Annotated in this window: 50 protein-coding genes and 1 pseudogene (2 of these 51 only partly in view); 27 read left to right on the forward strand and 24 right to left on the reverse strand. The window is 67.2% G+C overall.

Annotated features, from left to right (window positions below):
• Together BUR94_RS08230 and BUR94_RS08235 are read left to right on the forward strand one after the other, a co-directional pair.
• Positions 1–147, forward strand: partial view of a hypothetical protein gene (locus BUR94_RS08230; protein WP_074255749.1) — the 3' portion only. It extends 585 nt beyond the left edge of the window; the window shows 147 of its 732 coding nt (coding positions 586–732); its start codon lies beyond the left edge, outside the window; its stop codon occupies positions 145–147.
• A gap of 72 nt (positions 148–219) precedes the next feature.
• A complete protein-coding gene (locus BUR94_RS08235; RefSeq protein ID WP_074255751.1) occupies positions 220–609 on the forward strand; it encodes a hypothetical protein in 390 nt (129 codons plus the stop codon).
• Between the two features lie 116 nt (positions 610–725).
• On the opposite strand, the gene uvrA is transcribed toward BUR94_RS08235, so the two are convergent.
• Entirely contained in the window at positions 726–3587 is a 2862-nt protein-coding gene (gene uvrA / locus BUR94_RS08240; RefSeq protein ID WP_074255753.1) for an excinuclease ABC subunit UvrA, read from the reverse strand.
• Between the two features lie 100 nt (positions 3588–3687).
• Positions 3688–4815 (reverse strand): MFS transporter, encoded by a 1128-nt coding sequence (locus tag BUR94_RS08245; RefSeq protein WP_074255754.1) that lies wholly within the window; start codon positions 4813–4815, stop codon positions 3688–3690.
• Between the two features lie 110 nt (positions 4816–4925).
• Between BUR94_RS08245 and BUR94_RS20815 the strand changes: the two genes are divergently transcribed.
• The 3 genes from BUR94_RS20815 (at position 4926) to BUR94_RS08260 (ending at position 10271) form a co-directional block, all read left to right on the forward strand.
• Positions 4926–7883, forward strand: a complete 2958-nt coding sequence (locus tag BUR94_RS20815; RefSeq protein ID WP_074255756.1) for a vWA domain-containing protein — start codon at positions 4926–4928, stop codon at positions 7881–7883.
• Positions 7884–8021: 138 nt separating this feature from the next.
• Positions 8022–9209 carry an acyl-CoA dehydrogenase gene (locus tag BUR94_RS08255; protein ID WP_074255757.1) on the forward strand — a complete coding sequence of 396 codons (1188 nt, stop codon included), beginning with the start codon at positions 8022–8024 and terminating at the stop codon, positions 9207–9209.
• A gap of 96 nt (positions 9210–9305) precedes the next feature.
• Entirely contained in the window at positions 9306–10271 is a 966-nt protein-coding gene (locus BUR94_RS08260; RefSeq protein ID WP_074255759.1) for a hypothetical protein, read from the forward strand.
• Positions 10272–10370: 99 nt separating this feature from the next.
• On the opposite strand, the gene BUR94_RS08265 is transcribed toward BUR94_RS08260, so the two are convergent.
• Positions 10371–10598 carry a DUF1127 domain-containing protein gene (locus BUR94_RS08265; RefSeq protein ID WP_074255761.1) on the reverse strand — a complete coding sequence of 76 codons (228 nt, stop codon included), beginning with the start codon at positions 10596–10598 and terminating at the stop codon, positions 10371–10373.
• 158 nt (positions 10599–10756) lie between these two features.
• On the reverse strand, positions 10757–11365 hold the full coding sequence (locus BUR94_RS08270) for a hypothetical protein (protein WP_139301245.1): 609 nt from the start codon (positions 11363–11365) through the stop codon (positions 10757–10759).
• Between the two features lie 102 nt (positions 11366–11467).
• Here BUR94_RS08270 and BUR94_RS08275 point away from each other — a divergent pair, with 102 nt between their 5' ends.
• Positions 11468–11668, forward strand: coding sequence for a hypothetical protein (locus BUR94_RS08275; RefSeq protein ID WP_074255764.1), 201 nt, complete (start codon positions 11468–11470; stop codon positions 11666–11668).
• Between the two features lie 168 nt (positions 11669–11836).
• Here BUR94_RS08275 and BUR94_RS08280 read toward each other — a convergent pair whose 3' ends face one another.
• Together BUR94_RS08280 and BUR94_RS08285 are read right to left on the reverse strand one after the other, a co-directional pair.
• Complete coding sequence (locus tag BUR94_RS08280; RefSeq protein ID WP_074255766.1) at positions 11837–12274, reverse strand: hypothetical protein; 438 nt, start codon at positions 12272–12274, stop codon at positions 11837–11839.
• Between the two features lie 78 nt (positions 12275–12352).
• Entirely contained in the window at positions 12353–13144 is a 792-nt protein-coding gene (locus tag BUR94_RS08285) for a hypothetical protein (RefSeq protein WP_074255767.1), read from the reverse strand.
• A gap of 401 nt (positions 13145–13545) precedes the next feature.
• Here BUR94_RS08285 and pyrC point away from each other — a divergent pair, with 401 nt between their 5' ends.
• The 9 genes and pseudogenes from pyrC to BUR94_RS08330 form a co-directional block, all read left to right on the forward strand.
• Complete coding sequence (gene pyrC / locus BUR94_RS08290; RefSeq protein ID WP_074255769.1) at positions 13546–14595, forward strand: dihydroorotase; 1050 nt, start codon at positions 13546–13548, stop codon at positions 14593–14595.
• 82 nt (positions 14596–14677) lie between these two features.
• On the forward strand, positions 14678–15355 hold the full coding sequence (locus BUR94_RS08295; protein ID WP_074255771.1) for an orotate phosphoribosyltransferase: 678 nt from the start codon (positions 14678–14680) through the stop codon (positions 15353–15355).
• A 216-nt stretch (positions 15356–15571) separates the two neighbouring features.
• The gene (locus BUR94_RS08300; protein WP_074255773.1) at positions 15572–17062 is read left to right on the forward strand and encodes a replicative DNA helicase; all 1491 of its coding nucleotides are present in this window, start codon (positions 15572–15574) and stop codon (positions 17060–17062) included.
• 112 nt (positions 17063–17174) lie between these two features.
• On the forward strand, positions 17175–17957 hold the full coding sequence (locus BUR94_RS08305; protein WP_074257640.1) for a DUF1194 domain-containing protein: 783 nt from the start codon (positions 17175–17177) through the stop codon (positions 17955–17957).
• A gap of 88 nt (positions 17958–18045) precedes the next feature.
• Positions 18046–19095, forward strand: coding sequence for an alanine racemase (alr, locus tag BUR94_RS08310; protein ID WP_074255774.1), 1050 nt, complete (start codon positions 18046–18048; stop codon positions 19093–19095).
• A 19-nt stretch (positions 19096–19114) separates the two neighbouring features.
• Positions 19115–19888, forward strand: a complete 774-nt coding sequence (locus BUR94_RS08315; protein ID WP_074257641.1) for an MlaE family ABC transporter permease — start codon at positions 19115–19117, stop codon at positions 19886–19888.
• Positions 19885–20643, forward strand: coding sequence for an ABC transporter ATP-binding protein (locus BUR94_RS08320; RefSeq protein WP_074255776.1), 759 nt, complete (start codon positions 19885–19887; stop codon positions 20641–20643). The genes BUR94_RS08315 and BUR94_RS08320 overlap by 4 nt, the downstream gene beginning before the upstream one ends.
• A gap of 157 nt (positions 20644–20800) precedes the next feature.
• Entirely contained in the window at positions 20801–21592 is a 792-nt protein-coding gene (locus tag BUR94_RS08325) for a hypothetical protein (RefSeq protein ID WP_074255778.1), read from the forward strand.
• 74 nt (positions 21593–21666) lie between these two features.
• Positions 21667–22122, forward strand: a pseudogene (locus tag BUR94_RS08330) (paraquat-inducible protein A); the annotation flags it as partial.
• A gap of 72 nt (positions 22123–22194) precedes the next feature.
• On the opposite strand, the gene BUR94_RS20450 reads toward BUR94_RS08330, so the two are convergent.
• Entirely contained in the window at positions 22195–23388 is a 1194-nt protein-coding gene (locus BUR94_RS20450; protein WP_139301246.1) for a hypothetical protein, read from the reverse strand.
• A gap of 62 nt (positions 23389–23450) precedes the next feature.
• On the opposite strand from BUR94_RS20450, the gene radA reads away from it, so the two are divergent.
• The 3 genes from radA (at position 23451) to purF (ending at position 27142) form a co-directional block, all read left to right on the forward strand.
• On the forward strand, positions 23451–24815 hold the full coding sequence (gene radA / locus BUR94_RS08335) for a DNA repair protein RadA (protein WP_074255780.1): 1365 nt from the start codon (positions 23451–23453) through the stop codon (positions 24813–24815).
• Positions 24816–24842: 27 nt separating this feature from the next.
• Positions 24843–25469: a CvpA family protein gene (locus tag BUR94_RS08340; protein WP_074255781.1), complete on the forward strand. Its 627-nt coding sequence runs from the start codon at positions 24843–24845 to the stop codon at positions 25467–25469.
• Between the two features lie 215 nt (positions 25470–25684).
• Positions 25685–27142: an amidophosphoribosyltransferase gene (gene purF / locus BUR94_RS08345; RefSeq protein ID WP_074257642.1), complete on the forward strand. Its 1458-nt coding sequence runs from the start codon at positions 25685–25687 to the stop codon at positions 27140–27142.
• An 84-nt stretch (positions 27143–27226) separates the two neighbouring features.
• Here purF and BUR94_RS08350 read toward each other — a convergent pair whose 3' ends face one another.
• The gene (locus BUR94_RS08350; protein ID WP_074255783.1) at positions 27227–27919 is read right to left on the reverse strand and encodes a DUF1223 domain-containing protein; all 693 of its coding nucleotides are present in this window, start codon (positions 27917–27919) and stop codon (positions 27227–27229) included.
• A 274-nt stretch (positions 27920–28193) separates the two neighbouring features.
• Between BUR94_RS08350 and acnA the strand changes: the two genes are divergently transcribed.
• A complete protein-coding gene (gene acnA, locus BUR94_RS08355) occupies positions 28194–30968 on the forward strand; it encodes an aconitate hydratase AcnA (RefSeq protein ID WP_074255785.1) in 2775 nt (924 codons plus the stop codon).
• 121 nt (positions 30969–31089) lie between these two features.
• On the opposite strand, the gene BUR94_RS08360 is transcribed toward acnA, so the two are convergent.
• From BUR94_RS08360 to BUR94_RS08380, 5 genes are all read right to left on the reverse strand, one after another.
• The gene (locus BUR94_RS08360) at positions 31090–31386 is read right to left on the reverse strand and encodes a hypothetical protein (RefSeq protein ID WP_074255787.1); all 297 of its coding nucleotides are present in this window, start codon (positions 31384–31386) and stop codon (positions 31090–31092) included.
• A gap of 469 nt (positions 31387–31855) precedes the next feature.
• Positions 31856–34210 carry a TRAP transporter large permease gene (locus BUR94_RS08365; protein ID WP_074255788.1) on the reverse strand — a complete coding sequence of 785 codons (2355 nt, stop codon included), beginning with the start codon at positions 34208–34210 and terminating at the stop codon, positions 31856–31858.
• Between the two features lie 11 nt (positions 34211–34221).
• Positions 34222–35115, reverse strand: coding sequence for a TRAP transporter small permease subunit (locus BUR94_RS08370; protein WP_074255790.1), 894 nt, complete (start codon positions 35113–35115; stop codon positions 34222–34224).
• 90 nt (positions 35116–35205) lie between these two features.
• Positions 35206–36294, reverse strand: a complete 1089-nt coding sequence (locus tag BUR94_RS08375) for a TRAP transporter substrate-binding protein (RefSeq protein ID WP_074255792.1) — start codon at positions 36292–36294, stop codon at positions 35206–35208.
• 463 nt (positions 36295–36757) lie between these two features.
• Complete coding sequence (locus BUR94_RS08380) at positions 36758–37459, reverse strand: hypothetical protein (RefSeq protein WP_074255794.1); 702 nt, start codon at positions 37457–37459, stop codon at positions 36758–36760.
• A gap of 301 nt (positions 37460–37760) precedes the next feature.
• Between BUR94_RS08380 and BUR94_RS08385 the strand changes: the two genes are divergently transcribed.
• Positions 37761–38123 carry a PRC-barrel domain-containing protein gene (locus BUR94_RS08385; RefSeq protein WP_074255795.1) on the forward strand — a complete coding sequence of 121 codons (363 nt, stop codon included), beginning with the start codon at positions 37761–37763 and terminating at the stop codon, positions 38121–38123.
• A 50-nt stretch (positions 38124–38173) separates the two neighbouring features.
• Here the strand turns inward: BUR94_RS08385 and BUR94_RS08390 are convergent, their stop codons facing one another.
• Positions 38174–39430 carry a cation:proton antiporter gene (locus tag BUR94_RS08390; RefSeq protein ID WP_074255797.1) on the reverse strand — a complete coding sequence of 419 codons (1257 nt, stop codon included), beginning with the start codon at positions 39428–39430 and terminating at the stop codon, positions 38174–38176.
• Positions 39431–39855: 425 nt separating this feature from the next.
• Here BUR94_RS08390 and BUR94_RS08395 point away from each other — a divergent pair, with 425 nt between their 5' ends.
• The 3 genes from BUR94_RS08395 (at position 39856) to BUR94_RS08405 (ending at position 42547) form a co-directional block, all read left to right on the forward strand.
• Complete coding sequence (locus BUR94_RS08395; protein ID WP_074255799.1) at positions 39856–41607, forward strand: acetolactate synthase 3 large subunit; 1752 nt, start codon at positions 39856–39858, stop codon at positions 41605–41607.
• A gap of 16 nt (positions 41608–41623) precedes the next feature.
• Positions 41624–41959, forward strand: coding sequence for a hypothetical protein (locus BUR94_RS08400; RefSeq protein WP_074255801.1), 336 nt, complete (start codon positions 41624–41626; stop codon positions 41957–41959).
• Positions 41960–42082: 123 nt separating this feature from the next.
• On the forward strand, positions 42083–42547 hold the full coding sequence (locus BUR94_RS08405; protein WP_074255802.1) for a hypothetical protein: 465 nt from the start codon (positions 42083–42085) through the stop codon (positions 42545–42547).
• On the opposite strand, the gene BUR94_RS08410 is transcribed toward BUR94_RS08405, so the two are convergent.
• Positions 42507–43319: a hypothetical protein gene (locus BUR94_RS08410; RefSeq protein WP_074255804.1), complete on the reverse strand. Its 813-nt coding sequence runs from the start codon at positions 43317–43319 to the stop codon at positions 42507–42509. The genes BUR94_RS08405 and BUR94_RS08410 overlap by 41 nt on opposite strands.
• Before the next feature lie 119 nt (positions 43320–43438).
• Here BUR94_RS08410 and ilvN point away from each other — a divergent pair, with 119 nt between their 5' ends.
• The gene (gene ilvN / locus BUR94_RS08415) at positions 43439–44005 is read left to right on the forward strand and encodes an acetolactate synthase small subunit (protein WP_074255806.1); all 567 of its coding nucleotides are present in this window, start codon (positions 43439–43441) and stop codon (positions 44003–44005) included.
• Between the two features lie 19 nt (positions 44006–44024).
• Here ilvN and BUR94_RS08420 read toward each other — a convergent pair whose 3' ends face one another.
• Positions 44025–44645 carry a hypothetical protein gene (locus BUR94_RS08420; RefSeq protein ID WP_074255808.1) on the reverse strand — a complete coding sequence of 207 codons (621 nt, stop codon included), beginning with the start codon at positions 44643–44645 and terminating at the stop codon, positions 44025–44027.
• 198 nt (positions 44646–44843) lie between these two features.
• Complete coding sequence (locus tag BUR94_RS08425; RefSeq protein WP_074255810.1) at positions 44844–45206, reverse strand: hypothetical protein; 363 nt, start codon at positions 45204–45206, stop codon at positions 44844–44846.
• Between the two features lie 103 nt (positions 45207–45309).
• On the opposite strand from BUR94_RS08425, the gene purB reads away from it, so the two are divergent.
• On the forward strand, positions 45310–46614 hold the full coding sequence (purB, locus tag BUR94_RS08430; RefSeq protein WP_074255812.1) for an adenylosuccinate lyase: 1305 nt from the start codon (positions 45310–45312) through the stop codon (positions 46612–46614).
• An 82-nt stretch (positions 46615–46696) separates the two neighbouring features.
• Entirely contained in the window at positions 46697–47491 is a 795-nt protein-coding gene (locus BUR94_RS20650) for a hypothetical protein (RefSeq protein ID WP_175570438.1), read from the forward strand.
• A 19-nt stretch (positions 47492–47510) separates the two neighbouring features.
• Here BUR94_RS20650 and ccmE read toward each other — a convergent pair whose 3' ends face one another.
• From ccmE to BUR94_RS08465, 5 genes are all read right to left on the reverse strand, one after another.
• The gene (ccmE, locus tag BUR94_RS08445; RefSeq protein ID WP_074255818.1) at positions 47511–47969 is read right to left on the reverse strand and encodes a cytochrome c maturation protein CcmE; all 459 of its coding nucleotides are present in this window, start codon (positions 47967–47969) and stop codon (positions 47511–47513) included.
• Positions 47970–47978: 9 nt separating this feature from the next.
• Positions 47979–49007, reverse strand: a complete 1029-nt coding sequence (gene argC, locus BUR94_RS08450; protein WP_074255820.1) for an N-acetyl-gamma-glutamyl-phosphate reductase — start codon at positions 49005–49007, stop codon at positions 47979–47981.
• 63 nt (positions 49008–49070) lie between these two features.
• Positions 49071–49883 (reverse strand): glutamate racemase, encoded by an 813-nt coding sequence (murI, locus tag BUR94_RS08455; protein WP_074255822.1) that lies wholly within the window; start codon positions 49881–49883, stop codon positions 49071–49073.
• Positions 49884–49889: 6 nt separating this feature from the next.
• Complete coding sequence (locus BUR94_RS08460; RefSeq protein ID WP_074255823.1) at positions 49890–50768, reverse strand: lysophospholipid acyltransferase family protein; 879 nt, start codon at positions 50766–50768, stop codon at positions 49890–49892.
• A 172-nt stretch (positions 50769–50940) separates the two neighbouring features.
• Positions 50941–54339: an indolepyruvate ferredoxin oxidoreductase family protein gene (locus BUR94_RS08465; protein ID WP_074255825.1), complete on the reverse strand. Its 3399-nt coding sequence runs from the start codon at positions 54337–54339 to the stop codon at positions 50941–50943.
• 158 nt (positions 54340–54497) lie between these two features.
• Between BUR94_RS08465 and BUR94_RS08470 the strand changes: the two genes are divergently transcribed.
• Positions 54498–55403 carry a LysR family transcriptional regulator gene (locus tag BUR94_RS08470; protein WP_074255827.1) on the forward strand — a complete coding sequence of 302 codons (906 nt, stop codon included), beginning with the start codon at positions 54498–54500 and terminating at the stop codon, positions 55401–55403.
• A gap of 359 nt (positions 55404–55762) precedes the next feature.
• On the opposite strand, the gene BUR94_RS08475 is transcribed toward BUR94_RS08470, so the two are convergent.
• Both BUR94_RS08475 and BUR94_RS08480 read right to left on the reverse strand, forming a co-directional pair.
• Positions 55763–56389, reverse strand: a complete 627-nt coding sequence (locus BUR94_RS08475; RefSeq protein WP_074255829.1) for a hypothetical protein — start codon at positions 56387–56389, stop codon at positions 55763–55765.
• 243 nt (positions 56390–56632) lie between these two features.
• Positions 56633–57131, reverse strand: the 3' portion of a protein-coding gene (locus tag BUR94_RS08480; RefSeq protein WP_074255831.1) for a hypothetical protein. 128 nt of this gene lie beyond the right edge of the window; only the last 499 of its 627 coding nucleotides appear in the window; its start codon lies beyond the right edge, outside the window — the gene reads right to left on this strand; it ends in the stop codon at positions 56633–56635.

Here is a 57131-nt window from a genome sequence, read left to right on the forward strand (position 1 = left end):
GCCTGGGCGCTGGCCGCCATCGCGGTGAAGGACTGGAGCACCCACACCGACGTTGCCCTGCTGGCCGCGCTCGGGGCGCTCGCCACCCTCGCCGCCACCCTGAGCGCCCGCCTGCGCACCCGTTCCGGCGAGCGTCCGGCCCGATGAGGTAATCCGGCGGAACCGTTCCGCCGTTCACGGGGTTGTCATTCAAACCCGATCAGCAACCGGACCAAGACCATGACCCGAGAGCCCCTTCTCGGCGCCCGCACAGCTGCGCCGATCCTCGCCGCACGCCCGCTCGCCAGCGGCCTTCTCCTCACCATCGCCGCCCTTCTCGCCTCCAGCCAGCCCGGCCACGCCGCCTGCCGGATCAACGTATCCGGCGCAAAGTGCGAGAGCGCGGCCCGCTTTGCCAGCGCGTCCACGGCCCCCGCGCTGCCGGTCGCCATCGGCGAGCCACTGCCCTACGAGTACATGATGCTGCTGAACAGCGAGTATTTCGGCCTGCCGCCGGTCTCCGATGGATGGGTCTACTTCCGCGTCGGCAACCGCGTGGTCCGGGCCGACTACAGCACCCGCGAGGTGTTGGAAGACGTGACCGGCCAGACCAACCGCGCCTTCTTCTAGGCTTGCCAGGGCGTTACCCCACCGACCCCGCACATTAACACCGCGATTTGCGCCTCATGTGCGCTGATCGCGTATGTATGGGTTGTGCATGGGTTGTGTATCGGTTGTGCCTGTGGCTATTCCGCCGCAACCCGCTTGGCCGCCAGCAACTCCTTAAGGTAACGCCCGGTGTGGCTGGCCTCGACCTCGGCGACCTCCTCCGGTGTGCCGGTGGCCACCACGGTGCCGCCGCCGTCGCCGCCCTCGGGGCCGATGTCGATGATGTGGTCCGCGGTCTTGATGACGTCGAGATTGTGCTCGATCACCACCACGGAGTTGCCCTGGTCGACCAATTCATGCAGCACTTCCAACAGCTTGCGCACGTCTTCGAAGTGCAGGCCGGTGGTCGGCTCGTCGAGGATGTAGAGCGTGCGCCCGGTGGACCGCTTGGCAAGCTCCTTCGAGAGCTTCACCCGCTGCGCCTCGCCGCCGCTCAGCGTGGTCGCCTGCTGGCCCACCTTGATGTAGCCAAGGCCCACCCGCACCAGCGCATCCATCTTCTCCCGGATGCTCGGCACCGCCTTGAAGAACTCCTGCGCGTCCTCCACTGTCATGTCAAGAACGTCGGCTATGCTCTTGCCTTTGAACCTTATTTCCAGCGTCTCGCGGTTGTAACGCTTGCCCTGGCAGGTCTCGCAGGTGACATAGACATCCGGCAGGAAATGCATCTCGATCTTGATGACTCCGTCGCCCTGGCACGCCTCGCAGCGCCCCCCCTTCACGTTGAAGGAGAACCGCCCCGGCTTGTAGCCCCGCGCCTTCGCCTCCGGCAGCCCGGCAAACCAGTCGCGGATCGGGGTGAAGGCCCCGGTGTAAGTCGCTGGATTGCTTCGCGGAGTCCGGCCAATGGGCCGCTGGTCGATGTCGATCACCTTGTCGAGCAGTTCCAGCCCCTTGATCGTCTCGCAGGGCGCCGGGGTCTGGCGCGCGCCGTTGAGCCGCATGGAGGCGGTCTTGAACAGGGTCTCGATCGTGAGCGTCGACTTGCCGCCACCGGAAACCCCTGAAACACATACGAATTTCGCCAGCGGGAAATCCACGTCGATGCCCTTGAGGTTGTTGCCCGTGGCCTTCTTGACGGTGAGCTTCTTCTTGTTTCCCGTCCTGCGTTCGGTGGGTACAGGAATTTCACGCTTTCCGCTGAGATACTGCCCGGTGACCGACTTCGGGTTGGCCGCGATCTCGGCCGGCGTGCCATGCGCCACCACTTCGCCGCCATGCACCCCCGCGCCCGGCCCGATGTCGAACACGTAATCGGCCTCGCGAATGGCCTCCTCGTCGTGTTCCACCACGATGACGGTGTTGCCCTGGTCGCGCAGGTTTTTCAGGGTTTCCAGCAGGCGGCCGTTGTCGCGCTGGTGCAAGCCGATAGAGGGTTCGTCGAGCACGTAGAGCACGCCCGTGAGGCCAGAGCCGATCTGGCTTGCCAGCCGGATCCGCTGGCTCTCGCCCCCCGACAGCGTGCCACTTGAACGCGACAGCGTAAGATACTCCAATCCCACGTTATTCAGGAATCCGAGCCGCTCGCGGATTTCCTTCAGGATGGCCCGTGCGATCTCGTTCTTCTGCTTGCTCAGCGCCTCCGGGGCCGCCTCGATCCAGGCCAGCGCCTCGCGGATCGAGAGCTGCACCACCTGCCCCACGTGGTCGCCCGCGATCTTCACCGCCAGGGCTTCCTCCCGCAGCCGGTAGCCGCCACAGGCGCCGCAGGGCCGGTTGTTCTGAAACCGCTCGAACTCCTCGCGGATCCAGTTGCTGTCGGTCTCCCGATAGCGCCGCTCCATATTGGGGATCACCCCCTCGAAGGGCCGCGAAATCTCGTAGACCCGCCCGCCCTCGTCGTAGCGAAACTTGATCTCCTCCTCGCCCGACCCGTACAGAAAGACCTGCTGCACATGCGCCGGAACGTCCTTCCAGCGGGCGTTCTTGTCAAAGTCGTAGTGCTTGGCAATGGCCTGGATCGTCTGAAGAAAATACGGGCTCTTGCCCTTTCGCCACGGCGCCAGCGCGCCATCGGCGATCTTCAGCGCCTGGTCCGGCACCACCAGCCGTTCGTCGAAGAACAGCTCCACCCCGAGGCCGTCGCACTCCGGGCAAGCCCCGAAGGGCGCGTTGAACGAAAACAGCCGCGGCTCGATCTCGGGGATGGTGAAGCCACTGACCGGGCAGGCGAAGTTCTCGCTGAATGTGATCCGCTCCGGCTCCTCGTCCGCCGCCACGGCCGTCTCCAGAATGGCAATGCCCGAGGCGAGGTCCAGCGCCGTGCGGAACGAATCCGCCAGCCGGGTCTCGATCCCTTCCTTCACCACGATCCGGTCCACCACCACGTCAATGTCATGCCGGAACTTCTTGTCGAGCTTCGGCGCCTCATCCAGCTCGTAGAAGGCGCCATTCACCTTCACCCGCTGAAAGCCCTGCTTGCGCAACTCGAGGAATTCCTTGCGATATTCCCCCTTCCGGTCGCGCACGATGGGCGCCAGCAGGTAGGCCCGCGTGCCCTCGGGCATGGTCATCACCCGGTCCACCATGTCCTGCACCTGCTGCGCCTCGATCGGCAGCCCGGTGGCGGGGCTGTAGGGCGTGCCCGCGCGGGCGAAGAGCAGGCGGAGGTAGTCGTAGATCTCCGTCACCGTGCCCACGGTCGAGCGGGGGTTCTTGCTCGTGGTCTTCTGCTCGATGGAGATCGCCGGGGAGAGGCCGCTGATGTGGTCCACATCAGGTTTTTCCATCATGTCGAGGAATTGCCGGGCATAGGCGCTCAGGCTCTCGACATAGCGCCGCTGCCCTTCCGCGTAGATCGTGTCGAAGGCCAGCGACGACTTGCCCGACCCCGAGAGCCCGGTGATCACCACCAGCTGGTCGCGCGGAATGTCCACGTCGATGCCCTTGAGGTTATGCTCCCGCGCACCCCGCACCTCGATATGCTTCAACTCGGCCATGTCACCCCCGGCACTTTGACAAGGCCCACAGATAGGGGGAACGGGACGAGTCTCCAACACAAAAGTGAGAACAAAGAGTGAATGTGCTGTCAGCTTCCTGTCAGGAGGCCGCGACCCGCCGAAAGATCAGGCCGACCGCCATCATTCCGGCCAGCGAGAGCCCGACGACCAGCGCCGCCATTCCGCCCAGGCCCGCGCCGAGCGCCAGCGAGAACAGCGGAATGCTCAGCGCGGTGCCGATGTTGCCGAACTGGGCAATCGCCCCGTTGGCCCGCGCCGTATCGGCCGGATCGGGGTTGAGCAGTGGGGCGGCGGCAAAGGCCGCGCCGGGCACCGCCCCGAAGGCCAGCAGCATCGGCACTGCGATCGCCAGCCGGGCGCCGGGCAGCGCCCAGAAGGCCAGCATCAGCACCGCCCCGGCAGCAAAGGCCCCCAGCGCCAGCCTTTCGGGCGAAACGCGCCGCGTTGCCGCCCCGGCCCAGAAGGTGCCCAGGAGCGCCACCAGGGGCAGCAGCGGCGCGGTCCACTCGCCCAGAAAACCCGGAAGGAAGGTGATCAGCGACATGAACATCAGCGCATGCCAGAAGAACATCAGCGCCGGCGCGAACCGCCGCGCGCTGGTGTAGATTGCCACATGCCGCGCCAGCCAGCCCTCCGCCACCACCGCGCCCCGCCCCACGCCGCGCGGCAAGAGCGGCGCGAGCACCGCGCCGACCACCGCGAGCAGCCCGGCATGAACCCAGTAGACCCCTGTTCCAAAGAGCTTTTCCGCCAGAGACATTACGGCAAACCCGACCCCGAAGAAGGTGCCCCAGAGCCCCATCACCGCGCCCCTGTGCGCGTCGGTGCAGCTGGCCGCCATCAGCGTGGGCGCGGCCACCACGATGGCCAGGTGGGCAAAGCCCTCCGCCAGTCGCAGCGCCAGAAACAGCCGGAAGCCGGGCAACAGCGCCTCCGCCGCGCCCAGCGCCACCCCCGTCACGACCGCCACCAGCAGCACCCGCCGCGCGCCGAAGCGGGCCACCACGATCCCGGCGGTCGCGCCAAAGAGGATCCCAGCCGCCGAGGTCATGGAGACCGCGAAGGGCAGCATCGCCCCGGCCTCCGGGTAGCGCACGCCCAGTGCCGCCAGCGTCAAGGCCACCTTGGCAAAATGCCCCGCCGCCAGCAGCCCCAGCGCGTAGAGCAGCACGACAAGCGGCCAGTTGGTGCGGTCGGGGGAGGTCATGCCCGCTTATCGTCCCGCCCGCCGATGCCGTCAATCGCCCCCCCCTTTGTCGCGTCCGACTCCTGTGCTTTACTTTGCGCAACACATTTTGCATGACCCGGAGATTTTCGATGCTTCGCCTGATAACCCTTTGCCTTTGCACGCTCTTTGCAGTCGCGGCCCAAGCGCAGGAGCGCCCCCGGGCGATTCTGGTGATGGATGGTTCCGGCTCGATGTGGGGCCAGATCGACGGCAAGGCGAAGATCACCATCGCGCAGGAGGTCGTCGGCACGGTGCTCGGCACCATCCCGGACGAGCAGGAGCTTGGCCTCACCCTCTACGGCCACCGCCGCAAGGGCGACTGCGCCGACATCGAGACGGTCGTGCAGCCCGCCACCGGCACCAAGGCCGCGATCCAGAGCGCGGTGGACGCGGTCAGCCCCAAGGGCAAGACCCCGATGACCGAAGCGGTGAGACAGGCCGCCGAGGCGCTGCGCTACACCGAGGAGAAGGCCACCGTCATCCTCGTGTCCGACGGGATCGAAACCTGCGACCCCGACCCCTGCGCCGCCGCCGCCGCGCTGGAGCAGGCGGGCGTGGACTTCACCGCCCATGTGGTCGGCTTCGATGTGTCCGAGGCCGAGGCGCTGCGCCAGATGCAGTGCATCGCCGACGAGACCGGCGGCACCTTCCTGAAGGCCTCCAACGCCGAGGAGCTGGCCACCGCCATGGTCGCCGTGGTCGACGTGGAGGAGACCCCCGAGCCCGAGGTCGTCATCCACGACGTGCGCTTCCGCGCCACGGCAGGCGACGGCGGCGCCTTCATCTCCGAGACCCTCGCCTGGGAGATCACCCGCGACGGCACGCCTGTGGGCGGCACCATCCTCGAGGCCGCGCCGACCGTTCCGCTGGAAGAGGGCACCTATACCGCCAGCGCCACCCGCCCGTCCGACGAGCTGACCCGCGCGGCCACCTTCACCGTGAAGCCCGGCAGCCAGACCGTCACCGTGGTGTTCCCCGCACCGCCCGTCCGCGTGAGCTTCCACGCGACCGATGGCAAGAACGGCCCGCGCATCGGCGATCCGCTGGTCTGGGATCTCTACCGGGGCGAGGAGCTGGTCGAGGGGCCGCTCAACGTGGATGGCTTCACCGCCGAGCTGGAGGCGGGCGAATACCGCGTCACCGTCATGCGCCCGGCCGACGAGGCGAGCGCCGAGGCCATCCTGGGCGTCGGCAAGGTCGGCAAGACCGTCATCGTCGAGCTGCCCGAATACAGGCCCGCCGCCACGCTGGAGGCCGCTGCGAGCGCCGCCGCCGGCTCCACCATCCCGGTCCGCTGGACCGGCCCGGACGAACAGAACGATTATCTCTCGGTCAGCCAGCCCGGCGAGGTGACCGATATCAACTACAGCTACACCCGCGAGGGCTCGCCGCTCGACCTGGAGATGCCCCCCGAACCCGGCACCTACGAGCTGCGCTACCGCCTCGGCAAGGGCCGCAAGACCCTGGCCACGCAGACCATCGAGATCACCCCGGTCGAGGCCAGCGTGACCGCGCCCGAGAGCCTGCCCGCTGGCGGCAAGGTCCAGGTCCGCTGGACCGGGCCGGACTACAGCAACGATTTCGTCGCCATCGCCCGGCCGGATGCAGACGATGCCCGCTACGAGGCCTACGCCTACACCCGCCACGGCTCGCCGCTCGACCTGCAGATGCCCGCCACGCCGGGCAGCTACGAGCTGCGCTACGTCATGCGGCAGGGTCACACGGTGCTGGCGCGGGTGCCGGTCGAGGTGACCGCGGTCAGCGCCACCGTCACCCCGCCCGAGGCCCTGCCCGCAGGCGCCGCGGTCAAGGTCGGCTGGACCGGGCCGGACGACCAGAATGACTACATCGCCATCTTCGCCGAGGGCGAAGACCGCTACGCGGCCTATACCTACACCCGCCACGGCGCGCCGGCCGAGCTGCGCCTGCCCGCCGAGCCGGGACGCTACCGCATCGCCTATGTCCAGAGACAGGGCAACACCGAGCTGGCCTCGGTCGACGTCGAGGTGACCGCCGTCACCGCCTCGGTCACGCCCCCCGCCGAGCTGCCCGCAGGCGGCACCGTCAAGGTGGGCTGGACCGGGCCCGACGATCAGAACGACTACATCGCCATCTTCCCCGAGGGGGCCGACCGCTACGCGGGCTACACCTACACCCGCCATGGCAACCCCGTGGACCTGCGTCTGCCCGCCGAGCCGGGTCGCTACGCCATCGCCTATGTGCAGGACGTCGGCGACACGGTGATCGCCTCGGTCGATGTCGAGGTCACGGCGGTCACCGCCTCCGTCACCCCGCCCGCCGAACTGCCCGCAGGCGGCATGGCCAGCGTCGAATGGCAGGGACCGGACAACCAGAACGACTACATCGCCATCTTCCCGGAGGGCGAGACGCGCTACACCGGCTACGCCTACACCCGCCATGGCTCGCCCGCCAATCTGCCGCTCCCGGCCGACCCCGGCAGGTATCGCATCGCCTATGTGCAGGACGTGGGGGATACCGAGATCGCCTCCGTCGCGGTCGAGATCACCGCCGTCTCCGCCACCGTCACCGCGCCGGCCTCCGCCGAGCAGGGCGGCACCGTGCAGGTGACCTGGACCGGCCCCGACTTCGACGACGACTACATCGCCCTCTTCCCCGCCGGCGAAGCGCGCTACGCCAGCTACACCTATACCCGCGAGGGCTCTCCGCTCCAGCTGCGCATGCCTGCCCTGCCGGGCGCCTACGAACTGGCCTATGTGCAGGCGCGCGGCGACACGGTGCTGGTGCGGGTGCCCTTCACCGTAACCGCAGCCACCGTCACCCTCGCACCGCAAGGCGAGGCCACGGCGGGCGGCATGCTCAAGGTCGACTGGCAGGGCCCCGACAACCCCGAGGACTTCATCGCCATCTACCCCGTCGGCGCCGACAGCTATGCCAGCTATGCCTACACCCGCGACGGCAGCCCGGCAGAGCTGACCCTGCCCGACACGCCCGGCGACTACGTGGTGAAATACGTGCTCGATCGTGACTACACGCCCATCGCCGAGGCCCCCGTCACCGTGAAGTGACCCGCAGAGCGTGCTCCCCCCGCACCAGGCGCGGGGGAGCACGGGCTCATCCGCCACGCGAAACCCGGTTTCGCAATCCCCTTCCCCTCGCCGCCCAATGCGTTACCTTGCCCGGCAAAACACCGGGAGGAGAATGCCATGTCCGACAAAGCCACCTTCACATGGGAAGACCCCTTCCGCCTCGACGACCAGCTGGGCGAGGACGAACGGATGCTCTCCCGCGCCGCCGCCGAGTTTGCACAGGCCGAGCTTGCGCCGCGCATCGTCGAGGCCTACCGCGAGGCCACCGTCGCGCCCGAGCTCTTTCCGCTCATGGGCGAGGCCGGGTTGCTGGGCGTCACCATCCCCGAGGAATACGGCGGCCTTGGTGCCTCCTACACCTCCTACGGGCTGATCGCCCGCGAGGTCGAGCGGGTCGATTCGGGCTACCGCTCGATGATGTCGGTCCAGAGCTCGCTGGTGATCCACCCGATCAACGCCTATGGCTCCGAGGAGCAGCGCCGCAAGTATCTGCCGGGCCTCTGCTCCGGCGAGCTGATCGGCTGCTTCGGCCTCACCGAGCCCGACGCCGGCTCCGACCCCGGCGGCATGAAGACCCGCGCCACCAAGACCGCCAACGGCTACATCTTGAACGGCTCCAAGATGTGGATCTCCAATTCCCCCATCGCCGATGTCTTCGTGGTCTGGGCCAAGTCCGAGGCCCACGGCGGCAAGATCCGCGGCTTCGTGCTCGAAAAGGGCATGAAGGGCCTCTCCGCCCCCAAGATCGGCGGCAAGCTCAGCCTGCGCGCCTCGGTGACCGGCGAGATCGTCATGGATGGCGTCGAGGTCGGCGAGGAGGCGCTGCTGCCCAACGCCGAGGGCCTCTCCGGCCCCTTCGGCTGCCTCAACCGCGCCCGCTTCGGTATCGCCTGGGGCGCCATGGGCGCGGCCGAGTTCTGCTGGCACGCGGCGCGGCAATACGGGCTCGACCGCAAGCAGTTCGGCAAGCCGCTGGCCGGCACCCAGCTCTTCCAGCTCAAGCTCGCCAACATGCAGACCGAGATCGCGCTCGGCCTGCAAGGCGCGCTCCGCGCCGCCCAGCTCTTCGACGGCCCCGGCTGCCCGCCCGAGTTGATCTCGCTGATGAAGCGCAACAACTGCGGCAAGGCGCTCGAGATCGCCCGCATCGCGCGTGACATGCACGGCGGCAACGGCATCTCCGAGGAGTTCCAGGTCATGCGCCACGCCGCCAATCTCGAGACGGTCAACACCTACGAGGGCACCCACGACATCCACGCATTGATCCTCGGGCGTGCACAAACCGGACTCCAGGCCTTCTTCTAGCGCTCAATTGTCAACAGCGCGTGCGGGCGATGGATTCCGCCCGGCGTTGGTTTTATGGTTAACCAGGAAGCGCACGTGGGGTGCGCCGGGGCTGCCATGACCCAGACGACCGATGACGCCACCCGCCGCGCCCGCTGGCGCGTGACCCTCGACGCCCATGGCGCCGAGCAAGGGGCACATGTCCGCCTGGGCGACGACCATGGCGCGCTCTTCACCGAGGATGGCGAGACCCTGCTGGTCACCTTCGAGATGGCCGAAACGATCCGCGACACCGGCCAGGGCGCCCTGCCCTACGGCCTCCAGATCGCCGGGCGCGAAGGCTGCTCCCAGCTCTGCCTCTACTCGGAGACCAATGGCTTCTTTCGCGCGGCAGAGGTCTACGGCTATTTCGACGGTCTGGTCGACGAGGGCTTCTTCGACCAGTTCGAGCGCGTCGTGTTCTACGGCTGCGGCCCCTGTGGCTACGCGGCGGCGGCCTACTCTGTCTGCGCGCCCTTCTCCACCGCCGTCCTCCTTGCCCCGCTGGCAACGCTCGACCCCGCCCGCGCCGCCTGGGACGACCGCTACCCCGAGATGCGCCGGACCGATTTCAGCGCCCGCTACGGCTACGCGCCCGACATGCTGGAGGCCGCCGAAGCCGCCTTCATCCTGCACAACCCGGCGGCAACGAAAGACGCGATGCACGCCTCGCTGTTCAGGGGCGAGACCATCCACCACCTGCCCACCCGCTGGATCGGGCACCGGATAGACCAGGAGCTCGAGGACATGGGCGTGCTGGAGCCGATGCTTCGCGCTGCCCTGCGCGGCAAGCTGACGCCCGAGGGCTTTGCCCGCCTCTACCGCGAGCGGCACCGCCACGGCCCCTGGCTCAGGCGCCTTCTCGGTAGCCTCGACGCCGCCGAGCGCCCCTGGCTCACCGCCCTGGCGGCCCGCGCCGCGCTGGCCCGCTTCGACTGGCCGCGCTTCCGCAAGACCTACCAGGCCGCAACTGCGGCACTCGCCGAGGAGGGCCGCACCCTGCCCGCGCCCGGCACTCCCAAGCAGAAAGAGGCCGCCGAATAAACGGCAGCCCCTTTGCGTCCGTCCCTCCCGGAACGTCGTCCCGCCCTTGCGGCGCGGTCTCTCAGGCCGTCAGGCGGGCCCTCTGCCCGCCCGTCGCGCTCACACGTAGTAGATGTCGCGGAACACGTGGCGCACGATGTCTTCGCGCTTCAGGCCACGGGCGGCGAGCTCTTCGTCGCTCATCGCGCTCAGGCGGTTGACCGCCTTCATCCGCGGGTTCGCCTCGGCCGCCGCCACGAGGACGGTCAGCACACGGTCGAAGGCCGCGCCGATGCGGGCCATCAGGCCGGGGCGGGTGAATTGAATGTCGGTTGCTTGCGTTGCCATCTGGAAACCTCCTGGAACTGCTTTGTCTCTTCGGTTTCCTCCCTTGCTTCCAACATAGGCACCCAAGTGGTTGATCCACCACATACAATCCCGCATGCCGGGGTTGCATTCGCTGCAACGCAGAGAAACGCGGCAATCTCGCCGGAGGTGCAAGCGCGCTATTCCGGCGGCGCCTTGAACAGCTCCAGGATGCGGTAGATGTCCGGCGCCGCCCCGGCCTCGCCGGCGCCCAGGAAGAGCGAGATGCCGAACTCGGGCAGGTAATCGAGGTATTCCACCTCAGCCGGACGGGCCTCGTAGCCGTAGGTCACCCGTACCGGGATCGCCTGCACCGCGCAGTCGCCATAGAGCACGCGACGCATCAGGCTGGTCTCGATCACCACGGAGACCGCCGTGACCACGCCTTCGGCGTCGCGCTCGGTGCCGGTCAGCTCTCGCCGCCGCCCCTCGGCCACCGGAAAGGCCGTGTCGGGCGCGTCGAACTCGGTCAGCACCACCGAGGCCGCGACCGCCTCGCCATTCTCGATGTCGTGGCTCTCCGCCACCAGCAGGCCGCCCGCCGAACGGATGAAGAACCCGGTGTTGTCGTCGAACAGGGTCGTTTCGGTCACCTCGCCCGGCACCGAACCGGCGCGAAACACCGTGACCCCGCCCGCATCGTCGCGCAGGGCGATTCCATCCGCGAGGTCGCCCGGCGCCGGACATTCTGCCGTTGCCGCCCGCGCGAGGCTGGCCGAAACCAGCAGAAAACTGAACAAAAGCCTCATGGTGTCAGCGCTCCCGGCACGACTGTTACAAAAACCCTACTTTGCCGCGCCCAAATGGCCAAGGCGCAACCCATTCGCAAGAGTTTCGTGCTAGGATGCCGCATGCCGATAGACCAAGACTCAGACGATCACCGCAATGGCCCCGACCCGCGCGACGGCCCGACCGTGGTCCTCCTGCCGCTGCCCAGGCTTTCGATGCTCCCGCCCGACGCCTGGTTCGAGGATGCAGAGGGTGAAGAAGCCATGCGCCGCGCCGAGGAAGACCGCCTGAACTCGCTGCGCCGCCGCCAGTCGCTTGGCTGACGCCTTGCCGGTCAAGCGGGCGTCTCCAGCCCGCGTCGTTCCATCCCTGTAGAGCCTGGCGAAGCGCGAGCCCGCCAGCCAGGTCGTGCTCAAGCGCGGGGGATACACAGCCGCACCCGCCCTCGGCCCCGAGCAGGCAAGCGGCCCGGCAAGCGGCCAGGCGCAGGGTCAGGCGGTAGCCGGGTTCGCCTGGCGCGCCAGACCGGCAGAAAGCCGTGCCCGTGCTGCCCGCCGCTTGCCGCCGTGCTCCTTCCGGATACGCTCCAGCCGCCGCAGGTTGCGCCCGGTGGTGTGGCGCAGCGGGTGCATCATCGCCCGCCAGATCTCGTCGGGCCGCCGCCCGCTGAGCGCCAGCATCGCGCCGGCAATCGCCGCCGCCGAGAAGGCCGTGCTCTTTTCCAGGAACATCCGCTGGACCTCGTCCTGCCCGCGCGGCGCCAGGCCCGAGAAGCCGAGCAACCTGTGCGAGATCACCGAATGGCTCTCCGCCGCCAGCCAGGCCGCCTGAAGCCCGGTCGACCAGACCTCCAGCGCCAGCCGCTCGGGCCGGACTTGCGCGAGGTGCGGCCAATTCAGGCCAGTGTCAGGAGAGATAAACCGATGCAAAGACGCGCTCCAGGTAAAGGGAGGCCCGACAATCGGACCTCCGGCCAGTTCTGTGGTTCAGGACAATCCCCGAGGCAGTCACCGCGGCTCGAATTCGGGCGCAAGGGTGATCTTGCCTTTGCCACCCGGCCGGCGGGCGGCCCCATCGGCCTTGGCGTCCTGAGTGGTCTCGGGGGCGTCGGCCTGGGCTTCGGTCTTCGGAGCCTCGTCCTTCACGTCGGACGCCGCGCTCGGCGCTTCGGCCTTGGGTTCGGGCGCATCGGCCTTCAGCTCAGGCCGTGCGGCCTCGGGCTTCACGTCAGCCACCGGCTTCGGCGCTTCCGCCTTCACCTCGGGCGCGGGCGTTGCGGCGGTCACCTCGGGGGTGGCCTTGGGCGCGTCGGGCGTCACGGCGGCCACCGGCTTGGCGGCGGGCTTCTTCGCCGCCACCTTGCGCTTCGGCGCGGGCTTGGCGGCGGGTTTGGGCGCGGCCGGCTTGGGCGCCGCCTCCTTCGCCGACACGGGCTTGGAGGGCGCAGCCTTGGGCGCCGCCGTCTTGGCAACCGAGGTCTTCACGGCAGGCTTCTTCGCGGCCGGCGTCTTGGCAACGGCCTTCTTGGCAACGGCCTTCTTGGCGGCAGGCTTGGCCACCGGCGTCTCGGCCACGGGCTCCGCGGTCAGCGGCACCACTTCGGCCGTGGCCTTCGCAGCGGGCTTGGCGGGGGTGCGCTTCGCGGGCTTGCGCGGCGCCAGCAGCCTGTCCCCGGTACCGGGCCAGAACTCCATCATGCCAAAGCTCTTGCGGGCCAGGTCGACCTGGGTTTCGATCATGGAGCTCCAGAGCACCACGCCATTGCGCCACATGTCGATCGCTGTGAGTGCATGCCTCATCGGGTATCCTCTTCCTGCATTGCGCCCCGGGATCAACCTCCACCCGGGAACCATCCAATCGTCATTCAAGTCCGCGCCTGCCCCGACTCGCGCCGCTTGACAGGCCCCGGCCCCCACCTGCCAGGTAGGGAGCCCTCAACCGCAACCTACGCGATTGCTGCACCCGCGAAAAGGGCTCATCTGGTCGCAGCACGCCGGTTTAACCCTTTTTCCATTGGAAAAATGGACCGATGCCTAATGCTTCGGCACTGCGGATATGCCGCATTGCAGCAAGCCAGGACGGGCAGATGGCCGGCATGCCACGGAAAACACGGCACATTCGCGCCGCGCCCCTCAAGCCGGCCCTGCGCGAGCCCTGCGCCCACTGGCGCCCGACTGCCGCGCGCGCTATCCCTCGGCTCATGACCCAACGCCTCACCATCCGCCGCCCCGACGACTGGCACCTGCACCTGCGCGACGGGGCGATGCTCCGCGCCGTGCTGCCCCAGACCGTCGCCCACTTCTCCCGCGCCATCATCATGCCCAATCTGGTGCCGCCTGTCGTGACCCTCGACGACGCCATGGCCTACCGCGAGCGGATCCTTGCCGCCGCGCCGGGCGTGGGGCTCTTCGAGCCGCTGATGACGCTCTACCTGACCGAAAACACCGATCCCGAGAATGTGGCCGCAGCCCATGCCACCGGGCTGGTGAAGGCGGTCAAGCTCTACCCCGCCGGCGCCACCACCAACTCCGCCTCCGGCGTGCGCGACTTCGACAAGGTGCGCGGCGTGCTCGAGAAGATGGCCGAAATCGGCATGCCGCTCTGCGTCCACGGCGAGGTCACCACCCACGAGGTCGATATCTTCGACCGCGAGGCCACCTTCATCGAAACCGTGCTCGACCCGCTCCGCCGCGCCACGCCCGGCCTGCGCGTGGTGATGGAGCACATCACCACCGCCGACGCGGTAGACTACCTGCGGGACGGCGGCGACGACCTCGGCGCCACGATCACCACCCACCACCTGATGATCAACCGCAACCACATGCTGGTGGGCGGCATCCGTCCGCATTACTACTGCCTGCCCGTGGTCAAACGCGAAAGGCACCGCGCCGCCCTGGCGGAGCTGGCCACCTCGGGGTTCAGCCGCTGTTTCCTCGGCACCGACAGCGCCCCGCACCTGGCCCGCGACAAGCAAAGCCCCTGCGGCTGCGCGGGCGTGTTCTCCGCGCCCGTCACCATGAGCTGCCTTGCCACCGTCTTCGAAGACGCCGGCGCGCTCGACAAGCTCGAGGGGTTCACCTCGCTGAACGGCCCCGCCTTCTACCGCCTGCCCGCCAACGAGGCCACGATCACCCTCAGCCGCGAGCAAGAGCCTCTCACCTTCGCGCCGCAGATCGAAACCGAGAACGGGCCGGTTGTGGTCTTCGATCCGGGTCGTCCGCTGCACTGGCACGTGCTCGACGAGCTCTGACCTCCCTCCCGCGCAGGCGCCCGGGAGGTTGCAGACGGCAGCGAATGGATATTTAGAGCAGGAAACTGACAGGAGCCGCGCCATGATCCCCACCTCGCACCCAGATGACGCCACCATCGCCCGCATCGCCGCCGGGATGCTGCTCGAGATCGAGGCGGTCCACTTCAACCAGCGCGAGCCCTTCACCTATTCCTCCGGCCTCAAGGGCCCGACCTACATCGACTGCCGCAAGCTCATCAGCTTTCCGCGCATCCGCTCCACGCTGATGGATTTCCTCGTGGTGAAGGTCATGCGCGACGCGGGCTTCGAGGCCTTCGACAACATCGCCGGCGGCGAGACGGCGGGCATTCCCTTTGCCGCCTTCGTGGCCGAGCGCATGGCCCTGCCCATGACCTACGTCCGCAAGAAGCCCAAGGGCTACGGCCGCAACGCCCGCATCGAGGGCGTGATGGCCGAAGGCGACCGGGTGCTGCTGGTCGAGGATCTCACCACCGACGGCGGCTCCAAGATCTCCTTCGTCGATGCCATCCGCGACACCGGCGCCACCTGCGCCCACACGGCGGTCGTCTTCTACTACGGCATCTTCCCCGAAACCGAGAAAACCCTCGGCGACCACGGGGTGACGCTCCATCACCTCTGCACCTGGTGGGACGTGCTGGCCGTCGCCCGCGAGCGCGGCAGTTTCGACGCCGAAACCCTCGACGGGGTGGAGACCTTCCTGAACGATCCGGCCAAGTGGCGGGAAAGGTTCGGGAATTAATTTCAGGGGATAAAACCTGAGAAACTGCCGAGTCGCCGCCTTGGACGCATCCCGCATCTAGAGGGCGTGCTCGCAGAAATCCGCAAGATGTGGTAAGCCAAGACCGGAGTCCGCACCACCCCACAGGGTTTAGCCTGGGTTATCCACAGAGATTTCCAGATACCCTCTGCGCGCGGAATCGGAGTATCACCTGCCTTCACAGGGGGACCGAGCAGAATGAACGAGATCACCGCCTTCCGACCGGAAGGACCGGCGGAGGCGCAACAGGCTGCGCCGCACAACATCGAGGCCGAGCAGCAGCTGCTCGGAGCCATCCTCACCAACAACGACGTGTTCGACCGCGTCGCCATGGTGGTTGGCTCCGAGCATTTCTACGACCCGCTTCATGCCCGCATCTTCGAGGTGGCCGCAGCCCGGATCGCCAAGAACCTCGCGGCCACGCCGGTGTCGCTCAAGAGCTACCTCGAAGACGAGCCGGGGCTGAAGGAGGTGGGCGGCGCGGCCTATCTCGCCAAGCTCGCAGGCGTCGCCGTGGCCAGCTTTGCCGCCCGCGACTACGCCCAGATCGTCTATGACCTCGCGATCCGCCGCGAACTGATGGGGCTGGGCCGTGACATCGCCGCCAAGGCCTCCGACGTCAACGTGGCCTCCGAGCCCAAGGACCAGATCGTCGAGGCCGAGCAGGCGCTCTACAAGCTCTCCGAGCAGGGCCGCACCGAGAGCGGTTTCCAGAGCTTTCTCAAGGCCGTGACCGACGCCGTCAACGTCGCCAACGCGGCCTACCAGCGCGAGGGCGGGCTCGCCGGCATCTCCACCGGCCTGACCGACATGGACCGCAAGCTGGGCGGCCTCCACCCCTCCGACCTGCTGATCCTCGCGGGCCGCCCCTCGATGGGCAAGACCTCGCTGGCCACCAACATCGCCTTCAACATCGCCAAGGCCTACAAGCGCGGGCAGCTGCCCGACGGCTCCGAAGGCGCGGTCGATGGCGGCGTGGTGGGCTTCTTCTCGCTCGAGATGAGCGCCGAACAGCTCGCCTCCCGGATCCTCTCCGAGGCCGCCGAGATCAGCAGCCACAAGATCCGCCAGGGCGACATGGACGAAACCGAGTTCCGCCGTTTCGTCGAGGCCGCCAAGGCGCTCGAGGCCTGCCCGCTCTTCATCGACGACACCCCCGCCCTGCCGATCTCCCAGGTCGCGGCGCGGGCGCGGCGGCTCAAGCGCACCCAGGGGCTCGACGTGATCATCGTCGACTACCTGCAGCTGCTGCGCGGCACCGCCGAGAACCGGGTGCAGGAGATCGCCGAGATCTCGATGGGGCTGAAGGCCATCGCCAAGGAGCTGAACATTCCCGTCATCGCGCTCTCCCAGCTCTCCCGTCAGGTCGAAAGCCGCGAAGACAAGCGCCCCCAGCTCTCCGACCTGCGGGAATCTGGCTCGATCGAGCAGGACGCCGACGTGGTGATGTTCGTGTTCCGCGAGGAGTATTATGCCGAGCGCGAGAAACCCTCCGACGACCAGCTCGACAAGATGGCCGAATGGCAGGAGCGCATGGCCCGGCTGCACGGCAAGGCCGAGGTGATCATCGGCAAGCAGCGCCACGGTCCCATCGGCACCGTGGAGCTGAGCTTCGAGAGCCAGTTCACCCGCTTCGGCAACCTCGTCCAGCCCTGGCAACAGGGCGGCGGCCAGGTCGATCAGTTCTAGGCCCGCAGTCATCCTCGGGCCTGCCCCGATGATGACCGCCCGCCCGCGCCCCCGAGATCACAACCGCGCGACCCCCTTTCGCGGAATCGCCCGCTCCCGCATGATTGCCCTCATGCGCCACGCCCTGCTTGCCCTAGCCCTCACCGCCCTGCCCCTCCAGGCCCAACAGATCGAGGTCGATGTCGAACTGGCCCTGATGGTCGATGTCTCCCGCTCGATGACCCCAAACGAGGTCGAGATCCAGCGGCGCGGCTATGCCGAGGCGATCCTCTCGAACGAGGTGATGACGGCCGTGCAATCGGGCCTCCTGGGCGCCATCGCGGTGACCTATGTGGAATGGGCCGGCAACTACACCCAGCGCGAGATCGTCCCCTGGACGGTGATCCAGACGCCGGAGGACGCCCGCGCCTTCACCGAGGCCCTCTCGCAAACCTTCGCCGGCGGGATGCGCCGCACCTCGATCTCGGGCGCCATCGAATACGGGATGGATTCGATCGAGGGCAACGCCTACACCGGGCTGCGCCGGGTGATCGACGTTTCGGGCGACGGCCCCAACAACCAGGGCAGCCTGGTGGAGCGCGCCCGCGATGCGGCAGTGGGCAAGGGCATCGTGATCAACGGCCTGCCGCTGATGACCAACGAGGGCCTCTCGGGCACCTGGGATATCGGCGGGCTCGACCTCTACTACCGCGACTGCGTGATCGGCGGGCCGGGCAGCTTTGTGATCCCCGTCCTCGAATGGAGCGAGTTCGCCGCGGCGGTCCGCCGCAAGCTGGTGCTCGAGATCGCGGGCCTGCCGCCGCCTGCGCAGATCATCCGCGCCCAGGCCCCCTTCGATTGCCTCATCGGCGAGAAGATGTGGGAGCAACGCCGCCGCTACTGGGACGAACCCTGAGACCGAACCGGCAACCCCGGCGCGCTTCCGCACCGCAGCGCGCTTTCACGCTTGACGCCGCCTTCCGCCCCCCGCACAAACCGGCCCCATGGGCACCGGGCAGTTAACGATCGACCTTGATGCAATCGCGGCCAACTGGTCCGCGCTCGACTCCATGTCGGGTGGCGGCACCGAGACCGGCGCGGTGGTCAAGGCCAATGGCTACGGCCTCGGGGCAGCCCGGGTGGCGCGGGCCCTCGCCCACGCGGGGGCGCGCCGGTTCTTCGTGGCCCATGCCGAGGAAGGTGCCAGCATCCGCAACGCGCTGGGGCGTGGCCCCGAGATCTACGTCTTCTCGGGCCACATGCGCGGCGACACCGACATGCTGGGCGATCTCGACCTGATCCCCATGATCAACTCGATCGAGCAGCTCACCCGCCACATCGAGGCCCTGCCCGATGCGCCCTTCGGGATCCAGCTCGACACCGGCATGAACCGGCTCGGCATGGAGCCCGGCGAATGGGCCGCCGTGCGCGACATCGTGGTGCCTCGCAAGCCCCGGCTGATCATGAGCCATCTCGCCTCCGCCGACGAACCCGAGAGCCCGCAGAACCAGGCCCAGGTAACCCTCTTCCGCGAGCTGACCGCCGGCTGCGGCATCCCGCGCTCGCTCGCGGCCACCGGCGGCATCCTGCTGGGGCCCGAGTATCACTTCGAGCTGACCCGGCCCGGCATCGGCCTCTACGGCGCGCGCCCCTTCACCGAGGCGCGCCCCGTGGTGCAGCTCGACCTGCCGGTGGTGCAATGCGGCGTGGTGCTGAAGGGCGAGGCCGTGGGCTACAACGCCACCTGGGTGGCCGAGGTCGACACGCCCACCGCCACCGTGCTGGGCGGCTATGCCGACGGCATCCTGCGGGCGCTGACCAACAAGGGCAGCCTCTGGGCCGACGGCATCGAGTGTCCGATCCTCGGCCGGGTGTCGATGGATGCGATCACCGTCGATATCTCCGGCCTCGACCGCGAGCCGCGCGCGCTCTCGCTGCTCTGCCCCGAGCAGGGGGTCGACGCCGTGGCTGATGTCGCCGGCACCATCGGCTACGAGATCCTCACCGCGCTCGGCCCCCGCTACACCCGCCGCTACTCCGGTCGCGCGGGCTGACCGCGCCTTGGCCGCCCTCCTGACACCCCTGGCACTGCTGGGCCGCAACACCCTCGCGGCGCTGGCCGCCATCGGCCGCGTGGCGCTCTTTCTGTGGTCCACCCTCAGCCACATCCTGCGCCCCCCCTTCTACCTGAAGGAACTCTGGCACGCCGTTCTGAACGTTGGATATTTCTCCCTGCCCGTGGTCGGGCTCACCGCCATCTTCACCGGCGGTGCCCTGGCCCTGCAGATCTACTCCGGCGGCTCGCGCTTCAATGCCGAGGCGGTGGTGCCGCAGATCGTCGCCATCGGCATGGTGCGCGAGCTTGGCCCCGTGCTGGTCGGCCTGATGATTGCTGCCCGCGTCACCTCCTCCGTCGCCGCCGAGATCGCCACCATGAAGGTCACCGAGCAGATCGACGCACTCGTCACCCTCTCCACCCACCCGATGAAATACCTCACCGTCCCCCGCGTGCTGGCCGCCCTCGTGACCGTGCCCGCGCTGGTGGCCGTTGGCGACGTGATCGGCGTCATGGGCGGCTTCATCGTCGCCACCGAGCGGCTGGGCTTCAACGCCGCCGCCTACCTGCAGAACACCTGGAACTTCCTCGAGGCGCTCGACATCGTCTCGAGCCTCGTCAAGGGCGCCGTCTTCGGCTTTATCGCGGCCCTCATGGGCTGCTACTACGGCATGAACTCGGGCCGCGGCGCGCAGGGCGTGGGCCGCGCCACCAAGTCCTCCGTGGTCGCCGCCGCCGTGCTGATCCTTGCGGCCAACTTTCTTCTGACGCAGGCGTTCTTCTCCATATGATCGAGCTGCAGAATGTCCATAAGTCCTTCGGTTCAAAGGACGTTCTGCGCGGGGTCGATCTCCTCGTCGGCAAGGGCCGCTCCATGGTCATCATCGGCGGCTCGGGCACCGGCAAGTCGGTGACGCTGAAGTGCATCCTCGGCCTCGTCGCCCCCGATCAGGGCCGCATCACCGTCGACGGCGCGCCCGTGGCCGCGGTGAAGTCCGCCAGGGCGCGCGAGGCCTTTCTCGCCCGCTTCGGGATGCTCTTCCAGGGCGGCGCACTGTTCGATTCGCTCCCGGTCTGGCAAAACGTCGCCTTCCGCCTCCTGCGCGGCCAGCTCAAGCGCCCAAGGGCCGAGGCCCGTGACATCGCCATCGAAAAGCTGCGCCGTGTCGGGCTCGGGGCCGAAACCGCCGATCTCTTCCCCGCCGAGCTTTCGGGCGGCATGCAAAAGCGCGTCGGTCTTGCCCGCGCCATCGCCGCCGAGCCCGAGATCATCTTCTTCGACGAGCCCACCACCGGTCTCGATCCGATCATGGCCGGGGTCATCAACGAGCTGATCCGCGAGATCGTCACCGAGATGGGCGCCACCGCCGTGACCATCACCCACGACATGACCTCGGTCCGCGCCATTGCCGACGATGTCGCCATGCTCCACGCCGGCAAGATCCGCTGGACCGGCCCTGTCGAAGAAATGGACGCCGCATCAGACCCTTACCTGACGCAGTTCATCACCGGCAGCGCAGAAGGCCCGATCGAGACACTGCGCTGAACGGCGCCCGTTTCCAATCCGGAAACAGTTTCGGCCACCCCTTTCGACTGTCTCGAAACAAATAGATTAACGGCTCGTCAATCCTCCGCTACGCTGACGGGGCTGGGATTTTCTGTTTCGGCTCAACTGTTTGAGCCAAAGGGTGAAGGGGGATAGAATGAACGTCACGAATGAGACGCCCGCAGACCGTCTGTTTCAGGCGCTGAGGGCGCTGTCGCTCACGGCCTTCGCCGTGCTCGCGATCGGCCTCACCGGGGCCACGGCGCTCGCCACCTTCGGCACACTGCCCTGGCTGGAGGCGCGGCTCACCTTCGGCGCAACCACCTACGAGACCGCCGGAATCTGGATCCAGTCCGGCCTCACCCTCTTTGCCCTCGCCCTCTGTGCCTTCCTGCCCGCCAACCGCCAGATCCTGGCGCTGCAGAAGAGCCACCGCGACTTTCACCTCTCGATGGACGACATCGCCCGCGCCTATGCCATCTGTCATGCCGCCGACCGCGCCGGCGCCTTCTCGATGTCCTCCGAGTTCGATGCCGTGCGCGAGCGCATGCTCTTCATGCGCCGCCACCCCGACCTGCGCGGGCTGGAGCCCGGCGTGCTCGAAGTCGCGGCCCAGATGAGCCAGGTCAGCCGCGACCTCGCCACCGTCTACTCCGACGAGAAGATGGAGCGCGCCACCACCTTCCTGCGTCAGCGCCAGGAGGAGATCGACGCCTTCGCCGACCGCCTGGCGCTCGCCCAGAAGACCACCGACGAGATCAAGCGCTGGAGCCAGCAGATCAACGTCGAAGAGAGCATCCAGGCCACCCAGCTCGCCCAGCTCGAGCGCGACCTTCTCGAGCTTCTGCCCGAGTTGGGCTTCGACGTGGAGGAGCAGCCCTTGCCGCCTGCGGATGACAACAAGGTGGTGCCGATGGCCGCCAAGACCGGCAAGCCCGCCGCCGAGTAGCGCCGCATTCGCGGCGCCGTGGCCCGGCCGAACAGGCCCCGCAGCTTCACATCCCGGTCCCCGGCCCCTATGTCATGTGCAATGACAACCGCCGGAAGGCCGACGATTTGCCGCTCGCCCTCAAGCTCGCCAACCTCGCTCTCCTCGTGCTGTTTCCGGTCGCCTGGTTCGCCCCGCTCCTGCGCGCCGGCCTGCTGCCGCTCTTCGGCCTCTCCGAAATCTCGGTGATCTCCGGCCTCCAGGAGCTCTGGAGCAAGGACGTGTTCCTGGCGCTTGTGGTCACCGCCTTCGCCCTCTTCGCCCCCTACCTGAAGACCCTGGGCCTTGCGCTGCTGCACTTCGGCCTGATGCACCGCAAGGTGCTCCCCGCCCTGCACGTCCTGGGCAAGCTGGCCATGGCCGACATCTTCCTGATCGCGCTCTACATCGTGGTCGCCAAGGGCATCGGCCTGGGCCGCGTCGAGGTCGCCTGGGGCCTCTACCTCTTCACCGCCTGCATCCTCGCCTCGCTGGGTATCTCGTTTCTCACCGAGAAGAGCCGCAAGCGTTTGCCCGCTCCGGAACCGAAAATTGGTTCGCAGGTACGCCAACAGGCAACACCATCAGGCCTCGAAACCGAGAGAAGTCGCTAGAACTTCCGCGGTCTCTGCGGAATGTGCACTCGGTTGCCCGGTTGCCCCACGGTTGTACTTCCAGCCGGTAGATATCTCCTGGCAGTGCAAGAAGTACTGGTCACGCGCCCGGCACCAATCGTTCCACTGATAGCGGGCCACTCCATGTACATCCCAGGCTTGGCCCCCGAGCCGACCAGAAGGGACCACGCAGTATTTTTCCTTGCAGAACCGCTCCGGAACATGCGTCCGCACATGTTCGGCATGCCGGGGCTGGTGGCCTGCATCCGGACCACGCAAGCGCCAGCGGCCACCGGCGGTGGCATAGCCCCACCAGCTCTGCGCGGCCGCCTCGTAGAGTGTGCGTTGCCCGCGAGAAACGAACAGCTCGTCCACATCATTGATGGCTACGGCTGCAGCCTGTCTGAAGGTCCAATACCGCGAGAGGTTCAACATCGCGGTTTGATAAAACCGTGCAAGGTTTTTGGGTGCCTTCTTGGCGGTTGGTCCAAATGGAAGATCAGCAGATAGCACCAAAGCCGACTTCAGTCCGGTTCCTGCGAGGCGTTCGACAATGTCATCCGGCGTGTAGCGCGTGGACCCGTTGTCCACCAGAACCACGCCCTCGGTCCCCTGCGTCCGCACATGATGCAGCGCCCAATCGGCAATCCAGTCGAGATCATTGTCTTTCGACTTGGTCGTCAGGCACAACAGTCCATCAAAGTCCGATACTCTCGGCAACACGCCGCAGGTCAAACGCGCGCCGCCTGCCGACTTCGGCAACAGCACCTCAATTGCAGGGCCGGGATCAGTATCACAGGAAAGCCAGAGTTCGTCGTAGCGCCGGAAGCGTCGCAGGCGCGTCGGGGTCAACCGCTGCCCCAGCCCGCGTATGTCAGCACTCCTTAGTAAGCGCGCCAAGGGTCCTAGCTTTGGACAAATCAGAACGACTGAACGCTTATGAGGTAGCCAAACCCCCGCGTAGGCCAGCGTCAGAAAGTCGAATTTGTCATCGTAATCTGGTCCTCGAGACGACGCGCGAGCCAGCCTTACCCGCCGCACTGGACCATTCTCCGGAAGCCTAAGCGGCTGCAATGTTAGAGCCTTGAACATGTTGACCAGATATCCTGCCAGCACATGAAGCGCCAACAGGTTGTAGTGGCAACCGAGAGATTTCAGCAGCATCACATCGCTGTTTACATGCACACCCGCTTCACAACCGCGTCGCGCCGGGGCATGTAGGCGCCATGGCCAAAGCCCTCGCCTTCTCCTGCACCGCCTGCGGCGCCACGCACTCCAAGTGGTCGGGGCAGTGCGACGCCTGCGGGGCCTGGAACACCATCGTCGAGGAGGCGCCGCTCTCCTCCGGCCCCAGGGGCAAGGGGCTGGGCGCGCGCAAGGGCGCCACCATCCCGCTCGCCGATCTCGCCTCTCCCGAGGCGCCCCCGCCACGCACCATCTCGGGCATGGACGAGTTCGACCGGGTGCTCGGCGGCGGCCTCGTGCCGGCCTCGGCCACCCTGGTCGGCGGCGATCCGGGCATCGGCAAGTCCACCCTGCTGCTGCAAGCCGCCGCCCGCTTCGCGCTCGCGGGGCAGAAGACCATCTACATCTCCGGCGAGGAGGCCTCGGCCCAGGTGCGCATGCGCGCCCAGCGGCTCGGCCTCGCCGAGGCCCCTGTGAAGCTCGCCACCGAAACCTCGCTGCGCGACATCCTCACCACGCTCGACGCCGAGCGCCCCGACCTCTGCATCATCGATTCGATCCAGACCATGTGGAGCGACACCGTCGACAGCGCCCCCGGCTCCGTCTCCCAGGTCCGCGCGGCCTGCCACGAGCTGACCCAATTCGCCAAGCGGCGCGGAACCGCCGTCATCCTCGTGGGCCATGTCACCAAGGAGGGCGCCATCGCAGGCCCCCGCGTGGTCGAGCACATGGTCGACACGGTGCTCTACTTCGAAGGCGAGCGCGGCCACCAGTTCCGCATCCTCCGCGCGGTGAAAAACCGCTTCGGCCCGGCCGACGAGATCGGCGTCTTCGAGATGACCGGCGCGGGACTGGCGCAGGTGCCCAACCCCTCGGCGCTGTTTCTCTCCGACAACGAGACCCCGGCCCCCGGCACCGCCGTATTTGCGGGAATCGAGGGTACGCGCCCCGTGCTGGTGGAGTTTCAGGCCCTCGTCGCGCCCGCTCCCGCAGGCCAGGCCCGTCGCTCCGTGGTGGGCTGGGACTCGGGCAGGCTCGCCATGATCCTCGCCGTGCTCGAGGCCCGCTGCGGCATTCCCTTTGCGGGGATGGACGTCTATCTCAACGTGGCCGGCGGCCTGCGGGTGTCCGAACCGGCCGCCGACCTCGCCGTCGCCGCCGCGCTCCTGTCGGCCCGCGAGGACGTGGCGCTGCCCAAGGGCATGGTGGTTTTCGGCGAGATCAGCCTCACCGGTGCGCTCCGCCCCTCGGCGCAAACCGAAAACAGGTTGAAAGAGGCGCAAAAACTTGGTTTCTCCTCCGCAACGCTGGCAGAGGGCTCCAAGGTGAGCTCCGGCGGGGGCATGGACCTGCGGCAGATGTCCGACCTCACGAGCTTCGTGGGCGAGATGTTCGGCGCAGGCTGAGAGACGCGAAAGGCAAGAAGAGAGCACATGGAAGGCTTCACCATTTTCGACGCGGGCGTGGCCGTCGTCATCGTCCTGTCGGCGATCCTCGCCTACTCCCGCGGATTCGTCCGCGAGGTCCTGGCCATCGCGGGCTGGATCGGCGCCGCCGTCCTGGCCTATCTCTTCGCCCCGCAGGCCGTGCCGCTGGTGAAGGAGATCCCGGTGGTGCAGGACTTCCTCGACAACTGCGAACTGGCCACCGGCGCGGGTTTCGTGGTGGTCTTCGCCATCGGCCTCGTGATCTTCGCCCTGTTCACGCCGCTCTTCGCCAGCCTGGTGCAGCGCTCCGCGCTCAACGCGCTGGATCAGGGCCTCGGATTCATCTTCGGCGCCCTGCGCGGCCTGATCCTCATCGCCATCGCCCTGGTGCTCTACGATTTCATCGCCGGGTCCGAGAGCCTCGCCTTCGTCGATGACAGCCAGACCGCCAAGCTCTTCGGCTCCGCCAAGGGCCGGATCGACGGCGAGATCGCCGACCAGGAGGGCGTGATGAACTGGTTCCGCGAGAAATTCGAGAACCTGACCGACCGTGCCTGCGGCGCGCCCGCCGCCGCCCCCGCCGACCCGACCGCCCTGCCCGAGCAGCCCGCGACCGAGGGCACCGGCAACTGATCTCCGCCCGGGGTGCGCCCTCAAGGCGCACCCTGTGCATCGCCCGCGCACCACCGCCCCACGGTGCGCAAACCTTGCGCACCCGCCACGCCCCCGGTCACCCTCGCGTGACAAAGGGATGACAGCCGCCCCGGCAGGCGTTACACGGGGGCCAAAGCCCACAAAGCCGGATTCGGAGCTGCCCCTTGCCCGACGATCAGCACGGCCACCATGCCATGCCCCCCGCGCACCCCTTCGACGATGACAAGCTGCGCGAGGAATGCGGCGTTTTCGGCGTCATAGGCCTCGACCAGGCGGCCAACTTCGTTGCCCTCGGCCTGCACGCGCTGCAACACCGCGGCCAGGAGGCGGGTGGCATTGTCAGCCATGACCCCGAACACGGGTTCAACTCGGCCCGCCGCTTCGGCTACGTCCGCGACAGCTTCACCAAGGCCTCGCTGATGGACACGCTGCCGGGGCTGCTCTCCATCGGCCACGTCCGCTATTCCACCGCCGGCTCCAAGGGCAACACCCAGATCCGCGACGTTCAGCCCTTCTTCGGCGAGTTCTCCATGGGCGGCGCGGCGATTGCCCACAACGGCAACATCACCAATGCCGCCGCGCTTCGCCGCGAGCTGATCGAGCGCGGCTCGATCTTCCAGTCCTCCTCCGACAGCGAGTGCATCATCCACCTGATGGCCCGCTCGCTCCAGCGCGACATCCCGGCCCGGATGGAAGATGCCCTGCGCCGGGTCGAGGGCGCCTTCTCCATCGTTGCCATGACCCGCACCAAGCTGATCGGCGTGCGCGACCCGCTGGGCGTGCGCCCGCTGGTGCTGGGCAAGGTCGGCGACGGCTGGTGCCTCAGCTCCGAGACCTGCGCGCTCGACATCATCGGCGCCGAATTCGTCCGCGAGGTCGCTCCGGGCGAGATGGTGGTTATCACCAGGGACGGCGTCGAGAGCCGTCAGCCGTTTCGCCCCAAGAAGAGCCGCTTCTGCATCTTCGAGCATGTCTATTTCTCGCGCCCCGACAGCATCCTCGGTGGCCGTTCGGTCTACGAGACCCGCGAGGCGATTGGCCGCGAGCTGGCCAAGGAGGCCCCCGTCGAGGCCGATCTCGTCTGCCCGGTGCCCGACAGCGGCACGCCCGCGGCCATCGGCTACTCCGCCGAGAGCGGCATCCCCTACGGCATGGGGATCATCCGCAACCAGTACATGGGCCGCACCTTCATCGAGCCCACCGACCAGATCCGCAACATGGGCGTGCGCCTCAAGCTCAACGTGAACCGCGCGCTGATCCGCGGCAAGCGGGTGATCCTGGTCGACGACTCGGTCGTGCGCGGCACCACCAGCCGCAAGATCAAGGAGATGATCCTCGATGCCGGTGCCGCCGAGGTGCACTTTCGCATCGCCTCGCCGCCCACCGCCTGGCCCTGCTTCTACGGCGTCGACACGCCCGAGCGAAGCAAGCTGCTGGCCGCCAACATGACCGAGGACGAGATGGCCGATTACCTCGGCGTCGACAGCCTCAAGTTCATCTCGCTCGACGGTCTCTACCGCGCCGTGGGCGAGGCCAAGGGGCGTGACCCGAAGAGCCCGCAATACTGCGATGCCTGCTTCTCCGGGGAGTATCCTGTGGAGCCCGCCGACATGATCGAGCAGGGCTTCGTGATGAAGACCGCCGCCGAGTAACGGCCCCTTCCGCCTGCTGAGCTTAAGAATGACCGCCCCTTGCGGCGGCCCGTGGGCTGCGCGCAGGTCGGTCGCCCGCGCGCGCTACTTCACCCGCGCCGCCGCCACGATGGCCCCCGGCCCGGGCTTCTGCACGATCACCACCGCCGGGGCCTCGCCGGGCGCCGCCACGCGCATCTCCAGTGCCGCGCTGCCGTCCCACTCGCCCAGCACCTGCCAGTCGCGCACGATATTGGCATAGCTCATCGTCAGCCCGGCGTTCTCGCCCCGCTCGATGGCCACCGTCTGCTCTGGCGCATAGCGGACAAGCTGCACCAGCAACGCACCCTGTGCGGGCACCGGCGGCGTGCCATCGATCTGCACGTCCTCGCCGACACGACGGGCGGTGAGCTGCATCACCGGAGGCCGCGCCTTGTGGATGCCGAGCAGGTCCACCACATCCATCGGGCGGGCCCCGACCACGTGGTCGATGCCCCCGATCACCATCTGCGGGGTGTAGATCGTCCGCGCCCCGGCCTTGGCCGCATAGGCCTTCTGGCGCTTGGTGTGCTCAGGCCGGGCAAAGGCATCCTTCCAGCCGATGTAGTCCCAGTAGTCCACATGCAGCGCCAGCGCGATCACGCCCGGTTTCTTGGCGAGCCTTGCCAGGATCTCATCGGCCGGAGGGCAGCTCGAACAGCCCTGGCTGGTGTAGAGTTCCACCACCACAGGTGGCTCCGCCGCGGCGGCGCCCGTGAGGGCCGCGCAGAAGAAAGCCGCCCCGAGGAGCTTTTTCATGCCTGATTTCAAGGCCATATCAACCTGCCAATGTCATCCCTGGGTTCCGGTTTAGACCCATAGGCGTTGAAGCGCCAATCAACGAAACGCGAGAGATGTGTCAACTCCCGCGTCCTCGCGCATCCGCGCAAATCTATCGCAACCCGCCCTTGAAATTTTTGCGGCATACCACAGTATACTAGGATGCCCCGGTCCTTCGAACCTCCTTGCGGGGTACCGTGCTGAAGGTCTAAGGACAACAGGTGCAGCCACCTTAAAGAGAGGGAGCCCCCGCATGCCCATCACCGTCGGCAATGACACGTCCAAAACCCGCAAAACGCTGAAGGTCGGCACCCAGTCGGTCGACTACTACTCGATCCCCGCCGCAGAAGCGGCTGGCCTGGGCGACTTCTCCAAACTTCCCGCCGCGCTCAAGGTGGTGCTGGAGAACATGCTGCGCTTCGAGGATGGCAAGACCGTCTCGGTCGATGACATCAAGGCCTTCTCCACCTGGGCCGAACAGGGCGGCAAGAACCCGATCGAAATCGCCTACCGCCCCGCCCGTGTGCTGATGCAGGACTTCACCGGCGTCCCCGCCGTGGTCGACCTCGCCGCCATGCGCGACGGCATCAAGGCCCTCGGCGGCGACCCGCAAAAGATCAACCCGCTCAACCCCGTCGACCTGGTGATCGACCACTCGGTGATGATCGACGAGTTCGGCAACCCCCGAGCCTTCCAGATGAACGTCGACCGCGAATACGAGCGGAACATGGAGCGCTACACCTTCCTCAAGTGGGGCCAGAACGCGTTCAACAACTTCCGCGTCGTCCCGCCCGGCACCGGCATCTGCCACCAGGTGAACCTCGAGTATCTCTCCCAGACGGTCTGGACCGACGTGGACCAGGACGGCGTCGAGGTGGCCTACCCCGACACGCTGGTCGGCACCGACAGCCACACCACCATGGTCAACGGCGCCGCCGTGCTCGGCTGGGGCGTCGGCGGCATCGAGGCCGAGGCCGCCATGCTCGGCCAGCCGATCTCCATGCTGATCCCCGAGGTGGTGGGCTTCGAGCTGACCGGCCGGATGGTCGAGGGCACCACCGGCACCGATCTCGTGCTGAAGGTGGTCGAGATGCTCCGCGCCAAGGGCGTGGTCAACAAGTTCGTCGAGTTCTACGGCTCCGGCCTCGATCACCTGCCGCTCGCCGACCGCGCGACCATCGCCAACATGGCCCCCGAGTACGGCGCCACCTGCGGCTTCTTCCCGATCGACGGCGAGACCCTGCGCTACCTGCGCAACACCGGCCGCTCCGAGGAGCGCATCGCCCTGGTCGAGGCCTACGCCAAGGAAAACGGCTTCTGGCGCGGGGCGGATTACGCCCCGGTCTACACCGACACCCTCTCGCTCGACATGGGCACCATCGTGCCCGCCATCTCCGGCCCCAAGCGCCCGCAGGATTACATCGCACTCGACAAGGCGGCCCCGGCCTTCGCCAAGTTCATCGAGGGCCTGCGCTCCGCCAAGGACGCCTCCGCCAAGGAGGAGGTCCGCTGGGAGGGTGAAGGCGGCGCGCCCGAGCCGCGCGACATCCCCGGCGACATCGGCCACCACGCCAAGGGCTGGTACAAGACCGACGATGGCGCCTACCAGCTCCACGACGGCTCCATCGTGATCGCCTCGATCACCTCCTGCACCAACACCTCCAACCCCTACGTGATGATCGGTGCCGGTCTCGTGGCCCGCAAGGCGCGCGAAAAGGGCCTGACCCGCAAGCCCTGGGTCAAGACCTCGCTGGCCCCCGGCTCCCAGGTGGTCTCGCACTACCTCGAGGCCGCCGGCCTGCAAAAGGATCTCGACGCCATCGGCTTCAACCTCGTCGGCTACGGCTGCACCACCTGCATCGGCAACTCCGGCCCGCTCGAGGCGCCGATCTCCAAGGCGATCAACGACTACGACCTGGTGGCCACCTCGGTGCTCTCCGGCAACCGCAACTTCGAGGGCCGCATCTCGCCCGATGTCCGCGCCAACTACCTCGCCTCGCCGCCCCTCGTGGTGGCCTATGCGCTGGTGGGCGATATGAACGTGGATATCACCACCGAGCCGCTCGGCACCGACCAGGACGGCAACCCCGTCTACCTGCGTGACATCTGGCCGACCCAGAAGGAGATCGCCGACCTGGTGGAAAGCACCGTCACCCGCGAGGCCTTCCAGTCCAAATACGCCGATGTCTTCAAGGGCGACGAGAAGTGGCAGGGCGTCTCCGTGCCCCAGCAGGAAACCTACGACTGGCCGGCCACCTCGACCTATGTCCAGAACCCGCCCTACTTCCAGGGCATGACGATGGACACCCACCCGATCACCGATATCGAAGGCGCCAAGGTTCTGGCCGTCCTCGGCGACATGATCACGACCGACCACATCTCCCCCGCCGGCTCCTTCAAGGAGACCACCCCGGCCGGCAAGTATCTGGTCGAGCGCCAGGTGCCGGTGCGCGAGTTCAACTCCTACGGCTCCCGGCGCGGCAACCACGAGGTCATGATGCGCGGCACCTTCGCCAACATCCGCATCAGGAACGAGATGCTCGACGGCATCGAAGGCGGCTACACCAAGGGCCCCGACGGCCAGCAGACCTCGATCTACGACGCCGCCATGGCCCACCAGGAGCAGGGCACCCCGCTGGTGATCTTCGGCGGCGAGCAGTATGGCGCTGGCTCGTCCCGCGACTGGGCCGCCAAGGGCACCGCGCTCCTGGGCGTCAAGGCCGTTATCGCCGAGAGCTTCGAGCGTATCCACCGGAGCAACCTCGTCGGCATGGGCGTCATCCCCTTCGAGTTCACCGGCGGCGACACCCGCAAGACACTTGGCCTGACCGGCGACGAGACCGTCTCGATCAAGGGCCTCGAAGGCGTGAAGCCGCTTCAGGAGGTGCCTGCCGAGATCACCATGGGCGACGGCACGGTGAAGACCATCACCCTCAAGTGCCGCATCGATACCGCCGTGGAGATCGAATACATCGAGAACGGCGGCGTGTTGCACTACGTGTTGCGCAACCTCGCCAAGGCCGCCTGAGCGCCGCCGCGACACAGATCAAAGGCCCCGCCACACCGGCGGGGCCTTTCCCGTTGGAGGGGAGCGCACTCCCGGGGGGCACGCTGCCCCGCGCTGCTCGTGCCGGCCGGACCGACCGCGCTCAGCAGTTGTAGAGACCGCTGTCGCAGTTCGGATCGCCCGTGTCGATCACGTTCGACCCCTGCTCCTCCAGGTTCTTCGCAACCTTCCCGGCCTTGCGGGCCTCCTTCTTGGAGCCGTAGGTCACATCGGCGGCGTCACCGCCCACCCGCTTGGTCTCGCCGGTCTTGGTGTCCTTCAGATGGGCCGAATAGCCACCACTCTCTTCCTTCACCACAACCTTGGTCTTGGCCACGGCGGCTCCGCTGAAAACAAGCGCGAGGCCGACGACAGCGGCAGAAAATGCTACGAACTTCATGAAATATGGTCCTCTTGATAATCGTGGCTCCCAATCGGCCACTCCCGGACCCTGCCCCGCGTGCGCCCTCGCCAACACTCCGGCGGGCCTGTTTCACGCTTCAATCAACGGCCGGATCACGCCCGTGTCACGGCACGCCGGACCTCCCCCCCAAACATGCGAAGACCCCGGCCATGGGGAGGAATGCCGGGGTCTTCTCTGAGGTTCGGGCGAGTGGTGCCCGAGGGTCCGGGGTCGGGGAGGCCCGGATCTTCTGGGTTCAAATACTGTCGTCCAAAAGGCTTGCTTGCTTTCAAATCCGCGAACCAATGCTCGGCCCGCACCAACAGCTATGCCCGCCCGATCCGAGTCGTTCCACCGCGCACCGCCCGCATTCACACGACTTTCACGCCCAATTAACGCAGGCCGCCCCGGCACGAAAAAGGGCGCCCCGCGAGGCGCCCCTTGTCTGTGTCGGCCAGCCCGTCCGTCAGTTAGGGATCAGGTCCGGCACGATCGACACGATCGACGGGAACAGCCAGAGAATCGCCAGCCCCACGACCTGGATCACCACGAAGGGCGCCACACCGCGATAGATGTGCCCCGTCGTCACCGAGGCCGGGGCCACGCCGCGCAGGTAGAACAGTGCAAAGCCGAAGGGCGGTGTCAGGAACGAGGTCTGCAGGTTCACCGCGATCATGATCGTCACCCATTTCGGGTCCATCGTGCCGCCGTAGATCACCGGCCCCACGATCGGCACGACGATGTAGATGATCTCCAGGAAGTCGAGCACGAAGCCCAGGATGAACATCACCAGCATCACGATCAGGAAGACCTTGAACTCGCTGTCGAAGCTCTTGAGGAATTGCTGGATGTAGTGCTCGCCACCGAAGGAGATGACCACGAGGTTCAGAAGCTGCGAGCCGATGAGGATGGTGAACACCATGCTCGTCACCTTCGCCGTCTCCCGCACCACCGGGCTCATCACCGACTTCCGGTAAAGCACCCAGACCCCGTAGAGCACCCCGAAGAAGGCCACCATGTAGGCCGCGAAGGCCACCAGGAAGGCCAGCCAGGTCACCACGGTCACGGTCTCCTGGTTGATCCGCAGGTCAAAGTTCACCCCCGCGAGGATCATCAGAATCGTCGCATAGGCCGAGACCAGGATCATCTGGCCCGAGCTGCCCTCTTCCTTCAGCTTGCGGTAGGCCGCCAGCATGATGGCACCGGCGGCGCCAAGGGCGGCGGCCGGGGTCGGGTTGGTGATGCCGCCGAGGATCGAGCCCAGCACCGCCACGATCAGCACCAGAGGCGGAAAGACCACCCGGATCAGCTCGTTCGAAGCCAGCCGCCCGGCCGCATGTCGCATCGCCCACAGAATGATGATCAGCGGGATCAGCAGGATCACCAGCGTCTCCGCCGAGGACATGCCCGAGTGGATCACCGTGGCGTCGAGCAGCAGCATCAGGGCAATGCCCCCTGCCCCCACCATCAGCGGCATCGGGCTGGCACTCGGCGCCACGCCCCGGGCCACCAGAAAGGTCAGCCCGAAGAGCACCGCCAGCGTGGCAACGCCCGTGCCAATCGGCGGGGCGTTGGGCACCGGCGCGGCCTCGTCCGGCGCGGCATCCTCGGTCGCCTGCTCCGTCGGCGCAGGTTCGTCCTGCACACCGGCGGCCCGGGCGGCCACCGAGGCATCCCAGCGCTCCTGGCCGTGCAGCTCGATCATCGCCGCCTGGCAGGGCTCGCTCACGTTGGTGCGCAGCAGCCCGCCCGCGACCCCATGGGTCTCGGCCTGCACCACGCGCACCACCTGGCTGCCGACCACGCCGAGCTGCCCGAGCAGCACCATGCCGCCTACCAGCACCACCGGCAGCGCCACGAACCACGTCAGGCTCTCGCGCCTGGTGATGACCTCGCCACCCGCGCCGTCATCCAGCTGGACCGAGGGCGCCTTGGAGGGGTTCACCACCGCGTAGCCGAAGGCATAGAGCGCGTAGAGCATGGCCAGCATCACGCCGGGCAGCATCGCCGCCTGGAACAGCGTGCCGACCGAAACCACCGCCGGCTTGCCCAGCAGCGTCAGCGCATCCGAGCAGCCCACCGATTGCGCCCGGGCCTCCTGCGCGGTCGAGTAGAGATCGCCCGCCAGCGTGCCCAGAAGCACGATCACGATGGAGGGCGGGATGATCTGGCCCAGGGTGCCCGAGGCGGCGATCACGCCGGTCGAAAGCTCCGGCGAATAGCCGTTGCGCAGCATGGTGGGCAGCGAGAGCAGCCCCATCGTCACCACCGTCGCGCCGACGATGCCGGTCGAGGCGGCCAGGAAGGCCCCCACGACCACGACCGAAACCGCAAGGCCGCCCGGCAGCGGCCCGAAGACCCGCGCCATGGTGGTCAGCAGGTCCTCGGCGATCTTCGAGCGCTCCAGCACGATGCCCATCATCACGAACATCAGAACCGCCAGCAGCGTCTCGATCGACTGGCCTGCAAAAACCCGCTCGTTCATCCGGTTGACCACGAAGGAGAGGTTGCGGTTGATCGCATCCTCCCAGCCGCCCGGAAACAGCGCGACCTCCACCCTCGGCAATTCGGGGTATCGGAACACCGATATGTCGTCCCTGTGGACGCCCGAGGCCAGGATATCCCTGTATTGCTGGGTTCCGGTGTCGATCGCCTGGTGAATCAGCACGCCCTGCGCATCCAGCAGCGCGATGATCCCGAAGGAAATGATACCGGCACCGCCGATGGCAAAGGCCACCGGGAAGCCGGATAGAATACCTGCAAAGAGGCAGACAAGAACGATCAGCAGGCCGATCTCGACGCCATCAAGTCCGAAAATCATCTGCCCGTCCCCTAGTGTGTGCCTTCGTAGGCTTCTTCACCCTCTCCGAGGGTGTCTTTGTCCAGATATTTGCCGTCGCTCTCCGGCCCTTCCACGAACTCGCGGAAGGAGCGGTAGAAGTACGCCACCGCCTGCAGCATGACGAGGCCGCAGAAGGCCACCATCAGGATCTTGAAGAGAAAGTAGCCGTTGAACCCGTTCGGCGAAAACCCGATGGTCTCCACGTTCCACTTGACGATCTTCGACTTGCGCATCAGCAGGTCGAGCCCCTCGGAGGCGCTGACCTTGGGCGTGATCAGCGACCGCCACAGGAAGAACCAGGCATAGAGCCAGGTCAGCACGGCCACCGGAACCATGAAGAGCAGGCTGCCCACCATGTCGATTACCTTCCTGGTCCGGTAGCGCACCACGGCGTAGATCAGGTCGACCCGCACATGGCTGCCCTGGATGAAAGCATAGGTGACGCAGAGCGCCACGATCATCGCGTTGTAGAGCTTCAGTTCCTCGGAGAACCAGCCCACCGACTGGGTAAAGCCGAAGCCGAAGGGCGCGATGGTTATCTCGCCGAAGCGGAACACCGATTGCAGGAAGACCACCATCACCTGCTGCAGCACCATCAGAAGGCCGATCCAGGCCACCAGCCGGCCCAGTCCGTTGGCGAACCACTCCAGCCCACGGACGATGGCCCACATGACGCGCGGATAGATGATCCCGATCACCGTGACGACGAGGAAGATGTCGAAGACGGCGAAGAAAAACTCGACCGAGGCACCGTAGTAGATGAAGCGCATCAGGCTTTCGCCGTTGCTCCAGTCCAGCCACGAGCCCGGATGGGTGATCGCATAGAAGATGTTGTAAAAGCCCATCCCGATGTTCTGGATGAGCCACATGAGCGCGGTCCCCATACGCCCTGCCCCCTTATGTGAAATGGCCGCGTGCGTTTATCCGCACGCGGCCCTGTCTTTCAAGGGCCCTCTTGCAAGAGCCCCCTGGGCTTACATCGCCGCCAGAACGCGGTCGCGCTGCGTGGCGTAGAAGCTGTCGGACACCGAGAGCCAGCCCGAGGACGACTTCATCGAGTCCATCGCAGAGGTGTGGATCTTGGCGAAGAGATCGTCCGAGGTGTAACCCTGCAGCAGCTCGACCGAGGCCTTGCCAAAGGCGTCCCACACATCCGGGGTGAATTCCTTCACCTGGGTGCCGCCCTGCTTCAGCCGGGCCAGCGCCGGGCCGTTGTTGGCGATGAACTGGGCGTAGTTGGCCTGGTGCGCGTCGGCGCAGGCCAGCTCGACGGTCTTCTGCTGCGCCGGGGTCAGCGAGTTGAAGACCTCGAGGTTGGTGCCCACGGAGAGCGCCGCGCCGGGCTCGTGGAAGCCGGCCGGGTAGTAGAAGTCGCAGACTTCCTGCAGACCGAGCTTTTCATCCGACCAGGGGCCGATCCACTCGGTGGCGTCCAGCGCACCGGTCGAGAGGGCCTGGTAGATCTCGCCGCCCGGAAGCACCTGCACCGAGGCGCCGAGCTTGGAGAGCGCTTCGCCGCCAAGACCGGGCATGCGGAACTTCATGCCGTTGAAGTCGTCGGCCGACTTCACCTCGTTGCGGTACCAGCCGCCGCCCTGGGCGCCGGTCTGACCGGCGATGAAGGCCTTCACGCCGAAGACTTCGCCCAGCTCGTGGTGCAGCGCCATGCCGTCCTGGCCGTAGTACCAGGTCATCAGCTCGGGCACGGTCATGCCGAAGGGCACGGCGGTGAAGAAGGCCCAGGCCGGGTGCTGGCCAACCCAGTAGTAGTCGGCGCCGTGGTACATGTCGGCCTGACCCGACACGACGGCGTCAAAGCTCTCGAGCGCACCAACGAGTTCGCCGGCAGCCTTGGCTTCCACGGTGATCTGGCCGTCGGTGGCGGCCGTGATGTTGTTGGCGACCCGTTCCACCGAGTCCCACACGCCCGCCAGGCCGCGCGGCCAGGTGGTGACCATGGTCAGCGTCCGGTTGCCCTGGGCATAGGCCGGTGCGGCCAGCGTTGCGGCGGCGGCTGCACCACCACCGAGGGCGGAAGTCTTCAGAAAAGAGCGGCGATCCATAGGTGATCCTCCCCTTGTTGCTCTTCATTATGCTTCCGGCCCGGTTTTGTCCGGGCCGGTTTTACAGTGTTGGCACACTAGTCCGGGCGATCCTGTTTGAAAACAGAAAGAGCGGGGCGCGCTGCGCAAATTTTGTGAAGTGACATAGCGGAAACGGGCAATTTTCAGTCATCCGGGCTCGCACGCCCCGATGTTAGCGATCACATCGCGCGGCCGTCCGCGCTCCGTTCGGCGCGCCGGGGCGACGCCGAATCAAAGCGCTTTCAATCTGGATGAAGCTCATCCTCCAAATTCTTGTGCTGCGGACATATTTCTGCCCCAGACGGAGCCGGCCCCGGAATGATCCGGGGCCGGCAGTGTCATCGGTTGGGGGCGGGTCAGGTGAAGATCACGAACAGAAGGATGATCCAGATCGGCACGCCGAGCAGCCAGAGCAATATCGCTTTCATGGGTTCTCTTCCTCCTATGTCCAGCGGCCGAAATGCCCGAAGGTCCGGCCCTCGTCACGGTGCAGCCCGCCCACGCTCGCAGCCCAGTAGGCGGCGGCCCCCGCGATCATCAGCGAGGCGGCAAGAACGAAGGCCGAGATCACCGAGTAGATCCGCGCCGTCTCGGCCGCGTCGCGCGCCTCGGCGGGGCTGACCTCGGCGGCCTCGGCGGTGGTGGCTTCCACCTGCGCCGCCGCCTCGCCCTCCGTGGTCACCTGGGCGACCTCCTCGACAACGGTGGCGGCGGCACCGGCCACCTCGGTGGTGGCCTGAACGGTCGTGCCTGCCGTCATCCCGAGCAGCCAGGCGCCAACCAGCACACCGACGCCCCAGACCGCGAGCCCGTGGATGCCGTCGCGCACGCCGACCTCGTCGGCGCCCGCGCCATCCACCCGCCGGCGCATCCGCCCGGCGATGTAGCCGCCGGTGGCAAAGCTGGAGATGGTAGTCCAGAGCATCCAGCTTCCGACCGCGATCGCCGCGGCCATCGCGCTGCCGTCGCCGTCATAGGGCGAGATGATCGAGAGGCCGAGCGCCGCGCCGAAGGTGGCAAAGACGAAGCCGACCGCCGAGGCGACAACCGCACCGGCCAGGATCGCAGGCCAGTCGACGTAGCTGCCTTCGTGGGCGAAGGCCGGCGCCGAGGCTCGGGTGAGTGTTTCTGTGCGTTCTGTCATGTCATGTGCTCCCCATCGCCCGGCTCAAGCGAGCCCGATGAGCGACAAGACGGCCATGATCACGACCACGAGTCCGACAAGATAGATGATTCCGTGCATTGGATGTCTCCATTTCAGTTTGGCGCTCGCGGCGGCTCAAAACGCCGTGATCGCCCTTGTGTGGAAAACGTCCGCCCGTACCGAACGGTTCCACCCGCGGCACCGCCTGCCGCGTCGGCGGCTTCGTTCCTACCCCGCGCCGCGGCCCGGAACCGCCCGGCTGACCGCCCGGTTGACCTCCCATCAAATGGAGGATCCAGAAATGAACACCGCAACAGAAGAAAGCACCGCCAGCCTCGTGTCGTCGTCCGACGTGAACGGCACCGCCGTCTACAGCCGGGACGGCACCCACATCGGCTCGATCGACCACCTGATGATCGACAAGCAGTCCGGCCGCGTCGGATGGGCCGTGATGGGCTTCGGCGGCTTCCTCGGGCTCGGCGAAGACTACTACCCGATCCCCTGGGCCGCGCTTCACTACGACACCGCCCGCGACGGCTTCGTGACCGACATCACCGAAGAGCAGGTGAAAGGTGCGCCCGAGCGGCACGAGAGCTGGCACCGCGACCGCACCTGGGAGCGCCGCGCGCATGAGCACTACGGCGCCCCGCTCTACTGGATGTAAGACCGCGCTCACCGGGCCGCCCCGCAAGGGCGGCCCGCCCCCCGCCTTTGTCAGTCCCGATCGCTGTCCGTGTCGAGCCGGTCCATCGCCCAGCCCACGCTAAAGCCGTGCAGCAGCGTCGACAGCAGGATCACCAGCGCCACCAGCGACCAGATCTGCGCCTCGTTGACGAACTCCATGTGGCTGCCCGCGTAGCACAGGTAATAGATCGAGCCGATCCCCCGCACCCCGTAGACCGCCACCACCGCGCGGCTGCGCCGGTTCAGGTCGGAGCCGGCCAGCCCGAGCCACCCCGCCACCGGCCGCACCACCAGGATCAGGGCCAGCGCGATGGCCACATGGGTCCAGTCCAGATCGGCCAGCAACAGCGGCAGCATTGTGCCGAGCGCCACCAGGAGCACCGCCGTCAGCGCATGTTCGATCGATTCCGAGAAGTCGTGCAGCCGCCGGTGAAAGTGGTGATCCTCCTCGACCCTGCGCAGGGTGAGGCCAAGCACCGCCACCGCGATGAAGCCGTAGCCCTCCACAAGTTCCGTCGATCCGTAGCAGAGCAGCACGCCGGCAAAGGCCACCACGCCAGAGCCCGTTTCGGCCAGCACCGCATTGCGCGGCAGGCGAAACAGCGCCAACCCCAGAAGCCGGCCCCCGACCCAGCCCATCAGCACGCCCACCGCGATGCGATAGATCACGTCGAGCGCGAGCCATTCCGCCAACCAGCTCTCCGGCGCGACGCCCTGCGCCGCCACGATCAGCCCCAGATAGACAAAGGGAAAGGCCAGCCCGTCGTTCAGCGCCGCCTCGGTGGTGAGGGTAAAGCGCACCGGGTGCTCTTCCCCCTCATGCGGCGGGCCGACCTGCACATCGGCGGCCAGCACCGGATCGGTCGGCGCCAGCACCGCCCCCAGCAGCAAGGCCCCCGCCACCGTCAGCCCGCCGAGCCAGAAGCCCATCAACGCCACCGCGAGGATCGTCAAGGGCATCGTCAGCAGCAGCAGCCGCGCGGTTGGCCACCACCGCCGCCACGGACGCAGGCTGTCGATCCGCATCCCCGCGCCAAAGAGCGCCACGATCACCGTCAGCTCGCTCACCAGCTCCCAGGCCCGCGGCGCCTCGCGCGGATCGGGCATCAGCGCCATCTGCGGCACCAGCAGCACCGCCCCCGCCCCCATCAGGATCATCAGCGGCGCCGCCGCCGGCTCGCGGCTGGACACCAGCCGCGGCAGCCACCGCGCCGCCACCACCACCGCGCCCACCAGCGCGAGGGTCAGGTGATAGGGCGCGAAGGAAAAGAAGGCGTCGTCGTTCACGTGGTTCTGTCCCCTGTCGTCCTGGTTCTCGTCATTGCGCGGTCCGTTCCGGCATGGCCCCCGCATGGCCCCCGCATCCCCCGGTACCAGCGCCAACGCATGAACCGCCCCGATGGGTCCCTTTGCAGGCCGGCACAGGCGCCAACCCCTCCCACGCGCGCGCCTTCTGAAACAAAATTACCCATTTCCCGCCCGGCAAGAAACTTTCTCCACAAACCCGGTTGACGCCCCAGCCCCCGCGCCGTATTCAACCCCCACGAATTTGCAGGAGACCCGACAAGGTGGATAGCCTTCTTGTCATCGTAGGAGAAAGGCGCATGGGCCGGTAACCACCGGAAAGCTCAATGACTTCCCCATGCGCCCCCGACCCGGATCGGGGGTTTTTTTATGCGAATCGCGGATGACGCCAGAGTGGAGATGAAAAGATGGCACGTCAGATGACCGGAGCAAAAATGGTGGTCCAGGCCCTGAAGGATCAGGGCGTGGAGGTCGTGTTTGGCTACCCCGGCGGCGCAGTCCTTCCGATCTACGACGAGATCTTCCAGCAAAACGACATCCGCCACATCCTCGTGCGCCACGAGCAGGGCGCGACCCATGCCGCCGAGGGCTATGCCCGCGCCACCGGCAAGCCCGGCGTGGTGCTGGTCACCTCCGGCCCCGGCGCCACCAATGCGGTCACCGGCATCACCGACGCGTTGATGGACTCGATCCCGATGATCGTGCTCACCGGCCAGGTGCCGACCTTCGCCATCGGCTCCGACGCCTTCCAGGAGGCCGACACCGTGGGCATCACCCGCCCCTGCACCAAGATGAACTGGCTGGTGAAGGACACCGACGACCTCAGCCACACCATCCACGAGGCCTTCCACGTGGCCACCTCCGGCCGCCCCGGCCCGGTGCTGATCGACATCCCCAAGGACGTGCAGTTCGCCTCGGGCAACTACACCGGCCCCAAGCAGATGCAGAGCCACTACGCCCCGCGCGTGAAGGGCGATGCCGAGATGATCACCGCGCTGGTCGAGGCCATGGAACAGGCCGAGCGCCCGGTCTTCTACACCGGCGGCGGGGTCATCAACTCCGGCCGGGCCGCCAGCCAGCTGCTGCGCGAGTTCGTCACCGAAACCGGCTTTCCCATCACCTCCACCCTGATGGGGCTGGGCGCCTACCCGGCCTCGGGCAAGGAGTGGCTCGGCATGCTGGGCATGCACGGTCTCTACGAGGCCAACCTCGCCATGCACGGCTGCGACCTGATGATCAACGTCGGCGCCCGCTTCGATGACCGCATCACCGGCCGCGTGTCCGACTTCTCGCCGAACAGCCAGAAGGCCCATATCGACATCGACCCCTCCTCGATCAACAAGGTGATCCACGTCGACTTCCCGATCGTCGGCGACGTGGGCCATGTGCTCGAGGATGCGCTCCGCATCTGGAAGTCGCGCGGCCGCAAGACCAACAAGGCCGGCCTCCAGAAATGGTGGAAGCAGATCGCCGAGTGGAAGGCGGTGCGCTGCCTCTCCTACGAGCCGAGCAAGAAAAGCATCAAGCCCCAATACGCGCTGGAGCGGCTGGAGGCCCTGACCAAGGGCCGCGACCGCTACATCACCACCGAGGTGGGGCAGCACCAGATGTGGGCGGCCCAGTTCCTGGGCTTCGACGAACCCCACCGCTGGATGACGTCGGGCGGCCTCGGCACCATGGGCTACGGCCTGCCCGCCTCCATCGGCGTGCAGATCGCCCATCCCGAGGCGCTGGTCATCAACGTGGCGGGCGAGGCCTCCTGGCTGATGAACATGCAGGAGATGGGCACCGCCTCCCAGTATCGCCTGCCGGTCAAGCAGTTCATCCTCAACAACGAGCGCCTCGGCATGGTCCGCCAGTGGCAGGAACTGCTGCACGGCGAGCGCTATTCGCACAGCTGGTCCGAGGCCCTGCCCGACTTCGTGAAGCTCGCCGAGGCCTTTGGCGCCAAGGGCTTCTGCATCTCCGACCCGGCCGAGCTCGACGACGCCATCATGGAGATGCTCGAGCACGACGGGCCGGTGATCTTCGACTGCCTGGTGGAAAAGCACGAGAACTGCTTCCCGATGATCCCGTCGGGCGAGCCGCACAACAAGATGCTGCTCTCCGGCGCCTCCACCTCCGACGCGATCAAGGAAGGCGGCGCGGTGCTGGTTTAACTCTGGAGAGATCGAGATGAAAAACGTGAGCGCCCTTTTCGGGTCACTTGTGGCGGCAACCTTGATGGCCGAGACTGCCGCCGCAGACTTATATCAGTCCTTTGCCGTTCCGCCGTTTGAGGTCATCGCAAAGAACGCCAGCTCTATGCGGAAGTGCAAGCCCCCGCTGAATTTCGTGGGCGTTCACGACCGAAAAGACAACACGTTTACGGTTTACTACAGGTACCGAGATCCTAACGGTAGTGTCTTCTACACCAGTTCCATGACGCTGGTTCGGCTGACAAATGGCATATGGGAGATTTCCTGCGGAAATCCGATGGATGGCTATACCTCACAGTTGCTCAGTCTTTAGTGTCTTGGCCTCTGGTAGCCACGAGAAGGAAGCCAACCACACTCCGGTAACGGCGCTTTGCCAGTTGGATGATCTAGCCCAGAATTCGTAGCCTCCCCGAGGGGCCGCGCCAAGGAACGCCCCATGCCCCACCGCATGCGCTTCTTCTTCACCTCGCCCGCCCCGGCACTGGCAACCCTGCCGCTGCCGCCGGGCCTGGCCCTGCGTAACCTCGCGCCCCCCTTCGCCCTGCTCTGCACGGGCGAGACGCCCCTGGCCGAGCTGGAGCTGAACACACCGGGCGACGGCACCTTCGACGCCGAGATCGCGGAGTATCTCGAAAAGGTGGCCCTGGGTTCCGGCGACAAGGCGTTGGTCACCGCAACGCTCGGCAGCTGCACCGCCATCCTCTGCGCCCAGGTGCTGTTCCATGGCCGCTCCACCGATGACGTGCTGAACGATCTCGACCCGTTCTGGGATGCGCTCGACGCCGCCCACCAGGGCCTGATCCAGGCCGATGGCCAGGGCTTCTACCAGGGCGCCGACTTCGTGCTAAACATCGGCCGGATCACTCCTCCAGCTCCCGCCAGCTCCCGTCCTGCTCCATGACGCTGACCACGCCCATGCCGCCGCCCTCGGTGAACCCCGGAAACACCACCGGCCCCTCCGGCGGATCCGCCTTCATCCGGTCGAGACTGCGCGAGAGGGTTCCGCAATGAAACCGGTTGCAGATCGGCGCACGCCAGCTCCGCTCGAGGGTGCAGCCCTCAGGGCCGGCAAACACGCAGCCGCCCTCGGCGATGCTGTCCGACAGCCGTTCCTCGTAGCGGTCGCGCAGGGTGTCCGCTCCGATGTCGGGGTCCGCAACCCGGAAGCCCTGGATCACCGCCAGCGTCAGAAACGCATTGTGCTTGCCTCCCGGGCGGCAGCAGAACCCGCGACAGGTGGCACAGGCCGGCGTGGCCTGCGGCGGCTCGCCCGGGTCCACCGGATGCGGCGGGTATTCCCGCGCGGCCTCCTCCGGGGTCGTGGCAAAGGCCTGGGCCAGCACCTCGTCGAGATGCGCCAGGAAGGTCGCGCGCCGCTCCTCGTCGAGGGGCACCATGTTGGGCGGGTAATGCGGCATCGGCTCGATCCGCACCTGCTCGGGCGCACAACCCGCCTCCTGCGCCACCCGTTCCAGCAGGTCGGGCCGCGCCTCCCTGAACCGCTTTCGCCGACGCGCCGCCGTCTCGTCGAGCTCCGCCGCGAGCCTTGCACTGGCGGTGCGCGCATCCTCGGACATGCAGGCGAGCTTGCCGCAATGGCGCAGGATCGAACGGCGCACCGGCCCCATCTCGGCGCCGCAATAATCGCAGGTCGTCGGCTGGCCCGGATACATAAATCAGTTCCTCTCAATGCGGCCAGCATGAGCGCGGGGCTGACGTTCCGTCAAGCGCCGATCATTGACAATCCCCGCCCGAGCCGCAAAACCACGCCCAGAACGAGGAGGTGCCATCCATGGCCGCGCTGAAACTGAAAAAGGGTCTGTCCAAGCATTCCGCCTACGACCTGAAGGACCCGAACGCCGAGGTGATCGAGACCCACACGCTCGCCGTGCTGGTCGAGAACGAGGCCGGGGTGCTGGCGCGGGTGATCGGGCTGTTCTCGGGCCGGGGCTACAATATCGAGAGCCTCACCGTGGCCGAGGTCGACCACCAGGGCCACCGCTCGCGCATCACCATCGTCACCACCGGCACGCCCTCGATCATCGAGCAGATCAAGGCGCAGCTCGGGCGGCTGGTGCCGGTCCACGAGGTGCACGATCTCACGGTCGAAGGCCCCGCGGTCGAGCGCGAGCTGGCCCTCTTCATGGTCGCCGGCGAGGGCGAGAAGCGGGTCGAAGCCCTGCGGCTGGCCGACATCTTCCGCGCCAACGTGGTCGACAGCACGCTGAAGAGCTTCATCTTCGAGATGACCGGCACCTCCGAGAAGATCGACGCCTTCGCCGACCTGATGCGCCCCCTCGGCCTGACCGAGCTGGCCCGCACCGGCGTCGTGGCGCTCTCGCGCGGCGAGAAGGGCTGAGCCACCCCGCCGCCTGCAATTATTTCTGGAGGACCAGCACCGTGCTGCACCCGAACATGCCGCGCGCCGCCATCGCCCGCGCCATCGTGGCCGGATAGGCGCCCCGCGCCTTCGAGGCGGCGGCGCGGCACTGGCCAAGCGCCTGCGCCTCGGCCTGCGCACCGCGGCTCAGGTTGTTGGCCGCGCCCCAGGCCCCTTCAGGCGCCGTGGCAAAGGCCGTCCAGCGGCCGCGCTGCAGGCTGTCGAACCGGTCGTCCATCACATTGGCCAGCGTGCCCGAGATGTCGATGCGCCCCTTGGGGCCGGTGTTTGCGCTCTTCGGCACGATGACGGCCTGCAACACGCAGGGCCCGCGCGACTTGCGCTCGCAGCCCATCTTCGCGATCGTGCTGGCCGCAGCCAGCGAGCTTGCGCCCGCATGGCCATGCGAGGCCTCCGAGCCCCGGCTCACGTAGAAGGCACCGTAGTAGTCGTGCGACTGCCTGAACCGCGACAGCGCCGCCTCCTGGGCCGGGCGCAGCGCCGCCTTCCGGGCCAGCGCCAGCTGTCCCGAGGTCTCCAGCCGCACCTGCGCTTCGGCGCCCTGGGGCAGCGCGAGGCCGGCCACCAACAGCGCGAGGATCCTTGCAAAGGGCTTCATGGTGTCTCTCCACGGTCCGTTTCGATCGGCCGCACCCTGCCCTGACGCAGTGTCAACAATGGGGCAAAAACTCGCCCTTGGGTAGAACCATTGCGAAAATGCGACACTCCCCCGAAGCCCGCCCATGCGCTGCCCGGCCCGGGCAACAGGCAGGCCCGGCCCTTCGCCATGCCGCCTACCGCGTGTCCTGCTCGCCCGTCACGGGCAGGTCAGCGGCCCGCCGAACTCCGGCTCGGGCCAGGCCATGAGCCGAACGGCATCCGGCCCGGCACAGAGAAGCTGCGGATAGTTCCCCGCATCCACCGCATAGGTGCAGCGCACCTCCCAGCCAAGGATGTCCCCTTTCAGCCGCCAGCTCTCATGCACCCTCCCCCAGGCCAGGCGCCCTGCCGGGCCGGCACAGCCCTCCGCCCGCAGGGCCTCGCCCTCGACCACCAGCCTGACCGGGTCTTCCACCAGCCCACCGTCCGGCCCGCGCCCCACCACCTCGTAGCGGCCTTCGAAAAACCCCAGCTCCGGCCCGCCCTCCGGCCCCTCCGCCAGCGCCGCGCCCGCCATCATCGCCCAAGCCGCCAAGGCCCGTATCGCCGCACCCCTCTTGTTGCCGTGCCCCCCCGAGTGTATCTCGCCCACGACCGCTGACCAGACGCGAAAGGCCGCCCCGATGATCCCCCGCTACGCCCGCCCCGAAATGACCGCCATCTGGGAGCCCGCCACCAAGTTCCGCATCTGGTACGAGATCGAGGCCCACGCCTGCGACGCCATGGCCGATCTCGGCGTGATCCCGCGCGAGAATGCCAAGGCCGTCTGGAAGGCGAAGGACGTGGAGTTCGACGTCGCCCGCATCGACGAGATCGAGGCCGTCACCAAGCACGACGTCATCGCCTTTCTCACCCACCTCGCCGAGCATGTGGGTTCCGAGGAGGCCCGCTTCGTCCACCAGGGCATGACCTCCTCGGATGTGCTCGACACCTGCCTCAACGTCCAGCTCACCCGCGCCGCCGACATCCTGCTCGATGACATGGACGGGCTGCTCGCCGCCCTCAAGAAGCGTGCCATCGAGCACAAGGATACCGTCCGCGTCGGCCGGTCCCACGGCATCCACGCCGAACCCACCACCATGGGCCTCACCTTCGCCCGCTTCTACGCGGAGATGGATCGCAACAAGGCCCGCCTCGCCGCCGCCCGTGACGAAATCGCCACCGGCGCCATCTCCGGCGCCGTCGGCACCTTCGCCAACATCGACCCGCGCGTGGAGGAGCACGTCTGCGCCAAGCTCGGCCTCAAGCCCGAGCCGATCTCCACCCAGGTGATCCCCCGCGACCGCCACGCCATGTTCTTCGCCGTGCTGGGCGTCATTGCCAGCAGCATCGAGAACGTGGCCATCGAGATCCGCCACATGCAGCGCACCGAGGTGCTGGAGGGGGCCGAGTTCTTCTCCATGGGTCAGAAGGGCAGCTCCGCCATGCCCCACAAGAAGAACCCGGTCCTGACCGAAAACCTCACCGGACTCGCCCGGCTTGTCCGGATGACGGTGATCCCCGCGATGGAGAACGTGGCCCTCTGGCACGAGCGCGACATCTCGCACAGCTCGGTCGAGCGCGGTATCGCCCCCGACGCCACCATCACGTTGGACTTCGCCCTCAAACGCCTCACCGGCGTGATCGACAAGATGCTGATCTTCCCCGAGAACATGCTGGAAAACATGAACAGGTTCCCCGGCCTCGTGATGAGCCAGCGCGTCCTCCTCGCCCTCACCCAGGCCGGCGTCAGCCGCGAGGACGCCTACGCCATGGTCCAGCGCAACGCGCTCAAGGTCTGGGAAGAGCGTGTCGATTTCCGCGAGCAGCTGCTGGCCGACGAAGACGTGGTGAAGGCCCTGGGCGTCGAGGCCATCAACGAGAAGTTCGACATGGGCTATCACACCAAGCACGTCGACACGATCTTCAAGCGGGTCTTCGGAGCCTGACGCCCTGTCCGGCTGACGTAGCGTCAAGTTTTCGCGGAATCGTGGTATACTCCTGAGGTATTTCCATCAGGAGGTGTTGACCATGACCCCGTATGACGGTTTCAAAGCCATTTCCGATCTCGCCGGCGAAATCGGGAAAATCCAGAAAAAGATGGCGCTCTTCAAGGAGATGTCTGGCGGCGAGGAGTTCCCCGGCGCCGACGATCTGCTCGAGGGCCTCAAGGGCCCGGTGGGCGCGGCCATTCAAGCCGAGGTCATGCGCGAAAAGAAGGCCGCCGAGGATGCGGCCGAGAAGGCCAAGAACGACGCCGAGGACCCGCCCCCCGATACACCCGACGTCGGCGACATAACGCGCCGGCTGATCGACGACCTGATCGAGCGGATGGACAACCCGCCCGACCCGGCCACGGCGACGCCCGAAGAGATCGAGCAATATGAGGAGGCGCTCTGCTGCAAGCTCAAGGCCCTCGCCGCCCTGATCGGCGCCCAGGGCGCCGGAGCCGGAGCCGGTGCAGGAGCCGGAGCGGGTGGCGCAGGGGGCGCCGGCGGAGCGGGAGGAGCTGGCGGTGCCGGGGGCGGCGGCGGTGTCCTGGGCGGGTTCCGCCTCGTCGTCGGGGATGGCGGCGAGCAGAAGATGATCGACCCCGATACCATCTACGTCCGTTCCGACACCAAAATCTGGTGCCTTCACGTGTCGCGCCTCGAGTGGGTTCTCTGGGACCCGAATGAACCCATCGTCGAGGTGCTCACCCACGAGCACACCGTGCTCGTCCGCAGCAAGACAAAGGCCGCCGTCTTCAGCGCGATCCGCGGCACCTACACCGAGCTTGCGACCAATGCCACCAACGACCTGCTGGTGGAGGGCGCCGTCGGCTGACCCGCAGCCCGCGTGCCGATCACGATTCCGGCTCGGGCTCCACGTAAACGCCCTGTTCCTTCAGCGCGTCCACGACCTCTTTGGGCATGTAGGTCTCGTCATGCTTGGCGAGAATCTCGGTGGCAACAAAAACCTGCCCGTCGTAGCTGCCGGTGCCGACCATCCCCTGCCCCTCGGCAAAGAGGTCGGGCAGAATCCCGGTAAACGCCACCGGCACGGTGGCGCCGCCATCGGTCACCGAAAACCGGATCGTCTCGCCTTCGCCGCGCACGATGGAGCCCTCCTCCACCAGCCCGCCGATGCGGAACACCTCGTTGGGCGCGGGCGGGCTCTCCATCACCTGACTGGGCGAGCGGAAGAAGTTGATGCCGTCACGAAAGCCGTAGCCGATGAGGCCCGCCGAGAGCAGCAGCGCCACGGCGGCCACCATCAGCACCTGCACCCGCCGCTTCTTCTTCAGCCCTTTCAGTCCGGCCATCGCATCACCTCACGGGAACAACGGGGCCATCATCAGCCCCTCGGTCTCCTCCAGCCCCAGCATCAGGTTGGCGTTCTGCACCGCCTGCCCGCTGGACCCTTTGGTCAGGTTGTCGAGCGCGGCAAACACGGTCGCCCGGCCCTTGGCCCGCTCGGCCGCCACGCCCAGATGCACCATGTTCGAGCCGCGGATCGAGCGGGTCGAGGGCACCTGGCCCATGGGTAGCACATGCAGGAACGGCTCGTCTTGATATGCCTCAACCAGTGCCGCGTGCAGCGCCGCCGCATCGCCCTGCACATAAGCCGCCGAGAGGATGCCCCGGTTGGCCGGCAGCAGCGTCGGCGTGAACTGCACTCGCACCTCGCGGCCCGCGGCCAGGCTGAACTCCTGGTCGAACTCGCCCAGGTGCCGGTGCTTGCCGCCCGCCGCATAGGGCATCCAGCCTTCGCTCAGCTCGGCGTGAAGCAGGTTCTCCTTCAGGCTCCGCCCGGCGCCCGAAACCCCCACCTTCATGTCGAGGATCACCGAGTCGGGGTCGATCAGCCCGGCCCGGAACAGCGGCACCAGCGAAAACAGCCCCGTCGCCGCGTTGCAGCCGGTGCCCGCCACAAAGCGCGCCCCCCGGATCTCCTCGCGGTAAAACTCGGTGAGGCCATAAACAGCCTCCTTCTGCAGCTCCACCGCCTGGTGCGGCTGGCCGTACCATTTTTCATAGGCGGCCGGGTCGCGCAGCCGGAAGTCGGCGGAGAGGTCCACCACCTTCAGATCGGCCGGCAGACCGGGGATAACCTGCTGCGAGGTCACGTGCGGCAGGGCGCAGAAGCACAGGTCGATGGCGGAAAAGTCGATCTCGTCGATCGTCACCAGCGTCGGCAGGTCGAGATGCGCCAGGTGCGGGAACACGTCGCGCATCGCCATCCCCGCCTTGCGGTCGGCAGCCAGCGCCGCAACCTCCATGCCGGGGTGGGAGGCGATGATCCTCACGAGTTCGGCGCCGGTATAGCCGGACGCGCCGAGAATGGCGATTTTTGCGGTCATGCGTCTATCCTTGGTCTTGCGTTGTGTAAGCTGAAGTCAGGCGGGCTGAAATTCAACTTCTGGTCAGGCCGAGATGAACTCGACCTTTCGTCGCAGAAACCGGGTCGCCTGGTCGGTGACCTTGCGCGGGTCCCCGGTGGTGAGAAACCTGGTCTCGGTGCCTTCCCCGCGCTTGTCGGGGTGGCGGCCGAGGTAATCGGCCAGCGACTCGGCCACGATGCTGGCCTGCGAATACACGCTCACCTCGGGCCCCAGCGCCTCCTGGAAGGCCGCCTCCATGATCGGATAATGGGTGCAGCCAAGGATCGCCGCCTCCGGCTGCGGCATCTTGCGCTTCAGCGCGTCCACATGGCTGCGCACCAGCGCCTCGGCCAGGATCATGTCACCATCCTCGATGGCATCCACCACGCCGCCGCAGGCCTGCGCCTCGACATCCACGCCAATGGCCCGAAACGCCAGCTCGCGCTGAAACGCCCGCGAGGCCACCGTGGCCGGGGTGGCAAAGAGCGCCACATGCTTCACCGCCACCTCGCGCGGGGGCGAGTTGTCGCCCCACTGCCGCTCGGTCAGCGCCTCGATCAGCGGCACGAAAACGCCCAGCACCCGCTTGCCCTGAGGCACGCCCGCCTCCTGCATCCGCCGCAAGGCCGCGGCGCTCGCGGTGTTGCAGGCCAGCACGACAAGGTCGCAGCCCTCGTTCCACAGCCGCTCCACGGCGGCGCGGGTCAGCTCGTGGATGTTGTCGGCGGTGCGCACCCCATAGGGGCTGTGGGCGTGGTCGCCATAGTAGACGAACGCCTGCTCGGGCAGCCGCTTCTGCACCGCGTCCAGCACCGTGAGGCCACCGATGCCACTGTCGAAAACGCCAACCGCCATGTGGGCTTACGCCTTGTGATGTTCTTCGAATTCCTTGCCGTATTCGCGGGCGCGAACCGGCTTGCCCGAGAGGCTATACGTCGCCTCGCGCAGGAAATCCATCAGAGCTTTCGGATCGCCGGCCCGCGCGGCGATCTCATGCTGCGGGATGGGCGCGCCCACGGCAATCTCCACCGGCTCGTCCACCCGCGCGCGGAACTCCTTGATCAGCAGCGCGATGCGCAGGGTCGAGTGGATGTGGCTGGCCATCTGGAACAGGCGCGAATTGGCCCCCTCGAAGAACACCGGCACCACCGTGGCGCCCGACTTGGCGATCATCTTGGCGGTGAACCGCCGCCAGCCCGGATCGAGCGGCCGCGAGAGCAGCCGGGCCGAGGTGCTGACCGTCCCGCCCGGAAACACCCCGATCGCCCCGCCCTGCCCGAGATAGGCCAGCGCTTCGCGCCGGGTGCGCAGGTTGATCTCTTGCGCCTCGCGGGTGCCGTCGAAGTCGATCGGCAGGATCACCTTGTTCAGCTCCTCCGAGCGCTTGAAGACCTGATGCGCGAGGATGCGAAAATCGCCCCGCGTCTGGCTCAGGATGTGCCCCATCATCAGCCCGTCGAGGATGCCGTAGGGATGGTTGGCCACCAGCACCAGCGGGCCCGTCCGGGGGATGGTGTCGAGGCTGCCGCGGGTGACGTTCAGGCTCAGCCCGTAGCGCCGCACGATCACCTCCCAGAAGTCCGCGCCGCCCGCCACGTCATGCTCGTAGCCATTCGCCCGCCGGATCAGCCCGAGCCGCCCGGTGGCGTTCTCGAGGATCTTCACGAAGGCGCGCCCCGGCTTGGAGCGCACCGAATTGGCGTAGGTGATGTCACGGGCGACCTGGTGCCGCTGGGCCATGGGCCTCTCCCTTGTTCTCATGCCGCAAAATACGGCCCGAGAGCCGATCTGGAAAGGCTCTATGACGATTTCGTAACCGGAGCGTGACAGCGGTTGGGGCGGTTGTGCAACGGGGGGCCCTCACGCCCCCCGGCAACACACTCAGGATGCTTCCGGCTAGAGCGCAGGCAGCCTATTCGGCGGCCTGCCGCAGCCCCTCCTCCGGGTTCCGGAAGGCGGCGAGCAGTTCTGCGCGCCGCTTTGCAGCCGTCTCCGCATTGGCCAGCTTGACCGGGCCGAAGCCCCGGATGGTGAGCGGCAGCTCGGCCAGCGCGAGGGCGGCGGCGCGGTTCTCCGGGCGCAGCCCCGTCAGCACCTCGCCCATGTCGGCCTCGTACTGCGCGATCAGAGCCCGCTCCAGCTTGCGCTCGTGGCCATGGCGGAACGGATCGAGGAGCGTGCCTCGCAGCCCCTTCATCCCCGCCAGCAGCTTCAGCCCGCGCCGCATCCACGGCCCGAACTGGCGCTTCTTCGGGCGGCCGCCCGGCCCCTTGGTGCCAAAGATCGGCGGGGCGAGGTGGTAGCTGAACCGCATGTCGCCCTCGAAGACCTCCGCCGCCTTGGCCTCGGTGTCGAGCAGCAGCCGCGCGGTCTCGTACTCGTCCTTGTAGGCCAGCAGCTTGTGGTAGCCCTGCGCCAGCGCCAGCTTCATCTCGTCATCCGGCGCGCGGTCCACCAGCGCGCGGTAGCGCCGCGCCGTCTCGGCGTCGCCCCAGGCCTCGAGATGCGCTTCGCGGAAGGCGATGCGCTCGGCCAGCGTCTTCTCGGCAGGCGCCTCGGGTGCGAGCATCGCGCCCGCCGCCTCCGGCTCCGCCACGGCCCAGCGACCGATCTCGAAGGCCCGTCTGTTGCCCTGCACCGCCTGCCCGTTCAGCTCGATCGCCCGCATCAGCGCCTCATGGGTCACCGGCACCAGCCCGGCCTGCCAGGCCGCGCCGAGGATCATCATGTTGGAATAGATGCTGTCGCCCAGCAAAACGCGCGAAAGCGCCTGCGCATCAAAGAGTTGCAGCCCGTCCTTCAACCTGGCCTGAAGCGCGAGCACCATCCTGTCATGCGGCAGCTTGAAGTTGATGTCGCGGGTGAAATGCCCGGTGATGATATCGGCCGCGTTCACCACTGCGCCGGTCTGGCCCACTCGCATCAGGCCCAGCGTCTTGGCCCCCGCCGTGGTCACCAGGTCGCCGCCGATCACCGCGTTGGCCTCGCCGGTGCTGACCCGGATCGCGTTGATCGCCTCGGGCGTCTCGGCGATGCGCATGTGGATATGCACCGCACCGCCCTTCTGCGCAAGCCCGGCCATCTCGATCATCCCCACGCCCTTGCCGTCGACATGGGCCGCCATCGCCAGCACCGCGCCCACGGTAACGACCCCGGTGCCGCCGACGCCGGTGATGACGATGTTATGGGTGCCCTCGATCGCGGGCAGCACCGGCTCCGGCAGGTCGGGCAGATCCACCGCCTTCTCCGGCGCCTTCTTCACCTTGGCGCCTTCGATCGTCACGAAACTGGGGCAGAAGCCGTTCAGGCAGGAGAAATCCTTGTTGCAGGCGCTCTGGTCGATCTCGCGCTTGCGGCCCAGCTCGGTCTCCTTCGGCAGGATCGCCACGCAGTTGCTCTGCACCCCGCAATCGCCGCAGCCCTCGCAGACATCGGTGTTGATGAACACCCGCCGGTCGATATCCGGGAAGGTGCCGCGCTTGCGCCGCCGCCGCTTCTCCGCGGCGCAGGTCTGCACGTAAATGATGGCCGACACGCCCTTGATCTTGCTGAACTTTTCCTGAACATCTTCCAGCTCGGCGCGCTCGTGCCGGCTCACCTCCTTCGGGAAGGCCGCAAAATCCACGTCTTCCTTCTCGTCGTAGACCAGCGCCACCTCCTTCACCCCCATCGCCAGCACCTCGCGGGCGATCTGCTGGGGCGAAAGGTCACCCTCGTTGGGTTGGCCGCCGGTCATGGCCACCGCGTCGTTGAACAGGATCTTGAAGGTGATGTTGGTGCCCGCCGCCAGCGCCGCCCTGATGGCCAGCGTTCCGGAGTGGTTGTAGGTGCCGTCGCCCAGGTTCTGAAACAGGTGTTCGCGCTTGGAAAACGGCGCCTCGCCGACCCAGTTCACACCCTCCGCCCCCATCTGGGTAAAGCGGTCGGTCGAGCGGTCCATCCAGCGCGCCATGAAATGGCAGCCGATGCCCGCCCCCGCCTCGCTGCCATCGGGCAGCCTGGTGGAGGTGTTATGCGGGCACCCGGCGCAGAAATAGGGCAGCCGCGCCGCGATATCGGGCGCGTTGTCGGCCATCCGCGCGCTCTCGATCCGCGCCATCCCGGCCTTGATCCGGTCGGTCCCGCAATCCTCCTCGATGAGAATCTGCCCCAGTTCCAGCGCGATCTGGTTGGGATCGAGCGCAAAGTGGTTGGGAAACAGCACCTCGCCGTTCTTCATCCCGCCATAGACCCGCCGGCCCCGGCGGTCGTCGAAGATCGCTTCCTTGACCTGCACCTCGATCAGCTTGCGCTTCTCTTCCACGACCACGATCACCTCGAGCCCCTCGGCCCAGTCGTGAAAGCCCTTCATGTCGAGCGGCCAGACCTGGCCCACCTTGTAGGTGGTCACCCCCAAGCGCTCGGCCTCCTCGCCGTCGATGCCCAGAAGCTCGAGCGCATGGCAGAGGTCGAGCCAGTTCTTGCCCGCCGCCACGAACCCGATCCTGGCCCCCGGCTTGCCGTGCATCCGGTGGTCGATCCGGTTTGCGTTGGCAAAGGCCTCCGCCGCAAAGCGCTTGTGCGCCAACAGGCGCTCCTCCTGCGCGATCCAGTGATCGCCCAGCCGGATGTTCAGCCCGCCCTCGGGCAGCTTGAAGTCGGGCGCAACAAAGCTCAGCCGGTCGGGGTTGCCATCCACCACCGAGGTCGCCTCCACCGTGTCCTTCATCACCTTCAGCCCGACCCAGACACCGGCATAGCGGCTCAACGCCCAGCCATAGATGCCGTAATCGAGAATTTCCTGAACGCCCGCCGGGCTGAGCACCGGCATATGCACGTCCACCAGCGCCCAGTCGGACTGGTGGCAGGTGGTCGAGCTCTCGCCGGTGTGGTCATCGCCCATCGCCATCAGCACGCCGCCGTGCGGGCTGGTGCCGGCCATGTTGGCGTGGCGCATCGCGTCGCCGGTGCGGTCCACCCCCGGCCCCTTGCCGTACCAGAGCCCGAAGACCCCGTCGAACTTGCCCTCGCCGCGCAACTCCGCCGCCTGGCTGCCCCAGAGCGCGGTGGCCGCGAGGTCTTCGTTCAGCCCCGGCTCGAAGCGCACGTCATGGGCGGCCAGCACCTTGCCGGCCCTGGTCATCCATTGATCCACCCCGCCCAGCGGCGAGCCGCGATAGCCGGTGCAATAGCCTGCGGTGTTCAGCCCCGCCGCCCTGTCGCGGGCCTTCTGCATCAGCATCAGCCGCACCAGCGCCTGCGTGCCGTTCAGCAGAACGGGGGTTTTCTCGAGGTCGAAACGGTCGGTGAGACTTACGTCCTGCCTGGTCATTACGCGCTTCCTCCCAGTCGCGAGTATATCATGAACTTAGGTCATAATTTCTGACCTACAAACAGAATTGTGCGGTGGTTAACCATTTGCGCCTAGGGTCCCGACGTGCATAAGGATGCTGCGCCGCAAGCGCTTCGGATTTTGATGATTGGTTCAGGATGGATTGGGACAAGCTCAGAATATTTCACGCCGTGGCGGATGCCGGCTCGCTCACCCATGCGGGTGAGACGCTCGGCCTGTCGCAATCGGCGGTCTCGCGGCAGATTCGGTCGCTGGAAGAGAGCCTCAATGCCACCCTTTTCCATCGTCACGCACGGGGGCTGATTCTCACCGAGCAGGGCGAGCTGCTGTTCGACGCCACCCAGGTGATGAACCGCCGGCTCGATACCGCCGCCGCCCGCATCCGCGACAGCGAGGAGGAGGTCTTCGGCGAGCTGCGGGTCACCGCCACCACCGGCTTCGGCACGCTCTGGCTCACCCCGCGCCTTCCGGCCCTTTACGAGCGCTACCCCGATCTTTCGATCGACCTCAACCTCGAGGAGCGGGTGCTCGACCTGCCGATGCGCGAGGCCGACGTGGCGATCCGGATGAAGGAGCCCTCCCAGGCCGATCTCATCCGCCGTCGCCTGATGGGCGTGCGGATGCGGCTCTACGCCTCCGAAACCTACGTTGCCAGCCATGGCGCACCCGCCACGCTCGATGACATGTCGGAGCACCGGCTCATCAGCCAGGCCGCCCATTCCACCCAGGTGCGCGCCGGGGCCGAGATGATCGCCGCGCTGCTCACCCGCGACATCACCAAGCGACTCACCGTCAACAACTACTTCGGGGTGCTGCAAGCGGTCATCAACCACCTCGGCATCGGCGTGCTGCCCGACTACGTCGCGCTCGACACGCCGGGGCTGGTTCGGGTGCTTCCCGAGGAGGAGAGCTCCGAGGTGCCCGTGTTTCTCGCCTACCCCGAAGAATTACGCCAATCCAAGAGGATAGCCGCCTTCAGGGACTTCGTGACCAGCGAGATCCAGGCACAACGCAAGGCTGTACGGGACGCCGCATTCGAATAGCTTTGCCCTGTGTGCCATGCGCCACAGTCATGGCTGACATTCGCACGTGCGGCATATTAAGACTTGAATGAAAGCGTCGGCTGCCCATATGAGAGGACATTAGGCGCACCGGCTCAGGCCAGCGCGTCTTTTACCTCCCTGTTGGACTTAGGCCGAGCTTGTCTCGGCCTCTTTTTTTGTCCAACCGTCTGGCATTGCAGCAGTTTCGGGGGCCCGGGCGGGCCGAATTTGCCGGAGCCTGCACCAGAAAATCCATCCTTGCAACCCCCCGGCACGGGGCCTGGCAACACTCCGTTTCCAAAACGGAAACAGGCGCCGCGACACCCCGTGCCGCAGCGCCGAAGCCTGCCTGGCCTGGGTCAGAGGTCGCGCAGGGAGCGCGTGAACCGCCGTTCGGTCAGCCGCAATTGCACCTTCCGGTCGTCCAGCGAGCGCGGGTCGGTGGTCAGCTTCACCGTGCGCCCTTCGTGGCTCCCGAGTTCGCCCGACAGCCGCGCCACCACCTCGACGCCCGCAGAGGAGTAGCTCACCGCCAGCACCCGGCCCAGCACCACGCCGTCGGACGACAGCAGCGCCGTGCCCTTGTAGGAGGCCAGCCGCTGGGCCAGCAGCAAGCGCTTGCGCTCCGCCTCCGCCTCGGTCATCGCGGCGGGCGCGGTCATCGCGCTGGCCGTCACCGCGCCGCCTGTGCCGGAGCTCTCCGGCGTCGCACCGTGCCCGCCCCCGATGGCCACGTCCACCTCGGCACTTCCGCCCGAGCTCGAGCCGCCGACCGAAACGCCCGCGCTGACGCCACCGCCACCGCCCACGCTCACCCCGGCATCCACACCGGACTTGCCTGCCCCCACCGAGGCGCTGACCCCGCCACCGCCACCCAGCGACACGCCGATCTCCAGCGCCTGCACCGGCTGCGGGGTTGCAAGGCAAAGGGCTGCGGCGACCATCGCCGTTGCGGCCTTCAGTCCATTCTTTGTCAAATAATCCATGGATCTACCTTTCGTCACCTTTACCCCGCCCGAATCAACCTTGGGGTCACAAAGGGACGATTTTGTGTCGGCCTCGCAAGAAAGGATGAAACAGTCATTTGCATGTCCGCCGCATAGTTCCGCATCCGGCGACCAACATCGCGCAATGCGGCAGAACCGTGAAGCCGGCACCTCGCCAAACGAGAAAAGGGTGCGCCCTGCAGGACGCACCCTTCCCGAGCTGCCTCAACCTGGGGGGCGAAGTCAGCTGTTCTTGACGCTGCTCACGAAGCGGTTGCGCGACATCGAGAGCCAGACAACGCGGTCCTTCACGCTGCTCTTTCCGAGCGAGAGCACCACGTAGTCGGCCCGCACCTTCAGCGAGTCCGCCAGGGCCACACGGGCGCGGATCTTGCCGTTGGACATCGTCGCATGCACGACCTCGCCCACCAGCTGCCCGTCCGACGAGAGCACCACCGTGCCCACGAGGTCGCCCGCCATGAACCGCTTGGCCGGGATCGCAGAGCCGAAGGGCTCGGCGCGCGTGGTCGTCACACCCGGCGTACCCGGTGTGGTCGGCGTTCCCGCGCCCCCGCCCGAGCCGCCCCCCGAGCCGCCGCCCCCCACCGACACATCCACATCGGCCAGGTTGCTGCCGCCGCCCCCGACGCCCACGTTCACATCGGCCACGCTGCCGCCGCCGCCACCCACCGTGGCATCGGCGTTCACGCCCCCGGAGCCGCCCACCGAAACATCGGCACTG

Origin of the sequence: Vannielia litorea (genome assembly GCF_900142295.1) — a bacterium.
Taxonomy (GTDB): domain Bacteria; phylum Pseudomonadota; class Alphaproteobacteria; order Rhodobacterales; family Rhodobacteraceae; genus Vannielia; species Vannielia litorea.

Coding starts and splice junctions, on each gene's coding strand:
- BUR94_RS08235 (WP_074255751.1), top strand. CDS start 220: ATGACCCGAGAGCCCCTTCTCGGCGCCCGCACAGCTGCGCCGATCCTC.
- uvrA (WP_074255753.1), bottom strand. CDS start 3,587: ATGGCCGAGTTGAAGCATATCGAGGTGCGGGGTGCGCGGGAGCATAAC.
- BUR94_RS08245 (WP_074255754.1), bottom strand. CDS start 4,815: ATGACCTCCCCCGACCGCACCAACTGGCCGCTTGTCGTGCTGCTCTAC.
- BUR94_RS20815 (WP_074255756.1), top strand. CDS start 4,926: ATGCTTCGCCTGATAACCCTTTGCCTTTGCACGCTCTTTGCAGTCGCG.
- BUR94_RS08255 (WP_074255757.1), top strand. CDS start 8,022: ATGTCCGACAAAGCCACCTTCACATGGGAAGACCCCTTCCGCCTCGAC.
- BUR94_RS08260 (WP_074255759.1), top strand. CDS start 9,306: ATGACCCAGACGACCGATGACGCCACCCGCCGCGCCCGCTGGCGCGTG.
- BUR94_RS08265 (WP_074255761.1), bottom strand. CDS start 10,598: ATGGCAACGCAAGCAACCGACATTCAATTCACCCGCCCCGGCCTGATG.
- BUR94_RS08270 (WP_139301245.1), bottom strand. CDS start 11,365: ATGAGGCTTTTGTTCAGTTTTCTGCTGGTTTCGGCCAGCCTCGCGCGG.
- BUR94_RS08275 (WP_074255764.1), top strand. CDS start 11,468: ATGCCGATAGACCAAGACTCAGACGATCACCGCAATGGCCCCGACCCG.
- BUR94_RS08285 (WP_074255767.1), bottom strand. CDS start 13,144: ATGAGGCATGCACTCACAGCGATCGACATGTGGCGCAATGGCGTGGTG.
- pyrC (WP_074255769.1), top strand. CDS start 13,546: ATGACCCAACGCCTCACCATCCGCCGCCCCGACGACTGGCACCTGCAC.
- BUR94_RS08295 (WP_074255771.1), top strand. CDS start 14,678: ATGATCCCCACCTCGCACCCAGATGACGCCACCATCGCCCGCATCGCC.
- BUR94_RS08300 (WP_074255773.1), top strand. CDS start 15,572: ATGAACGAGATCACCGCCTTCCGACCGGAAGGACCGGCGGAGGCGCAA.
- BUR94_RS08305 (WP_074257640.1), top strand. CDS start 17,175: ATGCGCCACGCCCTGCTTGCCCTAGCCCTCACCGCCCTGCCCCTCCAG.
- alr (WP_074255774.1), top strand. CDS start 18,046: ATGGGCACCGGGCAGTTAACGATCGACCTTGATGCAATCGCGGCCAAC.
- BUR94_RS08320 (WP_074255776.1), top strand. CDS start 19,885: ATGATCGAGCTGCAGAATGTCCATAAGTCCTTCGGTTCAAAGGACGTT.
- BUR94_RS08325 (WP_074255778.1), top strand. CDS start 20,801: ATGAACGTCACGAATGAGACGCCCGCAGACCGTCTGTTTCAGGCGCTG.
- BUR94_RS20450 (WP_139301246.1), bottom strand. CDS start 23,388: ATGCTGCTGAAATCTCTCGGTTGCCACTACAACCTGTTGGCGCTTCAT.
- radA (WP_074255780.1), top strand. CDS start 23,451: ATGGCCAAAGCCCTCGCCTTCTCCTGCACCGCCTGCGGCGCCACGCAC.
- BUR94_RS08340 (WP_074255781.1), top strand. CDS start 24,843: ATGGAAGGCTTCACCATTTTCGACGCGGGCGTGGCCGTCGTCATCGTC.
- purF (WP_074257642.1), top strand. CDS start 25,685: ATGCCCCCCGCGCACCCCTTCGACGATGACAAGCTGCGCGAGGAATGC.
- BUR94_RS08350 (WP_074255783.1), bottom strand. CDS start 27,919: ATGAAAAAGCTCCTCGGGGCGGCTTTCTTCTGCGCGGCCCTCACGGGC.
- acnA (WP_074255785.1), top strand. CDS start 28,194: ATGCCCATCACCGTCGGCAATGACACGTCCAAAACCCGCAAAACGCTG.
- BUR94_RS08360 (WP_074255787.1), bottom strand. CDS start 31,386: ATGAAGTTCGTAGCATTTTCTGCCGCTGTCGTCGGCCTCGCGCTTGTT.
- BUR94_RS08365 (WP_074255788.1), bottom strand. CDS start 34,210: ATGATTTTCGGACTTGATGGCGTCGAGATCGGCCTGCTGATCGTTCTT.
- BUR94_RS08370 (WP_074255790.1), bottom strand. CDS start 35,115: ATGGGGACCGCGCTCATGTGGCTCATCCAGAACATCGGGATGGGCTTT.
- BUR94_RS08375 (WP_074255792.1), bottom strand. CDS start 36,294: ATGGATCGCCGCTCTTTTCTGAAGACTTCCGCCCTCGGTGGTGGTGCA.
- BUR94_RS08380 (WP_074255794.1), bottom strand. CDS start 37,459: ATGACAGAACGCACAGAAACACTCACCCGAGCCTCGGCGCCGGCCTTC.
- BUR94_RS08385 (WP_074255795.1), top strand. CDS start 37,761: ATGAACACCGCAACAGAAGAAAGCACCGCCAGCCTCGTGTCGTCGTCC.
- BUR94_RS08395 (WP_074255799.1), top strand. CDS start 39,856: ATGGCACGTCAGATGACCGGAGCAAAAATGGTGGTCCAGGCCCTGAAG.
- BUR94_RS08400 (WP_074255801.1), top strand. CDS start 41,624: ATGAAAAACGTGAGCGCCCTTTTCGGGTCACTTGTGGCGGCAACCTTG.
- BUR94_RS08405 (WP_074255802.1), top strand. CDS start 42,083: ATGCCCCACCGCATGCGCTTCTTCTTCACCTCGCCCGCCCCGGCACTG.
- BUR94_RS08410 (WP_074255804.1), bottom strand. CDS start 43,319: ATGTATCCGGGCCAGCCGACGACCTGCGATTATTGCGGCGCCGAGATG.
- ilvN (WP_074255806.1), top strand. CDS start 43,439: ATGGCCGCGCTGAAACTGAAAAAGGGTCTGTCCAAGCATTCCGCCTAC.
- BUR94_RS08420 (WP_074255808.1), bottom strand. CDS start 44,645: ATGAAGCCCTTTGCAAGGATCCTCGCGCTGTTGGTGGCCGGCCTCGCG.
- BUR94_RS08425 (WP_074255810.1), bottom strand. CDS start 45,206: ATGATGGCGGGCGCGGCGCTGGCGGAGGGGCCGGAGGGCGGGCCGGAG.
- purB (WP_074255812.1), top strand. CDS start 45,310: ATGATCCCCCGCTACGCCCGCCCCGAAATGACCGCCATCTGGGAGCCC.
- BUR94_RS20650 (WP_175570438.1), top strand. CDS start 46,697: ATGACCCCGTATGACGGTTTCAAAGCCATTTCCGATCTCGCCGGCGAA.
- ccmE (WP_074255818.1), bottom strand. CDS start 47,969: ATGGCCGGACTGAAAGGGCTGAAGAAGAAGCGGCGGGTGCAGGTGCTG.
- argC (WP_074255820.1), bottom strand. CDS start 49,007: ATGACCGCAAAAATCGCCATTCTCGGCGCGTCCGGCTATACCGGCGCC.
- murI (WP_074255822.1), bottom strand. CDS start 49,883: ATGGCGGTTGGCGTTTTCGACAGTGGCATCGGTGGCCTCACGGTGCTG.
- BUR94_RS08460 (WP_074255823.1), bottom strand. CDS start 50,768: ATGGCCCAGCGGCACCAGGTCGCCCGTGACATCACCTACGCCAATTCG.
- BUR94_RS08465 (WP_074255825.1), bottom strand. CDS start 54,339: ATGACCAGGCAGGACGTAAGTCTCACCGACCGTTTCGACCTCGAGAAA.
- BUR94_RS08470 (WP_074255827.1), top strand. CDS start 54,498: ATGGATTGGGACAAGCTCAGAATATTTCACGCCGTGGCGGATGCCGGC.
- BUR94_RS08475 (WP_074255829.1), bottom strand. CDS start 56,389: ATGGATTATTTGACAAAGAATGGACTGAAGGCCGCAACGGCGATGGTC.